Annotated in this window: 49 protein-coding genes, 1 tRNA gene and 5 pseudogenes; 44 read left to right on the top strand and 11 right to left on the bottom strand. The window is 34.0% G+C overall.

Translation table 11 applies throughout. The features are described from left to right. Positions 1 to 34: 34 nt before the first annotated feature. The 4 genes from A3835_09175 to A3835_09160 all read left to right on the top strand — a co-directional run bounded on the left by A3835_09175 (position 35) and on the right by A3835_09160 (position 3853). Complete coding sequence (locus A3835_09175; GenBank protein ID ORI09875.1) at positions 35 to 1684, top strand: histidine kinase; 1650 nt, start codon at positions 35 to 37, stop codon at positions 1682 to 1684. Between the two features lies 1 nt (position 1685). Beyond that, positions 1686 to 2366, top strand: a complete 681-nt coding sequence (locus A3835_09170) for a two-component system response regulator (protein ORI09874.1) — start codon at positions 1686 to 1688, stop codon at positions 2364 to 2366. 90 nt (positions 2367 to 2456) lie between these two features. Next, positions 2457 to 3026: a hypothetical protein gene (locus A3835_09165; protein ORI09873.1), complete on the top strand. Its 570-nt coding sequence runs from the start codon at positions 2457 to 2459 to the stop codon at positions 3024 to 3026. Between the two features lie 92 nt (positions 3027 to 3118). After that, positions 3119 to 3853, top strand: coding sequence for a hydroxymethylpyrimidine/phosphomethylpyrimidine kinase (locus A3835_09160; protein ORI09872.1), 735 nt, complete (start codon positions 3119 to 3121; stop codon positions 3851 to 3853). 4 nt (positions 3854 to 3857) lie between these two features. Here the strand turns inward: A3835_09160 and A3835_09155 are convergent, their stop codons facing one another. From A3835_09155 to A3835_09145, 3 genes are read right to left on the bottom strand one after another with little or no spacing between them, the layout of a single operon-like run. Next, the gene (locus tag A3835_09155) at positions 3858 to 4280 is read right to left on the bottom strand and encodes a hypothetical protein (GenBank protein ORI09871.1); all 423 of its coding nucleotides are present in this window, start codon (positions 4278 to 4280) and stop codon (positions 3858 to 3860) included. Between the two features lies 1 nt (position 4281). Further along, positions 4282 to 4539: a hypothetical protein gene (locus tag A3835_09150; protein ORI09870.1), complete on the bottom strand. Its 258-nt coding sequence runs from the start codon at positions 4537 to 4539 to the stop codon at positions 4282 to 4284. After that, complete coding sequence (locus tag A3835_09145) at positions 4539 to 5522, bottom strand: phosphoribosylformylglycinamidine cyclo-ligase (protein ID ORI09869.1); 984 nt, start codon at positions 5520 to 5522, stop codon at positions 4539 to 4541. Before A3835_09145 ends, A3835_09150 begins: the two co-directional genes overlap by 1 nt. Positions 5523 to 5602: 80 nt before the next feature. On the opposite strand from A3835_09145, the gene A3835_09140 reads away from it, so the two are divergent. After that, the gene (locus tag A3835_09140; protein ID ORI09868.1) at positions 5603 to 6199 is read left to right on the top strand and encodes a dephospho-CoA kinase; all 597 of its coding nucleotides are present in this window, start codon (positions 5603 to 5605) and stop codon (positions 6197 to 6199) included. Between the two features lie 47 nt (positions 6200 to 6246). Beyond that, positions 6247 to 6996: a diaminopimelate epimerase gene (locus A3835_09135; protein ORI09867.1), complete on the top strand. Its 750-nt coding sequence runs from the start codon at positions 6247 to 6249 to the stop codon at positions 6994 to 6996. 219 nt (positions 6997 to 7215) lie between these two features. On the opposite strand, the gene A3835_09130 is transcribed toward A3835_09135, so the two are convergent. Both A3835_09130 and A3835_09125 read right to left on the bottom strand, forming a co-directional pair. Continuing rightward, positions 7216 to 7572, bottom strand: coding sequence for a 50S ribosomal protein L20 (locus A3835_09130; GenBank protein ORI09866.1), 357 nt, complete (start codon positions 7570 to 7572; stop codon positions 7216 to 7218). A 99-nt stretch (positions 7573 to 7671) separates the two neighbouring features. Continuing rightward, entirely contained in the window at positions 7672 to 7863 is a 192-nt protein-coding gene (locus A3835_09125) for a 50S ribosomal protein L35 (protein ID ORI09865.1), read from the bottom strand. Between the two features lie 206 nt (positions 7864 to 8069). On the opposite strand from A3835_09125, the gene A3835_09120 reads away from it, so the two are divergent. The 35 genes and pseudogenes from A3835_09120 (at position 8070) to A3835_08950 (ending at position 45041) form a co-directional block, all read left to right on the top strand. Continuing rightward, entirely contained in the window at positions 8070 to 9566 is a 1497-nt protein-coding gene (locus A3835_09120; GenBank protein ID ORI09864.1) for a peptidase, read from the top strand. Positions 9567 to 10137: 571 nt separating this feature from the next. Next, complete coding sequence (locus tag A3835_09115) at positions 10138 to 12411, top strand: 5-methyltetrahydropteroyltriglutamate--homocysteine S-methyltransferase (protein ID ORI09863.1); 2274 nt, start codon at positions 10138 to 10140, stop codon at positions 12409 to 12411. Between the two features lie 66 nt (positions 12412 to 12477). Continuing rightward, a pseudogene (locus A3835_09110) lies at positions 12478 to 13364 on the top strand (DNA-binding protein). A 111-nt stretch (positions 13365 to 13475) separates the two neighbouring features. Next, a complete protein-coding gene (locus tag A3835_09105) occupies positions 13476 to 14825 on the top strand; it encodes a mannose-1-phosphate guanylyltransferase/mannose-6-phosphate isomerase (GenBank protein ORI09862.1) in 1350 nt (449 codons plus the stop codon). Between the two features lie 23 nt (positions 14826 to 14848). After that, the gene (locus A3835_09100) at positions 14849 to 15991 is read left to right on the top strand and encodes a GDP-mannose 4,6-dehydratase (GenBank protein ID ORI09861.1); all 1143 of its coding nucleotides are present in this window, start codon (positions 14849 to 14851) and stop codon (positions 15989 to 15991) included. Positions 15992 to 15994: 3 nt separating this feature from the next. Next, entirely contained in the window at positions 15995 to 17041 is a 1047-nt protein-coding gene (locus A3835_09095) for a GDP-fucose synthetase (GenBank protein ID ORI09860.1), read from the top strand. Further along, positions 17034 to 18706, top strand: a pseudogene (locus A3835_09090) (ABC transporter ATP-binding protein). Before A3835_09095 ends, A3835_09090 begins: the two are co-directional and overlap by 8 nt. 75 nt (positions 18707 to 18781) lie before the next feature. Beyond that, the gene (locus A3835_09085; GenBank protein ID ORI09859.1) at positions 18782 to 19555 is read left to right on the top strand and encodes a hypothetical protein; all 774 of its coding nucleotides are present in this window, start codon (positions 18782 to 18784) and stop codon (positions 19553 to 19555) included. Beyond that, the gene (locus A3835_09080; GenBank protein ORI09858.1) at positions 19552 to 20214 is read left to right on the top strand and encodes a hypothetical protein; all 663 of its coding nucleotides are present in this window, start codon (positions 19552 to 19554) and stop codon (positions 20212 to 20214) included. The genes A3835_09085 and A3835_09080 overlap by 4 nt, the downstream gene beginning before the upstream one ends. Next, positions 20204 to 20884 (top strand): acylneuraminate cytidylyltransferase, encoded by a 681-nt coding sequence (locus A3835_09075; protein ID ORI09857.1) that lies wholly within the window; start codon positions 20204 to 20206, stop codon positions 20882 to 20884. The genes A3835_09080 and A3835_09075 overlap by 11 nt, the downstream gene beginning before the upstream one ends. A 1-nt stretch (position 20885) precedes the next feature. Further along, a pseudogene (locus tag A3835_09070) lies at positions 20886 to 21508 on the top strand (haloacid dehalogenase). Position 21509: 1 nt separating this feature from the next. Next, positions 21510 to 22838, top strand: coding sequence for a hypothetical protein (locus A3835_09065; protein ID ORI09856.1), 1329 nt, complete (start codon positions 21510 to 21512; stop codon positions 22836 to 22838). A gap of 1 nt (position 22839) precedes the next feature. Beyond that, the gene (locus A3835_09060) at positions 22840 to 24030 is read left to right on the top strand and encodes a UDP-N-acetylglucosamine 4,6-dehydratase (protein ORI09855.1); all 1191 of its coding nucleotides are present in this window, start codon (positions 22840 to 22842) and stop codon (positions 24028 to 24030) included. Continuing rightward, positions 24017 to 25168, top strand: coding sequence for an aminotransferase DegT (locus A3835_09055; GenBank protein ORI09854.1), 1152 nt, complete (start codon positions 24017 to 24019; stop codon positions 25166 to 25168). Before A3835_09060 ends, A3835_09055 begins: the two co-directional genes overlap by 14 nt. Positions 25169 to 25172: 4 nt before the next feature. After that, complete coding sequence (locus tag A3835_09050; protein ID ORI09853.1) at positions 25173 to 25889, top strand: hypothetical protein; 717 nt, start codon at positions 25173 to 25175, stop codon at positions 25887 to 25889. Continuing rightward, positions 25877 to 26869, top strand: coding sequence for an ATP-dependent carboxylate-amine ligase (locus A3835_09045; protein ORI09852.1), 993 nt, complete (start codon positions 25877 to 25879; stop codon positions 26867 to 26869). Before A3835_09050 ends, A3835_09045 begins: the two co-directional genes overlap by 13 nt. Further along, positions 26866 to 27696 (top strand): hypothetical protein, encoded by an 831-nt coding sequence (locus A3835_09040; protein ID ORI09851.1) that lies wholly within the window; start codon positions 26866 to 26868, stop codon positions 27694 to 27696. The genes A3835_09045 and A3835_09040 overlap by 4 nt, the downstream gene beginning before the upstream one ends. Beyond that, positions 27693 to 28694 carry an N-acetylneuraminate synthase gene (locus A3835_09035; protein ID ORI09850.1) on the top strand — a complete coding sequence of 334 codons (1002 nt, stop codon included), beginning with the start codon at positions 27693 to 27695 and terminating at the stop codon, positions 28692 to 28694. The genes A3835_09040 and A3835_09035 overlap by 4 nt, the downstream gene beginning before the upstream one ends. Next, a complete protein-coding gene (locus A3835_09030) occupies positions 28691 to 29848 on the top strand; it encodes a UDP-N-acetyl glucosamine 2-epimerase (GenBank protein ORI09849.1) in 1158 nt (385 codons plus the stop codon). The genes A3835_09035 and A3835_09030 overlap by 4 nt, the downstream gene beginning before the upstream one ends. Positions 29849 to 29851: 3 nt before the next feature. Continuing rightward, positions 29852 to 30901: an alcohol dehydrogenase gene (locus A3835_09025; protein ID ORI09848.1), complete on the top strand. Its 1050-nt coding sequence runs from the start codon at positions 29852 to 29854 to the stop codon at positions 30899 to 30901. 17 nt (positions 30902 to 30918) lie between these two features. Then, a complete protein-coding gene (locus tag A3835_09020) occupies positions 30919 to 32019 on the top strand; it encodes an N-acetyl sugar amidotransferase (GenBank protein ID ORI09847.1) in 1101 nt (366 codons plus the stop codon). 4 nt (positions 32020 to 32023) lie between these two features. Continuing rightward, positions 32024 to 32932: an oxidoreductase gene (locus A3835_09015; protein ID ORI09846.1), complete on the top strand. Its 909-nt coding sequence runs from the start codon at positions 32024 to 32026 to the stop codon at positions 32930 to 32932. After that, positions 32925 to 33632: a flagellar modification protein B gene (locus A3835_09010; protein ID ORI09845.1), complete on the top strand. Its 708-nt coding sequence runs from the start codon at positions 32925 to 32927 to the stop codon at positions 33630 to 33632. Before A3835_09015 ends, A3835_09010 begins: the two co-directional genes overlap by 8 nt. Further along, complete coding sequence (locus A3835_09005) at positions 33619 to 34389, top strand: flagellin modification protein A (protein ID ORI09844.1); 771 nt, start codon at positions 33619 to 33621, stop codon at positions 34387 to 34389. The genes A3835_09010 and A3835_09005 overlap by 14 nt, the downstream gene beginning before the upstream one ends. Positions 34390 to 34445: 56 nt before the next feature. Next, on the top strand, positions 34446 to 35831 hold the full coding sequence (locus A3835_09000) for a hypothetical protein (protein ID ORI09843.1): 1386 nt from the start codon (positions 34446 to 34448) through the stop codon (positions 35829 to 35831). 293 nt (positions 35832 to 36124) lie between these two features. Further along, a complete protein-coding gene (locus A3835_08995) occupies positions 36125 to 37054 on the top strand; it encodes a glycosyl transferase (protein ID ORI09842.1) in 930 nt (309 codons plus the stop codon). Further along, positions 37051 to 37845: a hypothetical protein gene (locus A3835_08990; GenBank protein ID ORI09841.1), complete on the top strand. Its 795-nt coding sequence runs from the start codon at positions 37051 to 37053 to the stop codon at positions 37843 to 37845. Before A3835_08995 ends, A3835_08990 begins: the two co-directional genes overlap by 4 nt. Continuing rightward, complete coding sequence (locus tag A3835_08985; protein ORI09840.1) at positions 37846 to 38796, top strand: glycosyl transferase; 951 nt, start codon at positions 37846 to 37848, stop codon at positions 38794 to 38796. After that, complete coding sequence (locus tag A3835_08980) at positions 38797 to 39156, top strand: hypothetical protein (GenBank protein ID ORI09839.1); 360 nt, start codon at positions 38797 to 38799, stop codon at positions 39154 to 39156. Further along, positions 39157 to 40242: an aminotransferase gene (locus A3835_08975; protein ID ORI09838.1), complete on the top strand. Its 1086-nt coding sequence runs from the start codon at positions 39157 to 39159 to the stop codon at positions 40240 to 40242. Further along, positions 40239 to 41114 carry a glucose-1-phosphate thymidylyltransferase gene (locus A3835_08970; protein ORI09837.1) on the top strand — a complete coding sequence of 292 codons (876 nt, stop codon included), beginning with the start codon at positions 40239 to 40241 and terminating at the stop codon, positions 41112 to 41114. Before A3835_08975 ends, A3835_08970 begins: the two co-directional genes overlap by 4 nt. Then, on the top strand, positions 41111 to 42136 hold the full coding sequence (locus A3835_08965; protein ID ORI09836.1) for a dTDP-glucose 4,6-dehydratase: 1026 nt from the start codon (positions 41111 to 41113) through the stop codon (positions 42134 to 42136). Before A3835_08970 ends, A3835_08965 begins: the two co-directional genes overlap by 4 nt. A 9-nt stretch (positions 42137 to 42145) precedes the next feature. Then, positions 42146 to 42898: a hypothetical protein gene (locus tag A3835_08960; protein ORI09835.1), complete on the top strand. Its 753-nt coding sequence runs from the start codon at positions 42146 to 42148 to the stop codon at positions 42896 to 42898. 10 nt (positions 42899 to 42908) lie between these two features. Beyond that, complete coding sequence (locus tag A3835_08955; GenBank protein ID ORI09834.1) at positions 42909 to 43889, top strand: hypothetical protein; 981 nt, start codon at positions 42909 to 42911, stop codon at positions 43887 to 43889. A gap of 21 nt (positions 43890 to 43910) precedes the next feature. Next, positions 43911 to 45041: a glycosyl transferase family 1 gene (locus A3835_08950; GenBank protein ORI09833.1), complete on the top strand. Its 1131-nt coding sequence runs from the start codon at positions 43911 to 43913 to the stop codon at positions 45039 to 45041. Between the two features lie 124 nt (positions 45042 to 45165). Here A3835_08950 and A3835_08945 read toward each other — a convergent pair. Then, positions 45166 to 45446, bottom strand: a pseudogene (locus tag A3835_08945) (hypothetical protein). A gap of 178 nt (positions 45447 to 45624) precedes the next feature. Here A3835_08945 and A3835_08940 point away from each other — a divergent pair. After that, a tRNA-Val gene (locus tag A3835_08940) sits at positions 45625 to 45700 on the top strand. Positions 45701 to 45774: 74 nt separating this feature from the next. Here A3835_08940 and A3835_08935 read toward each other — a convergent pair. The 4 genes from A3835_08935 to A3835_08920 form a co-directional block, all read right to left on the bottom strand. Continuing rightward, the gene (locus tag A3835_08935; GenBank protein ORI09832.1) at positions 45775 to 47193 is read right to left on the bottom strand and encodes an alanine glycine permease; all 1419 of its coding nucleotides are present in this window, start codon (positions 47191 to 47193) and stop codon (positions 45775 to 45777) included. A gap of 382 nt (positions 47194 to 47575) precedes the next feature. Beyond that, on the bottom strand, positions 47576 to 47815 hold the full coding sequence (locus A3835_08930; protein ORI09831.1) for a hypothetical protein: 240 nt from the start codon (positions 47813 to 47815) through the stop codon (positions 47576 to 47578). Positions 47816 to 47856: 41 nt separating this feature from the next. Next, positions 47857 to 49041 (bottom strand): AAA family ATPase, encoded by a 1185-nt coding sequence (locus tag A3835_08925; protein ORI09830.1) that lies wholly within the window; start codon positions 49039 to 49041, stop codon positions 47857 to 47859. 10 nt (positions 49042 to 49051) lie between these two features. Beyond that, on the bottom strand, positions 49052 to 49579 hold the full coding sequence (locus tag A3835_08920; GenBank protein ORI09829.1) for a 5-nitroimidazole antibiotic resistance protein: 528 nt from the start codon (positions 49577 to 49579) through the stop codon (positions 49052 to 49054). Positions 49580 to 49660: 81 nt separating this feature from the next. Here A3835_08920 and A3835_08915 point away from each other — a divergent pair, with 81 nt between their 5' ends. Beyond that, positions 49661 to 49954, top strand: a complete 294-nt coding sequence (locus A3835_08915; GenBank protein ORI09828.1) for a hypothetical protein — start codon at positions 49661 to 49663, stop codon at positions 49952 to 49954. 1 nt (position 49955) lies between these two features. On the opposite strand, the pseudogene A3835_08910 reads toward A3835_08915, so the two are convergent. Then, positions 49956 to 50646, bottom strand: a pseudogene (locus A3835_08910) (uracil-DNA glycosylase). A gap of 64 nt (positions 50647 to 50710) precedes the next feature. Here A3835_08910 and A3835_08905 point away from each other — a divergent pair. After that, positions 50711 to 51277 carry a hypothetical protein gene (locus A3835_08905; protein ORI09827.1) on the top strand — a complete coding sequence of 189 codons (567 nt, stop codon included), beginning with the start codon at positions 50711 to 50713 and terminating at the stop codon, positions 51275 to 51277. Positions 51278 to 51467 lie beyond the last annotated feature (190 nt).

Below are 51467 nucleotides of genomic sequence, written 5' to 3'. Positions count from 1 at the left end.
CCAAATTTGGGCTAACTTAGGATATACTGCACGCATGGGTATTAATTTAAAATCACAAAATATTAAAATCTACGCCATCATCTTGCTTGCTAGCCTTTTTGTAATACTTCTTGGGCTAAATATTTATAGCAATGCAAAAGAGAAAATCATAGAGCTATCTGATAAAAATAACATAGCAGTTAGCAAAAATATCGTAAATAACTTTCAAATTTGGCTTGATGAACGTATAAATTCACTCATTCGTGCGTCAAAATTTATACAAAATGCAGGCATCGTAGATGACGATAAAAAGATAGCTGGCTTTATAAAGCTCTTTAAACAAAACGCAAAAGAATTTGATTTAATGCAGCTTTTAAGAGATGATGGAGAAATTTTTGTAGATGGAGAGAAAATTTTAGAAGAAGTTATGCCAAAAAGTGAAAGAGCAGGGCTTATCTGGTATGTCGAGACAAAAAATACAAATGCCCCAAGCGTAAATTTCATGCAAAAACATAAAATTTTAAAAGGCTCAACTCTAAATTTATGCGTTCCAGTCACAAAACAAGCGAAATTTAAAGCAGCGCTTTGTGGCGTCGTGCGTATAGAAAATATCTTTAACAGCATTAAAAATTTTAGCCTTGCGCCAAATTCTTACTCATTTTTAGTAACTCATAGCGGTGAAATTTTAACATCGATACCTGATCTTGCTTTAAAAAAAGAGATCGAGGAGAAATTTAAAGAGTTGTTTTTAAAAGATGAAGACATTACAAGCTTAAAAATAGGACAAAATTTAATCCAAGTAGCTGAGATACCAACGATAAATTGGTTCATAGGAGCTGGCACAAATAACGAAGAGGAAATTTCAGCTTTAACAAAAGAAGCTTTAAAAAATGCTCTAAGCTTGCTCTTTGCCTTCGTTGCGCTCACATTTTTGGCAAATATTCTTCATAATTTTATGTATAACAAGATAAAAAAGATACAAGATGAGTATGAAACATTGTTAACTCATAGAGCCAAAATGAGTGAGGCTGGCGAGCTAATAAGTGGTATAAATCATCAATTCATTCAGCCAGTAAATTCGCTAAAACTAATGCTAAGCTCGTGCATAATGTTAAAAAAAGAAGGTAAATTAAGCGATGAGGAGCTAATAAATTTACTTGAAAAAGGGCAAAGCTCGGTCAAACTTCTTTCAAGTACTATTGAAATTTTTAGAAATTTTTACAAAAGTGCTGAAAATGTGAGCGAATTTGAGATACAAACAAGCGTTAAAAATCTAATAACTCTTATGCACACAGAGCTAAGCCGTGCAAATGTTAGTGTAAAATTTAGTGGTTTTAATGAACAAAAAGTTCGTCAGATAGAAAATATAATCCAACAAATTTTGCTAATCCTAATACACAACGCAAAAGACTCACTTGTTGAAAGCTACAAAGATGAGCCACTAAAACGTATCATCGAGATAAAATTTAGAAGCTTTGAAGATAAATGCTACATCGGAGTTTATGACAATGGGAATGGCGTAAGCGAGCAAATGAGCGAGAAAATTTTTACTTGGCTAAATACCACCAAAAAGCAAGGAAATGGCATAGGACTTTATTTTGCTAAAAAGCTAGCGCAAGAAAAGCTAAATGGTGACGTAAGACTCGTAAATAACGCAAAGCCAACGGTGTTTGAGCTAAGTTTTGATATAAATTTAAAGGACTAAAATGCAAGAAGTCTTAGAAATTTTAAAAAAGACGTCCGTCTTGGTAGTTGAAGATGACGATATGGCAAGAGAGCTTATTATTAGCGGACTTAAACCTTATTGCGAACAGGTAATTGGTGCTTGCAATGGACAAGATGGCGTGGAGAAATTTAAAAAGCAAGGCTTTGATATTGTGATGAGTGATATTCACATGCCAGTGCTTAATGGCTTCGAGATGATGAATGAGATGAAACGTACAAAGCCGCACCAAAAATTTATCGTCTTTACCTCTTATGATAGCGATGAAAATTTGATAAAAAGCATGGAGGAAGGGGCGATGCTTTTTTTAAAAAAGCCTATTGATATGAAAGATCTTAGATCAATGCTTATTAGTTTAAGTTTTGAACGAGATGAAAAGCTAGTTTATTTAAGCGATGAGGTGAGTATAAATTTAAAAAGAGAGAAAATTTATAAAAACGGCATTGAAATTTATCTTAGCTTTTTGCAAAATAAGATATTTTGGCTCTTTGCTTATAATCTAAATAAGCTAGTTACTTATGAGATGATAGAAGAATTTGTCTATGAGAGCGATGTTAGCAAGGCGGCTATCCAAAATGTGATACTTCGTCTAAAGCGTGAGCTTGGTGTGAAATTTAAAAATATTAGCGAGAGTGGATATATTTTAATCACAAAATCTGAATGATTTAGAATTATCGCCACCTTGTACCATAGTACAATATACAAAAGTAATTAAATATACTAAAATACCGACAAATAAAAATAAGGAATAAAGATGGCAGCAGTAGCTGGTATAGTTAAAAGCGTTTCATCTGATGTTGTAGCGATAGACCAAAATGATCATGTAAGAGTTTTAGACGTAAATGATAAAGTATATATCGGAGAGGCTATAAAGGGCGAGAGTGAAAGCTCAAGCATTACAATCACTGCAAATGATGGACAAGATATATCAATAAACGGATACGATACTCTTTGGCTAGATAGTAGCGTAGTAAGCGATGATATTGGTGAGTCTAGTATAGATACTGACGCATTGTTTAAAGCACTTCTTGGCAATGATTATGTATCTATCTTAGATCATATAAATGAAAAAGTAGATGATATCCTTAGTGCAACCAGTTTAGAGCAAGAAGAGCCAAATGATGAGGCTAGCGTAAATATTAGTTTTAATGAAATAGATCCAAATTTAGCAAATGAGCATGGATTAAGAGAAGATGATCTTTTAGCTAAAATGAATGAACATAAAGAGAGCGATAAGCAGATAGATCCTAGCTTTGAGCATACAAATCTTAACGCAACTACGATATATATAGATATCGATAACGACTTAAATAAACTTTCATAAATTTGAGCTTTTTGCTCAAATTTCTTCTGTTTTAAAAAACTCAAATTTATCTAATATCCTCTATAATAAGCCAAAAATTTCAAAGGAAAACGATGAAAAAAATTCTAATCATCGCAGGCTCTTGTAATAGCGGCACAGCTGGGCTTCAAGCAGATATAAAAACATGTGCTAGGCTTAATTGTTATAGTGCAACAGCGGTAACTTCTTTGGTCGCTGAGACTACGGATGCTGTAAAGAGCGTGGTTTGCTTAGAACCTAGTTTTGTCAAGGATCAGCTAAATACGCTTGCGGAAGAATTTGGCTTTGATGCGATTAAGATAGGCATGTTATTTAGTGAAGAGATTATGGAGGTGGTGCGTGAGTTTTTGCTAACTCAAAATACCAAAGTAGTGCTTGATCCAGTTTGCGTCTCAAAAAGCGGACACAAGCTTATAAAAGATAGTGCGGTGGCAAAACTAAAAGAGCTAATGAGCTTAGCTACAGTAACTACTCCAAATTTAGATGAGGCAAATGTGCTTTTTGGTGATGATTATAAAGATTTGCCTTGTGACGTCATCGTAAAAAAACATATCAGCGAAGATAGCAGCATAGACACACTTTATAAAAAAGATGGTTCGCTAAGAAATTTTAAAACTCCACTTGTTAATCCGCTTGTGATGAGTGGAACTGGTTGTAGTTTCTCAACTGCACTTGCTTGCTTTTTAGCAAAGGGCAAGAGCTTAGAGGAGTCTATACAACTTTCAAAAGAGTATATTTGCTCTATCATAAAAGAGAGCATAGATACAAAACTTGGTAAAAATCGCCTACTTTGGCATGGAGCGAAGTAAAAATTTATCCCTCTGATCTTTGCACGGCAGCTGAGTGAGTGATGATGTCGTGCAGATTCAGTTTATCTTTTCTAAAGAAACAAAGGCAAAGCCCAAGTATGCTAAAGCCAGCAAAGGCAAAGCAAATTTGGCGCAAGATGGTATGAAAAAAGCTTGGTTTTCTACCGGTTTTTAGGTTTATTAGATAAATTTCTTGTGCTTTATAGCCCGGAGTTTGTGCTTTTATGCTAAAAAAAAGGCACATTATAAGTGAGATCAAGCTATTTGCACCAAAAATGGCAATTTGGTTATGCAAAAATGCCTCTTTGCCATCAAGCACAAGATATGTTGTCGCATAAAATATCGGCATACCGATGATAAAAAGATCGATGATAAAGGCCTTCGCTCTAGCCCAAATAGATGCGATTTTTGCCTTTTGCTTTGCCAACTCAATTTCCTGTATTTATGTAGATACGGCTAAATTTCTCCCAGTCATATAGATAGACTAGGTTGTCACTCTCACCGCTATCATGTGTGACGCAAAGCATAGTAGAGGCACGTGAGACCTTGCACCAGTGATTATAGAGATCAAGTTTTTTGATATCGCTTTCTAGCACGCCAAAACAGCCTATATATTCATAAATACTAAGACCAAAAAAACTCTTATTTTCGGTCCTTATCAAGTGTTTTTTGCTATTTTCTTGCATTAAACTAGCTCTACGCCTTTGCCATTTACTACTTCACCGATCACGTAGCCATCGCTACTAGCTAGGACAGCGTCAACGTTTTCTTTAGGCACAACTAATATCATGCCAACGCCCATGTTAAAAGTCCTCATCATCTCGCTTTCTTCTACTTTTTGAGCGAGGATTTTAAAAATTTCAGGCGTTTTTACAGCACTTTTTTGCACCTTCGCACCAAGTCCAGCAGGAAAGACGCGAGGTAAGTTTTCAACTATGCCACCACCGGTGATGTGAGCCATTGCCGTAATCTTATCTTTTAATCTTAAAAAGTCGCTAACGTAAATTCTTGTTGGCTCAAGAAGTACGTCGATGAGCTTTCGCTCACCTACTTTTTCATCAAATTTTAGTCCGAGCTCGCTAACTACTTTTCTTGCTAGTGAAAAGCCATTTGAGTGCAGGCCACTACTAGGAAGCGCGACTAAAACATCACCTGCTTTTACAAATTTGCTTCTATCGATCTCGTCAGCCTCGGCGATACCAACGGCAAATCCAGCAAGGTCAAAGTCGCCCTTTTCATACATCGATGGCATCTCCGCTGTCTCACCGCCGATAAGTGCGCACTGAGCCTTTTTGCAGCCATTTGCGATGCTTTTTACCACCTCTTTGGCGCTCTCTATCTCAAGCTTTGCTGTTGCGTAGTAGTCAAGGAAAAAGAGTGGTGTAGCGAAGTTGCAGATGAGATCATTTACGCACATTGCGACTAGATCCTCGCCCACGCCGTCAAATTTCTTAGCGTCGATAGCTAGGCGAAGCTTTGTGCCGACACCATCAGTCGCGCCTAGAATGGCTGGATTTTTATACCCGCTTGGTAGTCTGACCGCTCCTGAAAATGACCCAATGCCACCTATGACGTTTGGTGTTTGTGTAGATTTTACGAAAGGCTTTATCGCCTCAACAAAGCTATTTCCAGCATCTATATCCACTCCAGCATCTTTATAGCTTATCATCTTTGCCCTTTTTTGTAATTTTTTAAAACTTTAGCCAAAAGTTGCTAAAATTGTTATCAATTTTCAAAAATGGAGCGAGTTTGCAGAAATTTCCAAACGCTTATGTCATTACAGGCTCGATCGCTAGCGGTAAAAGCACTGTTTCAAATTTACTAAAAGAGCGAGGTTTTAGCGTGATTGATGCGGACATGATCGCGCACGAGCAGCTTGAAATTTGTAAATGTGAGATAGTGGAATTTTTTGGAGAGCAAATTTTAGACGAAGCTGACAAGATCGATCGGCAAAAACTTGGTGCCATTGTTTTTAATGATCCAAAAAAATTAAAAATTTTAGAGCAAATTTTGCATCCAAAGATAAAGGAAGAAATTCTATCTCGCGCTATAAAGCTTGAGTGTTTGGGGCAGGTTTATTTTGTCGATATTCCTTTGTTTTTTGAAAAAGAGGATCGCTACGCTGAGTTTAAAAATGTTGCCGCGATTTACGCACCAAAAGAGCTTTTACTAAGCCGCTTAATGAACCGAAATGGTCTAAGTTTAGAGGGTGCAAAAGCTAGAGTGGAGCTTCAGATGGATATCGAGCAAAAGCGAAAAAAGGCAAATTTCATTATAGATAACAGCAGTGATAAAGAAAATTTAGAGCAAGAACTAGAGAAATTTCTAAGGCAAATTTATGGCTGAGCTTATATAAATTTGGCAAAAAGTAGAGCAATTTTAAAGGAAAAATAATGCAAGTTTCAAAATACAACGCTAGTGGCAACGATTTTGTCATATTTCATACATTTTTGAACAAAGATAGAAGTGAGCTAGCAAGGCAAATTTGCAGCCGAACGAACGGCGTGGGAGCTGATGGGCTAATAGTACTTTTGCCTTACGAAAAGGGTGCGAAATGGGAGTTTTATAACAGTGACGGAAGCTACGCTGCGATGTGTGGCAATGGCTCGCGCGCGGCTGCTAGATATGCCTATCTAAATGGTCTTGTTAGTTCAAACGAATTTGTCTTGCTAACTGGTAGCGGCGAGGTGATGGCAAATGTGAAAGGTGAGTGCGTCGAGGTCGTGCTAACAAGTCCAAAGATTTTAAGCGAGCCATTAAATGAAAACGGCAAAACTTGGTATTTTTACGATACTGGCGTGCCACATCTTGTAAATTTCACACAAAATTTAGATGAATTTGACGTCAAAGAGTGCAGGTCGCTTCGTCAAAAATACAATGCAAATGTAAATTTAGCCAAATTTGATGGCGAAGTTTTAAAGGTGAGAACCTACGAAAGGGGCGTGGAGGATGAGACGCTAGCTTGTGGCACTGGCATGGCGGCTTGCTTTTACGGCGCTACTTTAAATTTAAACGCAGCACAATGCCTAAAAGTCTATCCAAAAAGTGGCGAGGAGCTTGGCTTTAGACTAGAAAGCGGCAAAATTTTATTTAGTGGAGCGGTGAAACACTGCTTTAATACGAGTATTGAAATTAGCTTTTAGGGTGAGTTTCTAGCACTTGCTTTGAGTTAGTCAGAGCAAACAAATTTTCAAATTTATATCACTAAATTTGTGCTCAAGAGCTGAGCTAAATTTATAGTGGTATTAATTTAAAATTTGAATACAAAATAACTAAGTTAAAATCTCAAAAAATAAATTTTAATAAAAATTTGAATAGGAATTTAAAAAAAAGAAGATCTCCGCCGAAGCGGAGAAAAGGTGTTATTTCAAAGCATCTTTTGCTTGTTTTGCAAGTGCCGCAAATGCCTTCGCGTCATTCATAGCTAGATCAGCTAAAATTTTTCTATCAAGTTCAATCTTAGCTTTGTTTAAACCGTTGATAAATCTTGAATAGCTAATGTCGTTTAGTCTGCAAGCTGCATTGATACGAACGATCCATAAACGTCTGAAATCACGTTTTTTCTGGCGTCTGTCGCGGTATGCATAAACTAAACTTCTCTCTAGTTGCTCTTTAGCTTTTCTAAAGTGTTTATGTCTAGCACTGAAAAAGCCACGTGCTAGCTTTAAAACTTTCTTATGGCGTCTTCTTCTAACTACGCCTGTTTTTACTCTTGCCATATTTATCCTTTTACAAATTGGCGCTCACAAAGTGAGTCTTGCCCCTAAATTTGGGGGAGTTTGAATGACTTTTTGTCAAAAACTTAAATCTACGCTGCTTTATACGCCGAGCATTTTGCGAACGGCTGAGACGTTTGTGCTATCTACGTAGTGTGGTCCACGAAGGTCTCTCATACGCTTACTAGGTTTTTTTGTTAAGATATGGCTTCTAAAAGCAGAGCCTCTTTTTATCTTATTTTTACCTACTTTAAAGCGCTTAGCAGCACCGCGAACGGTTTTCATCTTTGGCATGCTAATCCTTTTTGAAATTTTATACGCAAGCAAGTGCGTAAGTTTTGGATTATAGCGAAAAATCCTTTAGAAAATTTAAATTTCACTTAGACAAAATTTGCAATAAATTTACATTAAACTTAAAAAAGTTTTAAAATTTATAATTAAATTATTAAATTTTGCATATAATCACATAAAGAAATTTTATTTCACTAAAGGAGTAAAGAATGAAAGGCAAAATTCTTGCATCAATCGTCGCTATGAGTGCGATTTTAGGCACAAGTAGCTTGGCATGCACTACCATTTTAGTAGGAGATAAAGCCTCAAACGATGGCTCTATGTTAGTGGCTAGAAGCGCTGATAGCAAGGCTATAAAGGCACAAGTTTTTTTGATACACCCAGCTACGAAAAATCAAACTGGCATGCACAGCTCAAAGGCACATGACGGTGCAAATGACTTTACATATCCGCTTCCAAAAGATGGCATGAGATACACAACCATCGCAAATTCTCACACCAAGCTTCACGGAGCGGTTGGCTATAATGAGGCTGGCGTTGGACTAAGCGGCACTGAGACCATCTACGCAAAAGACGAGCTTTTAAAGATCGACCCATATAACGAAGAGAGTGGCATCACCGAAGATGACATCCCAGACGTGCTTTTGCCGCGTATGAAGAGCGCAAAAGAGGGCGTTAAACTTCTTGGCGAGATAGTAGAGACAAAAGGCGCTGGAGAGGGCTTTGGCGTGGTATTTATCGACGCAAACGAGCTTTGGTACTTTGAGACAGGCACAGGCCATAAATGGATCGCTTCAAAGATCCCGCAAGATGAGTATTTCGTCACTGCAAACCAAGGCAGACTACACGCTTACAAAGAGAATGATCCAAATTTCATGGGCGCAAAAGATGTGATCAAATTTGCGATCGACAACAAGACTTATGACCCTGAAAAAGATGGAGAATTTAACTTCACAAAGGCATATACAAGGGACGATGAGAGGGATATGACCTACAACTATCCACGCGTTTGCTGGGTGCAAAGCATGTTTAATCCAAGCTTAAAACAAGACTTCGCCGATGGTCAGAAATTCCCGGTATTTTTAAAACCAGAGAAAAAACTAGGCGTTGAAGATCTAAAAGCTGCTATGAGAGCCCACTACGATGGCACCCCGTTTGATAACTATACTAGCAAAGACGAAGATAAGAAAAATGTCTACCGCGCCATAAGCGTCTTTAGAACGTACGAGTCTCACGTCATGCAGGTGCGCCCGTGGCTACCAAAAGAGATCGGCCGCGTGACCTACGTAGCTCTTGGTATGGCTGATCTTAGTGTTTATTTGCCGTATTACGAGGGTCTTGATGGCTTTATAAAAGGCTACTCAGATGGCTCATACGACGCTGATGATACTTCGATATACTGGGTTTATAGAAAGCTTCAAACCCTTGTGATGACTGACTATGAGAAGTATTCGCCAGTGGTTAAAGAGGCTTACGCTAAATTTGAAAAAGAGTTGGCGGTAAAACAGGCTAAATTTGAAGATGAGTATGTAAAACTTTATAAAAAAGATAAGAAAAAGGCTGACAAACTCTTAAATGAATTTGGTAAAAAGACTATGCAAGAGGCTAAGGATTTAACTCAGGAGCTTACAAACAAGGTCTTTACTATGCTTACAGCCGACATGGACGCTAAGCTGAAATCCCTAAATAAAGGCAAAAAAGACTAAAAGTTTTGGGCGTGAAATTTAGTAGCGCCCAAATTTAAACAAAAATTTGGCAAAGAGCGTTTATAATGCGACAAAAATTCACTACAAAGGAAAAATGCTGATGCCTTGTCCCATGCATAAAGCTCGTTAATCTCGGCAAAAAACATATCAGCGATTTTCAAAAAACACGCAAATTTTTAAACAATTTTACATTTTTTCACATTGATATTAATCCATTTTTGCTAGCAGGTCCGCTGCATTGTAACTGCATTTTTAAAAATAAAACGAAGCAGTGTTTGAAATTTGGTAAGGATCTTTTTAGCAGGGTTTTTTATAAATTTTATTTTAGCTTAAGAAGAAGCGGGTGTCATCCACCATGTTTGGGTGACAAATTTATTGTTTGAGCTGTGATAGTGAAAATTTGGCTTTTGGTGGCAGAAGGGGTTTCTACTTACGGTCTGCTTGCAGTTGCGAGCTTGTGACGCAAAACGTCGCCCCTTCTGCCCCCAAACCCCCACCTACCCACTGCACGTTCAAGGTGGCTGTGCTTTGCACAGATTTAATTTAAAATAGAAATTTAAAAAGGATAAAAATGATAAAAAGTTATGTTTTAGGTTTTCCAAGAATCGGAGAAAAAAGAGAGTTGAAGCGCGCATTAGAGGGCTTTTGGGCTGGTAAAGAGGGCTTTAGTGAAGAGAATTTGCAAGAGACCGCAAAGACGCTTCGCCAAAGACACTGGAAATACCAACAAGACGCTGGCATTTGTGCTATTAGTGTTAATGATTTTTCATTTTACGACCTAATGCTTGATAACATCATCGCTTTTGGCGCTACACCTCCAAGATTTGCAAATTTAAGCGGCTCGGAGCAATATTTTGCTTGCTCAAGAGGTAACAAAAACGGCGTTGCTATGGAGATGACAAAGTGGTTTAACACAAACTACCACTACATAGTGCCAGAGCTTAGCAGCGAGAGTAAATTTAGCCTAAAAGCTGATAAAATTTTAGCCGAGTACAAAGAGGCAAAGGCTAATGGCGTAAAAGGCAAGGTAAATTTGATCGGCCCTATCACATTTTTGGCTCTTTCAAAGACGACTGACGGTAGTTGCCCATTTAAGCACCTTGACACGCTTGTAGGCGAGTATAAAAAGCTACTTGAGCAAATTTCTAAGCTTGATGATGAAATTTTAGTGCAGTTTGACGAGCCGATCTTTGTAACTGATAAAAACGAAAGCGACCTTTTGCCACTTATCACAAAGGTTTATAACGAGCTAACAGGCGTTGCAAACAACGTTAAGATCGTATTTGCGACATATTTTGAGCATGCGATCAAGGCAGTTAGCGAAGTGGCTAAAACTAAAATTTATGGTATCGCACTTGACTTCATCCACGGCAAGAGAAATTTCGAAGTCCTTGAGACTATTAAAAATAGTCATCTAACGCTATTTGCTGGCGTGATAGACGGCAGAAATATCTGGAAAAGTAACATTGATGAAAAAGTAAAACTTGTAGGTGAAATTTCAGAAAAAATAGGCGGAAAAGACTTTTATATCGGCACTTCATGCTCACTTCTACATGTGCCATACACTCTAAAATATGAAGAGAATTTAAACCCAGAGATCAAAAACTGGCTAAGCTTTGCAGTTGAGAAGCTTGACGAGATCAAGATCATCACAAAACTTGCAAACGGCGAGAAGCTTGATGAGAGCGAAACAAAAATTTATGAAGAGAACAAAAATGCTGTTAAAACTCGTGCTACTTCAAAGCTCATCCACTCTGAAAGCGTTCAAAATCGCACCAAAAATTTAAGCAAATTTGAGCGTGACGAGAAATTTGAAGATCGCATCAAAATTCAACGCGAAACACTAAAATACGGCATCTTGCCAACAACAACGATAGGTAGCTTCCCTCAAACTGTCGATCTTCGCGTACTTCGCCAAAATTTCAAAAAAGGCGAGATCGACGTGGCTGCTTATGAAGCTGGCATCAAAAAATATATCGATCACTGCGTGAAATTTCAAGAGGATATCGGCCTAGACGTGCTAGTACACGGCGAGCCAGAGAGAAACGACATGGTCGAGTACTTTGGCGAGCAGATCAGCGGATATGCATTTAGCCAAAATGGCTGGGTACAAAGCTACGGCAGCCGCTGCGTCAAGCCACCACTTCTCTTTGGTGACGTAAGCCGCCCAGAGCCAATGACTGTTAAGTGGATGAAATACGCTCAAAGCATCACAAAACACGTAATGAAGGGCATGCTAACAGGTCCTGTAACGATGCTAAACTGGAGCTTTGTGCGTGATGATCTTCCAAGAAGCGAAGTGGCAAAACAGCTTGCACTTTGTATCTACGACGAGATTGCAGACCTTCAAAATGCGGGCATCAGAGTGATCCAAGTCGATGAGGCAGCGTTTAAAGAGGGCTATCCGCTAAGAGCTGAAAATATCCCAGCTTATGAGAAATTTGCGGTTGATTGTTTCAAACTTTCAGTGAGCTCAGCTGAGGCGAAAACCCAGATCCACACGCATATGTGCTACTCTGAATTTAACGATATTATTAAGACCATTGAGGCAATGGATGCTGATGTTATCAGTATCGAGACTGCAAGAAGTGGCAACGAGCTACTTAAAATTTTCAAAGCCGTTGGCTACAAACAAGAGGTCGGACCTGGCGTTTACGACATCCACAGCCCACGCGTGCCAAGTGTCGAGGAGATCGTCGCTCAGATCAAAGCTCTGCTTGAAGTCTTGCCAAAAGAACAACTCTGGATCAACCCTGACTGCGGCCTAAAAACTAGAAAATGGGAAGAGGTCGAGCCAAGCCTTAAAAATATGGTAGAAGCCGTCAAGATCGTAAGAGGTCTATAATCCAAATTTTAGCGTCTAGTAGGCCTAGGCGCTAAACCCCGTTTAAATTTCAAAAAAAGTTAGAAAATGTTAAAAGATAAGATCATAAACAATGAAAGTGGCATAGTGCTTTATGGCCTAACGCCTCCAAAGGCTGAATTTGACGAGGCAAAGCTTAAAGAGATCGCTGCAAAATGGGACAAGAGGATTACAGATGTGCAGGCTGATGGCTTGGTACTTTACGAGATCCAAGATGAAAGTAGCCGCATAAAAAGCGAGCGAACTTTTGAATTTAGCGATACATTAAGCCCTGAAATTTACTACTCAAAATACCTAAATTTAAAGACACCAAGCATCTTTTATAGGGTCGCGAACAAATATAATGAGAGTGAATTTAGAGCAAATTTAGCCAAAAGTAGTAGCGATATAAATGTTTTTGTTGGCGTTGCTTCTGGCAAGGTAGAGCCTAAAATGAGCTTAGAGTGTGCTTATGAGATCGCTAGAGATGAGTTTAAAGAGCTTGTAGTGGGCGGTGTTTGCATAGCTGAGAGGCATGCTAAAAAAGGCGATGAAGAGCAAAGGATGAGCCAAAAGGCCAAAATGGGGGCGAAATTTTTCATCTCGCAGGCGGTTTTGATGTAAATTTGGCTAAAAATTTACTAACAAGCGTGGTAAAAAGTGGGTTAAATTTGCCTATAATTTTGACTTTTACGACTTGCGGCACGCCAAAAACGCTAGAGTTTATCAAATGGCTTGGCATAAGCGTTGATGAAAAGAGTGAAAAAAGGATGCTTGAGAGTGATGATTTTTTAGCCACGGCATCACAAATTTGCCTTGAAAATTTCGCAGAGCTTTATGAATTTGCCAAAAAGCTTGGTATAAACGTCGGCGTCAATGTTGAAAGTGTAATGGCAAAAAGAGCCGAGATCGAAGCGAGCCTGGAGCTAACACATAAGATGAGAGAGGTGTTTTGATAGTTTAAAAGCTATCAAAACTTATATTTTAGATAGTTTTAGTAAGTTCTTAGCCTTTTTTAGCTTTAATTATATAAGATTTTTAAGCTCATTTTAAAGTAGATAAAATTTATGACAAATATATTATTATGTGGTGGTTCTGGTACGAGGTTGTGGCCTATTAGCAGGACTTTAATGCCAAAACAATTTATTAAATTATTTGATAATAGATCACTTTTTCAGCTAACTGCACTACGAAATAGTGAAATTTGTGACAATACATTTGTGATTACAAATATCGATCACTACTACTTGGCGATGGATCAGATAGAGAATTTAAATATCACAAATTTTAAATATCTGCTTGAGCCGGTTGGTAGAAATACTGCACCAGCGATCACGTTAGCTTGCCTTGCACTTGATCCAAATGAGATTGTTTTAGTAACCCCTTCAGATCATTTGATAAAGGACATTAAAGCATATCACACAAGCGTAAAAGCTGCAAAAGAGCTGGCTGAACAAAATTTTTTAGTTACTTTTGGCATAAAACCAAGTTCGCCTGAGACTGGATTTGGCTATATTGAGAGTTTTAGCGGTGATGTAAAGGCTTTTTATGAAAAGCCAGACTATGAAAGGGCAGTTAAATTTCTAAAAGATCAGAATTTTTACTGGAATTCAGGCATGTTTGTCTTTAAGGCAGGTGTTTTTTTGGATCAGATGAAAATTTTTGCCCCTGAGATACTTGAAGCATGTAAGCTAGCTTTCAATAACGCAAAAAAAGATGAATTTGATATTAAAATAGACACTACCGATATGCAAAATATCCCACAAAACAGCATAGATTATGCTGTGATGGAAAAATCAGATATCGTAAAAATGGTAGCTCTAGATGCGTCTTGGAGCGATCTTGGAAGCTTTGATAGTTTGGATGAGCAGCTACAAAAAGATATCAATGGAAATACAATAAATAGCGATCTGGTGCAGATAAATTCTCACAATAATCTAGTCCTATCTAGCGGTAAAAAAATAGCCTTGATAGATGTTGATGATCTAACTATAGTTGATACAAAAGATGCTCTTTTGATATCTAAAAAATCTTCTAGCCAAAAAGTAAAAAATGTTGTGGAAATTTTAAAAGAGGAGAGCTCTGAGCTTTGCAATGCTCATCTTACTACAAATAGGCCTTGGGGAAACTACACTGTTCTTGAAAATCAAGATGGCTATAAGATAAAAATAATAGAGGTAAAGCCTGGTAAAAGGCTATCTTTGCAAAAGCATTTTCATAGAAATGAGCACTGGATAGTACTATCAGGTAGTGCCACTGTGACGATCGGCGAGACAACTAGACTTGTTTGTCCTAATGAGTCTATATATATAAAAATGGGTGAAGTTCATAGGCTATCTAATGAAGGTAAGATCCCTGTGGTTTTAATAGAAGCTCAAGTCGGCGAATATACAGGCGAAGATGATATAATTCGCTAGATGATGATTTTAAAAGGTGATTTATGGATAAAAAAGTAGCGTTAATAACTGGTATAACTGGTCAAGATGGATCGTATCTGGCAGAATTTTTACTAAAAAAGGGTTATATAGTCCATGGTGTAAAAAGGCGAACGAGCCTTTTTAATACAGATAGAATAGATCATCTCTATCAAGATCCGCACGTTGATAATAGAAATTTTTTCTTGCACTATGGCGATATGACGGACTCTATGAATTTAACAAGGATCATTCAAGAAGTACAGCCAGATGAAATTTACAACCTAGCTGCCATGAGCCACGTGCATGTTAGCTTTGAAACCCCAGAATATGTCGCAAATGCTGATGGTACAGGCACTCTTAGGCTTCTTGAAGCTATAAGGATATTAGGGCTTGAGAAAAAAAGTAAAATTTATCAGGCATCTACTTCTGAGCTTTATGGAAAAGTGCAAGAGACACCGCAAAGCGAAATGACTCCATTTTATCCAAGAAGTCCTTATGCGGTTGCAAAGATGTATGCGTACTGGATAACGGTTAATTATAGAGAGGCTTATGGCATTTTTGCTTGTAATGGTATATTGTTTAATCACGAATCACCAGTTAGAGGTGAGACATTTGTAACTAGAAAGATCACAAGAGCAGCTAGTAAGATAGCGCTTGGGCTTCAAGACAAGCTTTATCTTGGAAATTTAGATGCCAAAAGAGACTGGGGCCATGCAAAAGACTATGTGAAGATGATGTGGATGATACTGCAAGCTCCAGAGCCAGAAGACTGGGTGATAGCAACTGGCCAAACAACAGCGGTTAGAGATTTTGTAAAATTTGCATTTGCTTATGCTGGCATAAATTTGAGATTTGAAGGGGCTGGCGTAGATGAGGTAGGAGTCGTGGATTCACTAAATTTTGAAAAAGCAAAAGAGTTAAATTTAAATTTGTTCCATTTAAATATCGGACAAACTGTGGTTTGTGTGGATCCAAGATATTTTAGACCAACAGAGGTTGATTTGCTGCTTGGAGATCCGAGTAAAGCAGAGAAAAAACTAGGCTGGAAGAGAGAATTTAACCTTCAAGATCTAGTAAACGATATGATGAAGTCGGACTTAAAGCTCATGACAAAAGATGTCTATCTAAAAGATGGCGGATATGAGACAATGAGCTATTTCGAGTAAGAAATGGATAAAAATAGCAAAATTTATGTAGCAGGGCACAAGGGTCTGGTAGGCTCTGCTATAGTGAAAAATTTAAAATCAAAAGGCTATGAAAATATAATCACAAGAACTCATAGTGAGCTTGATCTAATGGATCAAAAAGCAGTTTATGAGTTTTTTGAAAAAGAAAAGCCTGAGTATGTGGTGCTAGCTGCTGCAAAGGTCGGCGGAATAGTGGCTAATAGCACGTATAGAGCTGATTTTATCTATGAAAATTTGCAAATTCAAAATAATGTGATCCATCAAAGCTATGTGCATAAGGTAAAAAAACTACTATTTCTGGGGAGTACTTGTATATATCCTAAAAATGCCCCACAACCAATGAGCGAAGATGTACTTTTGACATCTCCACTTGAATACACAAATGAGCCATATGCGATCGCTAAAATAGCCGGCATGAAGATGTGTGAGAGTTATAATCTGCAGTACGGTACAAATTTTATATCTGTGATGCCTACAAATTTATATGGTCCAAACGACAACTTTGATCTAGAAACTTCGCATGTATTGCCAGCACTTATAAGAAAGATACACCTAGCAAAGCTTTTAAGCGAAAAAAAATTTGACGCAGTGGTAAAAGATCTAAAAGTAAAAGATATAAATGAAGCTATGGCTTATCTTGGTAAATTTGGTATTTCAAAAGATAGAGTAGAAATTTGGGGCACAGGAAAACCTAGACGAGAGTTTCTACACTCAGAAGATATGGCTGATGCTTGTGTATTTTTACTGAAAAATAGAGACTTTAAAGATACTTATGACAAAAATAGCAAAGAGATAAGAAATACGCATATAAATATAGGAACTGGCAAAGATATATCTATAAAAGAGCTAGCAAATTTGGTTAAAAATATAGTTGGCTTTAAAGGCGAGCCATACTTTAATGATAGCAAGCCTGATGGCACGATGCTAAAACTAACGGATCCCTCAAAGCTCCACTCTCTTGGTTGGAAGCATAAAGTAGAGCTTGAAGATGGAATAAAGACGCTTTATGAGTGGTATTTAAATGACTAATTTAAAAAAGCTATTAGCAATAACAACAAGACAAGAAAAGAAAAATTTTATTATTTTGATTTTTATGAGTATTTTTTTGTCGGTTATTGAAACCGTTGGAATATCTGCTATTATGCCGTTTATTACCTTAGCATCAGATCCATCAAAAATAGTTGGTAACGAATATTCAAAAAAATTTATAACTTTTTTGACTTTTCTACTACTACTAATTTTATGATTTTTTTTGGTCTTTTTTTAATAGGTTTTTATATTTTTAGAGCTTTTTACTCGATATTTTATAATTATTTGCTTAATAAATTTGCATTTGGAAGATTTCATTCTTTTGCATTTAGACTTTTTAAAAACTATACAAATTTACCATATAAAAAGTTTGTAAAAAAGAATGTATCAGAACTTATAAAAAATATTTTAAGTGAATCTTCGAATGTTTCATCTTGCCTTCAAAATTTACTAATAATTTTTAGCGAATTTTTTACAATATTGTTTTTATATATTCTTCTTCTTATTGTTGATATTAAAATAACATTGGCTCTTACCTTATTTCTAGGTATTAAAGTTTTTTTTATAATATTTTCAATAAAGAATAAAATAAAAAGTGAAGGTATAAAAAGATCTGCAATGGAGTCAAAGTTCTATAGAATATTAAATGAAACATTTGGAAATTTTAAAATGATAAAATTGATCCAAAATGAAGAAAAACTGTATAATGAGTTCTCAAATGCAAGTTATGGATATGCTAGAGCGAATATAATAAATGCTACATTAAATCAACTTCCTAAACTCTCACTTGAAACAATTGGCTTTGGAGTCCTTGTAGGTATTGTGGTTTATGTGCTTTTTAAGTATAAAGATGCAAGCTTTGTTTTACCAATAGTTTCTATGTATGCTTTGGCTTTATATAGAATTCTTCCTGCTCTAAACAGAATACTTTCAGGCTATAATATAATTTTATTTTTCTCCAAATCTCTTGATATTATGTACAGAGAACTTAACTATATATTGCCAAAAGAAGGAATGGATCCAATAAATTTTAATGAAAAAATAGAGTTAAAAAATATATACTTTGAATATACGAAGAATAAAAAAGTTCTTGAAAATATAAGTTTGATTATAAATAAAGGCGATAAAATCGCTTTTATTGGAGAAAGTGGAAGTGGCAAATCTACATTGGTTGATTTGATTATAGGATTATATAAGCCACTAATAGGCGAAATATTTGTGGATGGCGAAAAATTAACAATTTCAAATATAAAATCTTATAGGTCAAAAGTAGGTTATATACCACAATCAATATATCTTTTTGACGGTACTGTCGGAGAAAATGTGGCTTTTGGCTATGAATATGACAAAGAAAAAATTATAGAAGTTTTAAAAAAAGCTAATATCTATGATTTTTTATCTTCAAAAGAAGGAGTTGATACTTTAGTCGGAGATGGCGGAATTCAGTTGAGTGGTGGTCAAAAGCAAAGAATAGGAATAGCTAGAGCTTTATATAGTGACCCTGAAATTTTAGTTTTAGATGAAGCAACGAGCGCTTTAGATAGTGAAACGGAGGCTAAAATAATGGATGAAATATATAAAGTAGGTAGTGATAAAACATTATTAATAATTGCACATCGATTAAGCACAATTGAGAAATGTAATAAGGTAATAAAATTAAATTGAGTAAAATAATTTAACTGGCAAAATACAAATAGATCCAATTTTTTATAGTATATTTGTTAGCGAAGGGAGTGTTAATTGTATAGTTTAGAAAAAAAACTTTATGAGCAGCTTTGTTTTTTGAGAGATGTATACGACTTACAAGGTATAAAAGCAGAGTTTGAAGCAGAAGGATCTTCTTTTAGAGATTTGATGAGGCTAAGAAGACTAACTTCTAAGGTGGGAGTTAAACTATATTTAAAAATAGGCGGTGTAGAAGCTATAAGGGATATAAAAGATGCCATTGAAATTGATGTGGATGGATTGATAGCCCCAATGGTGGAGAGTAAATTTGGTGCCAAAAAATTTTATGATAGTATTTTAAATATTTATGGTAGGCATGAAATTCATACTACATTAAATATAGAAACAAAAAGCGCAATAGAAAATTTTGATGAAATTTTAGAGTATGCAAATGGTAAATTCAATAACATAACTATTGGTAGGAGCGATTTAACTGCATCATATTTTGATGAAAATATCAAGCCAGATAGTGACTTTACTTTTGAACTTTTAAAAAAAGTTGCTCTTAAAATGGATGCTACAGATATGACTTTTACGGTTGGCGGTAGTGTTTCTGCTAGAACAATAGAAATTTTAGATCAAAAATATCAAAAATTAAAAAAATTGATATACAAACTTGAAACTAGGAAAGTTATACTACCAACAAAAATATTCTTAGAAAAAGAAAATGCAATAAAAGAAGCTTTGAAATTTGAAGAGTTATATATATTATCAAAAAAAGAATTTAGTGATATGCAGATTGGATCAGAACTATCAAGGCTAACAGAGCTAAAAAGGAGATTGCAATGAATAATTTTGCAGTAATAATACCAGCGCAAGAAAAGAATAGACATAATGAACTAGGCGATATAACATCTTTTGGCGATACCACACTTTTGGAATGGAAAATAGCACAATGCAAGGAGATCACTGGAGCTCCAAATATATTTGTTAGTTCTAGTAGTAAAAAAATACAAGATTATGTGAGGCATACTGGTGTAAATTTTTTGTATAGGGATTTAGATATTAGTTACTCTGATATGATAAATGATGCAGTTAATCATATTGATGCTGAGAACATTATTCTTATAAGTTGTATGACTCCTTTTATGGATTATAATGTGTATGATAGAATGCTTAACATTTTTATGAAAAAAAAACCTAATATTTTAGTTTCTGTAGAGAAAAAGACGGAATATATTTTTTTTAGACAAAAACGCTTAAATTTTGATGATAAATTTATTTCTAGAAAATATTTGGATCCAATTTATATTACCATAAATGGTTGTTTTATATTTAAAAAAGATAGAATTTTAAATAATGATGATTTTGGTGTAATGTTAAATAATGCTACTTTTTTTGAAGTCGATTCATTTGAAGCCACTGAAATTAAAGATACAAATAGCTATGAATTGACAAAAGAGCTTATAAATTTATATTTCAAAAGGAGTTTAAATTATGCACAGTAATTTTACGGCAATTATTCCAGTTCGGTCTGGCAGTAGAAGGCTTAAGGATAAAAACATATCACATTTTGCAAATTCTAATTTATTAGAGTATAAAATCGATGTATTAAAAGCCAATAGATATATTGATAACATAGTGGTTTCTTCCGATTCTGAAATAATGTTAGAAATGGCCCTAAAAAAGAAGGTCAAAATTCATAGAAGAGACTTGAGATATTGCGATGAAAAGACTGAGCCATTTGGTGCAGTTGTAAAGCATATTTGTGAATCGGTGGAGGGAGACAACATTATATGGTCTCCAGTTACTGCACCATTAATAACAAACGAAACATATAATAATAGTATAGAAAAATATAAGAAAGTTGTTCTTGGTGATAAAAATTATGATTCATTAGTTTCTGTAGAATCCTTTAAAAGATATTTATGGAATAAAAATGGTCCCATTAATTATAAGTTGGGATTAGAGCATGTACCTAGCCAAGAACTTGAAGAGTTGTATTTTATTAGCGATGGTATACTAATAGCACCTAGAATTAAAATGATAGAGTGGTCATATTTTCATGGTAAAAATCCATATATGTTTAAGCTAAATAGAATTGAAAGCATAGATATTGACGATGGAATGGATCTAGAATTAGCTAGATTTTATTATGATAGATATATGAAATATTAAAATGATAGAGACTATTTTCTTTGATTTTGATGGAGTCATATTAAACAGCTTGCCAGTAAGAGACTACGGATTTAGAAAAATATTTAAGGAATTTAATGATGTTCTTGTAAATAGATTGCTAGAATATCATTCTTTAATGGTGGATTAAGTCGTTATGTAAAAATAAGATATTTTTATAATGCTATTTTAGGTATCGATGTAAGTGATGAAAAGGTTCAAGAATTAGCAAGTAAATTCTCATATATAATGAAAACAGAGCTTACTAATAAAAAATATCTTATTGCCGAAACAGTAGAATTTATAAAACAAAACTATAAAAAATATAATTTCCATATAGTCTCTGGATCTGATGAAAAAGAGTTGAACTATCTTTGCAAAAAACTTGATTTAAGTAAATTTTTTAAAACAATAGAGGGCTCCCCAACTCCTAAAAATGAGCTAGTAAAAAACATATTGGAAAAATATAATTATAATTCCAACGAATGTATTTTGATAGGAGATAGTGTAAATGACTATGAAGCTGCTTATCTAAATAAAATAAAATTCTATGGATATAATAATGAAAAACTGAAAAATAAGGCCAATTATATAGAGGATTTCTATATATTCAAAATAAAGGAATAAAATGAAAAAAGATGTTTTTTTATTTATATGTTCACCTAGTTTGGGCACATTGGATAGTTGGGCATCTGTTTTGCATGAACTCAAAAATAAACAGCCTGATGCGCAATTTATATTCTATGTACATGATTATTACATAATAAAACAAATTGAATTAAACTCGCCATTGATTAAGCTGGCAAGCGAGATATTTACTACTATTGTTTATAAGGACATAAATGGTACTTTTGTTGAATCTAATAATTTTGAACTTATTCAAAAATATTCGTTTTTTTCAAATCGTCTAAATCCATTTTTGATATTAAAAAAAATTTTAAATAAGCTAAGGATCATTAAACTAGACTCTTTCTTAAATTCTATAATTATAAAAATAAATGCAATAATAGTAAAAATTTATAATTTGAAATTTATAAATTTATATCAATTAAAAAGTGAAAATTTAAAAATATTGTATGATGTTTACGAATCTAGCAAAGATGCCCATGAAGATATATTAACCAAACTAAGTGAAGTCAAAAAGTATTCAATTTGCCATGGAAATAATAGTCATGAATATCTGTTAGAGGAATTAAAAACAAGAACTATTGTAAATAACTATCCGAACAATAATACTATTGTATTTGCATCATCTGAGAAAGATGCAGAGTACTATGAAAATTACTATGGGATAAAAAAAGAGTTTTGTAGGGTGGTGGGTATTCCAAGACATGAAAAAAAATGGATTGATTATTTTATGGATCGTTATTGTGGTAATTATGAAATCCCTTTTAATGGAAATTATATCTTTCTAATCTCAAGAAATTATGGCTCATTCATGCCAAGAGAAGAAAAAGTTAGATATGTCAAAGAGATTTATAAACAGGCTAAAAAATGCAATTTAAAGCTGATAATAAAAAAACATCCTGATGAAGTGTGCGATAACTCTTGCGAAGAAGCATTGCCTAAAGAAGAATGTGGGATTGGTTGGATGGTTTCAAATTTGCATACATTTTTCTTAGGAAAACATTCCAAATTTGCTATTTGTTTTTATTCTGGAGTTGTTTCAGATATGATCTCAATCGGTATACCAACAATAGAAATGTTAGATTCAAAATACGCATATAATCTTAATAAGAATATAAAAGATAAAAATAGTGGAAAAAACGTTACTGAATATGGATACTATAATTTAGTTTTAGTTGCAAACGATAATAAAGAACTAGACTCACATATTAAAAGAATATTTAATGAGTTTGAGGTAGTTGTTAGCGAGCTAGAAAAATCTTATGACCAAGTTTTTTATAAAAAAGAAAATGTAAACGAATATATAGCAAATGAAATAATTTGGAATTAATATGAACAATATCTTAAGACTAATAGGACGCACGAAAAATCTCTTTGAGGATGACATAAATACACTTGATAAAGACCTAAAAGAGATAGTTTCAAGCTCAAGCTTTTTAGTTATCGGTGGGGCAGGATCTATAGGCTCTGCCGTAACAAAAGAGATCTTTATAAGAGAACCCAAAAAACTATACGTCGTTGATATCTCTGAAAACAACCTTGTCGAGCTAGTGCGTGACATAAGAAGTGAGTTTGGATATATAAGTGGCGACTTTAAAACTTTTGCCATAGATGTTGCAAGCGCTGAGTTTGATGCACTTTTAGCGCAAAGTGGTGGATTTGACTACGTTTTAAATTTATCAGCGCTAAAGCACGTTAGAAGCGAAAAAGATCCATTTACACTCATGAGAATGCTTGAAACAAACATCTTTAACACTGATAAAACGCTGGCTCAAGCTTCGGATATGAAGTCAAAAAAATATTTCTGCGTTAGCACCGACAAGGCCGCAAACCCTGTAAATTTAATGGGAGCTAGCAAGCGCATCATGGAGATGTTTGCATTTAGGCACTCTTTAGAGATCGATGTCTCGATGGCTAGGTTTGCAAACGTAGCATTTAGTGACGGCTCACTTCTTTTTGGCTTTCAAAAACGCATAGAAAAGGCTCAACCCATAGTCGCTCCAAACGACGTCAGACGCTACTTTTTAACACCAAAAGAGAGCGGCGAGCTCTGCCTTTTAAGCACTATTTTTGGCGAAAATAGAGATATATTTTTCCCAAAATTAGATGAAAATTTAGACCTCATAACATTTAGTGAGATAGCCAAGCGATACTTAGCAAATTTAGGCTATGAGCCATTTTTGTGTGAAAATGAGGAGGAGGCTAGAAAGCTAGCCAAAGTGCTTCCAAAAGATGGCTTTTACCCTTGTCTTTTTGCGCCTAGCGACACGACTGGAGAGAAGGACTACGAGGAGTTTTTCGTTGATGGCGAGAGGCTTGATATGCAAAGGCTTCAAAATATCGGTATAGTTAAAAATGATGCAAATTTTGACAGCAAAAAGTTAGAAATTTTCAAAAATAATATCTTAAATTTAAAATTAAGCTTGACATGGAGCAAAGAGGACGTTTTGCGCGAAGTTTTCGAGCTTATACCAAATTTTATGCATAAAGAAACAGGAAAGTATCTCGATGAAAAAATGTGATTTTGACGAGGTTTTGAAATTTATAAAAAGCACTTTTGGCAAGGACAAAGTCCCGCTTCACGAGCCTAAATTTATAGGCAATGAGAAAAAATATCTACTTGAGTGCATCGACTCTAGCTTTGTCTCAAGTGTCGGCAAATTTGTCGATGAGTTTGAGAGCAAGCTAGCTCAAATGGTCGGTGCTAAATTTGCAGTTGCCACGACAAATGGCACCTCTGCGCTTCACATCTGCCTAAAACTAGCTGGCGTAGAGCAAAATGACGAAGTGATCACTCAGTCAGTTACTTTTATAGCCACTTGCAACGCCATTAGCTACCTTTTTGCAAAGCCAGTTTTCGTAGACGTTGATCTTGACACGCTCGGTATGTCGCCAGCGTCGCTTAGTGCGTTTTTGGAGAAAAACTGCGAGCTAAAAGGCGGCAAATGTGTCAATAAAACTAGTGGCAGGATAGTGCGTGCTTGCGTGCCTATGCACACTTTTGGACTGCCTTGCAAGATAGAAGAGATAGTTGAAATTTGTAAGCGTTGGAACATCGCTTTAGTAGAAGACTGTGCCGAGAGCCTTGGTAGCTACTACAAAGGCACTCATACGGGAAATTTTGGCAAGCTTGCAGCGATGAGCTTTAATGGCAATAAGATCGTCACAAGCGGAGGTGGCGGAGCTATCATCACAAACGATGAGGAGATAGCAAAGCACGCCAAATTTATCACTACAACGGCTAAGGTGCCACACCCCTTTGAGTATCGTCATAGCGAGATCGGATACAACTACCGCTTGCCAAATTTAAATGCAGCTCTGCTTGTGGCGCAGCTTGAAAATTTGGAGCTATTTTTAAAGAGCAAACGCGAGCTTGCGATGATCTATAAAGAGTATTTTTCTAAATTTGATGATGTGAAATTTATAGATGAGCCAGCGGATGCTAGGTCAAATTTTTGGCTAAATGCGGTGCTTTTTGAAAGCCGTGAAAAGCGAGATGAGTTCTTGAAATTTAGCAATGAAAATGGCGTTTTCACGCGTCCTATCTGGCAGCTCATGAATGAGCTTGATATGTTTAAGGACTGCCAAAAAGATGAGCTAAAAAATGCTAAATTTCTAAGTGATAGGATAGTAAATATCCCAAGTAGCGCGAGAGTGTAATAATATGAGGACATTAAATTTTTTCCCCAAATTTAATGATTTGAAATTTAATGATTTGATGGTTGATTTTCATTTGCATTCAACTTGGACTGATGGCCAAAATTCAATTACAGAAATTATAAAGAGTGCAAAAAAAAATAATATACATTCAATCGCAATTACTGATCACATTCGAAAAACATCGACATATTTCAATGATTATAAAAATGAAATCAATCATTTAAATAGTCATGAAAATATTAATATATATATAGGCTTTGAGGCAAAAATCAATGATTTTGTAGGCAATATTGATGTGAAAGATATTGTGGTTAAAGAGGCTGATATTGCAATAGCCAGTGTTCATAGATTTCCTATTGGACAAAGACTATATAATGCTTCAGAATTTAAATCAAATATTGCACAAGAAATAGAACTAGAGCTGTCATTGGCTGCCTTAAATATGGGGGGATTTAATGTGCTAGGGCATCCAGGAGGTATGTCGCTAACCGCTCACAATGAATTTCATCAGAGTTTTTTTGAGGAAATTATTGTTATGTGTAGTAAAAATGATATAGCGTTTGATCTAAACGGTAGATATCATTGTAATCAGTTAAATATTTTATTGCCATTGCTTAAAAAATATAACCCTCATGTTTCAATAGGGACCGATTCTCATAGTGTCAAAAGTATCGGTTATTGGAATAACATATTAAAAGGATGCATTAAATGTATGTTATAGGAATTACTGGAACGGGCTCTTTAGTTGGACAAGCTATTATCAAATCAATAAAAAAATCATCATTTAAGAACGAGCTACTTATTGGCATGGATTATTTTTCAGATACAATAGGCTCTTTTTGGGTTGATAAAAATTATGTTTTACCAGACATACTGAATAAAAGTATCAAAGAAAAAGATTGGATAGAAAATATAATCAATATTATTAATGTAGAAAAAATAAATATTTTATTTATTGGTGTTGATTTTGAGTTAAGGTTATTTGCAAAATATAAATTATATATTGAGCATAATACTTCTTGTATAGTTGTTGTAAGTGATGAAAAAACTATACAAATAGCAGATGATAAATATGAAACATATAAATTTTTAAAAGAAAATGGATTGTATTATCCTAAAACTTATTTGAAGGAAGATATTAAAATAGCTATCAATAATAAAGATGTGACGTTCCCTTTGATTATAAAACCAAGAAACGGTTACAGGAGTATAAATGTTTTTATTGTTTCAAATCTAAAAGAACTAAATGACAAATTAGAAATAATTCCAAATCCAATTATTCAAGAATATATAGGTTCAAAAGATACAGAATATACATGTGGTGTTATTGTCTTGGATAATAAAGTAAAAGAAAGTATATCACTAAGAAGAGACTTAAGAGATGGAAATACAATAAATACATATTTTAATATTAACTATCCTAAAATCATTAAAAAATACATAGAGAACATTTCAAGTAAATTAAACCAGTTTGGAGTTTGTAATTTTCAGTTAAGATTAGACTCTGATGGTTTGCCAAAATTGTTTGAAATTAACGCTAGACATTCTGGTACAACATACATTAGAGCATTATATGGTTTTAATGAAGTAGAATATATTTTAGAATATTTATTAAAAAATAGGGAAATATCTTTTAAGTTGCAAGAAGGAGTTGTAAAGAGATACTTTGATGAAATGCTAGTTGAAGGTAGTAGTATATGAATATTTTAATAACCGGTTCTGGCGGATTTATAGGAAGTAATTTAATAAATAATTTAAAAAATGAATATTTTATACTTGAACTATATAATGGGCTAGAATACAGTTTTAATGAAAATAAAATTGTATGTAATATGCAAAGTGAAGAACATGTAGAAAAGTTATTAAATGAAGATATTAAAATTGATGTAATTATTCATGCTGCATCTGTCTTAGCAACTAAAGATAATGTTAGAGATTTGTCTTTATTTTATGATAATATTAAAATATATGAAAATCTTTTGCTTATTGTAAATAAATTTAAACCGAAAAAATTAATAAATTTTTCTTCTATAGCAGTTTATCCAAACAGAGATGGAATTTTTTCAGAAATATCAGAGATTAGGCCTTCAGAGAATGCCGAATGCTTATATGGACTATCTAAATTTTGTGGAGAAAATATTTTAGATTTTTACTTAAAAAATAAGGATATAAAAGTAATTCATTTAAGGCTTTCTCAAGTATATGGTCCAGGTATGAGAGAAGATAGAATCGTAAAATTAATGGAGAAAGAATTAAAAGAGACCAATAAAATAACAGTTTTTGGTATGGGAAAAAGAGCTAGTAATTTTATAAATATAGATACATTAATCGAAAAAATAAGAATTGTGCTAAATTATAATTCATCGGATATATTTAACATCGGAGAAGAAAATATATCTTATAAAACTTTAGCTGAAAGAATTATACAGCAATATGGCAATAAAGACTCTGTTGTTAAACTAACAAAGGTTGGAATTTCATCCAATGTAATAATAGATTGTAGCAAAGAAATGGAGGTTTTAGTATGAATAAAATATTCATTATAGCTGAAGCCGGAGTTAATCATAACGGGAATATGGAGCTAGCCAAAAAACTAATAGATGCAGCAGTGGAAGCAAAAGTAGATGCAATAAAATTTCAAACATTTAAAACAGAACTTTGTATATCCAAAAATGCAAAAAAAGCTGAATATCAGGTGGAAAATACTGGAAATTCTAAAGAAAGTCAATTTGAGATGGTAAAAAAATTGGAATTAACTAGTCAAAATCATTGCGAATTAATATCTTACTGCAAAGAAAAAAATATCACGTTTCTCTCAACCCCTTTTGATAGCGACAGTATAAAGCTTCTTCATAAGCTTGGGCTTAGTACATTTAAAATCCCAAGTGGCGAGATAACAAATTTACCTTATCTTAGGCAGATAGGTGGCTTAAATAAAAAGATCATTCTCTCAACTGGTATGGCAAATTTAGGCGAGGTGGAAGCCGCGATAGAAATACTTGTAAAAAACGGCACGAAACGTGAAAACATAAGCCTTCTTCATGCAAATACGCAATATCCAACACCGATGGAGGATGTAAATTTAAAAGCGATGATAACTCTAAAAAATGCCTTTGGTCTTGAGGTCGGATATAGCGATCATACGCTTGGCATTGAGGTCGATATCGCAGCGGTTGCCATGGGTGCAAAGATCATAGAAAAGCACTTTACTCTTGATAAAAGTATGCCCGGACCTGACCACAAGGCTAGCCTTGAGCCAGATGAGCTAGTGGCGATGGTTAGAGCTATTAGAAATATAGAACTAGCGCTTGGAGACGGACTAAAGCACTTTAGTAAAAGCGAGAGCGAAAATATCAAAATAGCTAGAAAGTCGATCGTAGCAAAGTGCAATATAAAAAAAGGCGAAATTTTTAGCGAACAAAATATCTGTGTAAAACGCCCAGGAGATGGCATAAATCCTATGAGATGGGACGAAGTAATTGGACAAATTTCACAAAAAGATTACAAGCAAGATGATCTGATATGAGAAAAATTTGTGTAGTAACAAGCACTAGAGCCGAATACGGTCAACTTTACTGGCTATTAAAGGAGATTGAGGCGGATAGTGAGCTTGAGCTTCAAATAATTGCCACAGGCATGCACCTAAGTCCTGAGTTTGGACTTACATACAAAGAGATTGAAAAAGAATTTAAGATAGATAAAAAGATAGAAATTTTAGGCTCTTCACACTCAAAACTTGATATATGTACCGAGATGGCAAAGGTTTATGAGAAATTTGCCCCAGCTTTTAGCGAACTTAAGCCAGATATATTGGTACTTCTTGGCGATAGATACGAGATATTTGGTGTAGCTGGCGTGGCTAGTATCATGCAGATACCAATAGCGCACATACATGGCGGAGAAACCACCCAAGGGGCATTTGACGAGGCTTTTAGGCACAGCATAACAAAGATGAGCCATATTCATTTTGCAGCTACAAGAGAGTATGAAAACCGCATAATCCAGCTAGGAGAAGAGCCTAGCAGAGTCTTTGATGTCGGTGGGCCTGGCATTGAAAACATAAAAAAACTAAATTTACTAAACAAAGATGAGTTTGAAAAGTCTATAAATTTTAAGCTTACTAAAAAAAATATACTAATCACTTTTCATCCGGTAACGCTTGAAAATAGTAGTGCAAAAGAGCAATTTGGCGAGCTTTTAAAAGCAATAGATGAGTTAGAGGATACAAATTTTATCTTTACGAAGGCAAATAGCGACATAGATGGTGATGTGATAAATAAAATGATAGATGAGTATATTAGTAAAAAATCACAAAAAGCTGTGGCGTTTACTTCACTTGGGCAGCTAAGATATCTAAGTGCGATAAAATTTGTTGATATAGTCCTAGGGAATAGCTCGAGTGGCCTTTCAGAAGTCCCAAGCTTTAAAAAGGTAACCATAAACATAGGTGACAGACAAAAAGGACGCACTAAGGCTAGTAGTGTAATAGATACAAGCCCTGTAAAAGAGGAAATTTTAGCCGCTATAAAAAAAGCATATTCAAAAGAATTTGAGCAAATTTTAAAAAATACGATCAATCCATATGATGGCGGTAATTCAAGCAAAAAAATGCTAAAAATTTTAAAAGAAGTCAATCTAGATGGTATTTTGAAAAAGAAATTTTATGATGTAAAGATATAAATAATGAAGAATATAGAAAACATAAAGCTAAAACAAAATGCCACTATAAAGGAAGCCTTGGGGATTATAGATAGCGGAGCTATGCAGATAGCTTTAGTTGTTGATGATAATGATAAACTTCTTGGAACACTGACTGACGGCGATATAAGAAGAGGTATATTAAGAGGGCTAGACCTTGACAGCTCTATAGAGACGATCATTTATAAAGAGCCGGCTGTTGCAAAAATTTCTAACACAAAAGAGGAAATTTTAAAGATAGCATTATCCAAAAAACTTCACCAGATACCAATAGTAGATGATAACGGAATAGTATTAGACTTAAAAGAGATAGAAGAGCTTGTTGAACCAAAGATCAAGACGAATAGAGCCATTCTAATGGTGGGAGGTCTTGGCACTAGGCTTAGACCACTTACTCAAGATACTCCAAAGCCAATGTTAAAGGTCGGAAACAAGCCGATACTTCAAACGATAGTTGAGAAATTTGCAGAGTATGGCTTTGTAAATATTACGATGTGCGTAAATTTTAATGCAGGCATCATCAAGGACTATTTTGGTGACGGCAAAGAATTTGGAGTAAACATCGACTACATTTTAGAGCAAAAAAGAATGGGTACAGCAGGTGCTTTAAGCCTACTTAAAGAGCGACCAAACGAACCATTTTTTGTAATGAATGGCGATCTTCTTACAAATGTAAATTTCGAGCATATTTTCAACTATCACACACTAAATAAAGCGACAGCTACAATGTGTGTAAGAGAGTATGACTACGAAGTGCCTTATGGCGTTGTAAAAATGAATGACAACAAGATAGTAGAGATCTCAGAAAAACCGGTGCAGAAATTTTTCGTAAGCGCTGGAATATATATGCTTTCACCTGAAATTTTAGATCTAATACCAAAAAATGAGTTTTATGATATGCCTACGCTGTTTGAAAAGCTAATAAAATTAAGTAAAAATATTATATCATTTCCGATAAGAGAATATTGGCTTGATATTGGACGTATTGAAGAATACCAAAGGGCAAATGAAGAATATGGTATATTCTTCAAATAATTAGAATGGAGTAAAATATGAAATATTGCACAAGATGCGTAATGCCTGATACAAGACCTGGTATTGCTTTTAATAAAGATGGTGTTTGTACAGCTTGTCAATCTTACGAAAATAGAAAAAAAATAGACTATAAAAAAAGATGGTATGAATTTGAAGAACTTTGTAATAAATATAGAGGTATGAATGGTTTAAATGGCTATGATTGTATGATAGCTGTTTCGGGTGGAAAAGATAGCCATTTTCAAACATATATTATGAAAGAGAAAATGAAGATGAATCCACTTCTAGTTTCAGTGGAAGATAATTTTCCTATGACAAAAGCTGGAATGCATAATATAAAAAATATATCTGAGGTTTTTGGATGTGATATACTATCTATAAAGCCTAATATACAAGCTCAAAAAAAAATAGGTAGGTACACATTTGAAAAATACGGCAAACCAACGTATTTTATAGATAGATACATTTATACATATCCTTTACATATGGCAGTTAAATTTAATACACCATTGCTAGTTTACGGCGAGAATGTATCTTATGAATACGGCGGAGTAAATTGTATCGAAACGTATTCTGCTAAGGAACAAGTAAATAATGGTGTGGGAAGTGGAATATCTCGTAATGAACTTTTAGAAATAGGCGTAGACGAAAAAAACTTAAATTTCTTTGATCCACCACAAAAAGAGGATTTAGACAAGCTGGATCCAATTTACTTAAGTTATTTTTTAGAGTGGAATAGTTTCAATAATTATGAAATTGCTAAAAAATATGGTTTTCATGATTTAACTCATGAGTGGAGAAGAACTCATCACATTGAGCAATTTGATCAAGTAGATTCAGCGGCTTACTTGGTTCATTCCTGGATGAAATATCCAAAATTCGGACATGCTAGTGCTACTGATTATGCTGCAAGAATGATAAGATATGGGATGCTTGCCAGAGATGATGCTATAAAACTCGTAAAAAAGCATGATCACGATCTGGATCCAAGATGTGTAAGAGAATTTTGCCAGTTTTTTGGGTACAGTGAAAAAGAATTTTGGAAAATTATGGATAGTCATTATAATAAAAATATTTTTGAAGAAGTAAATGAAGGTGTGTGGAAATTGAAAAATTAATAAGATGAAGTTAAAAATTTTAATTATAAGTTATGGCTCAATAGGTAAAAGGCATTGCGAAGTATTAGAAGCATTACCACAGATAGATGAGATCTGCCTCGTTACTAGCCAAAATGTAGCCAATAAAATTTGTTACAAAAGTTTAGAAGAAGTCTCAAATTTAGACAAGTTTGACTACTTTGTCATAGCAACTCCTACATTTTTACATCTGCAAAATTTAAAATTTCTAGACGAGAAAGTAAAAGATAAAATAATACTTTGCGAAAAGCCTTTGTTTGAGAAATTTTACGATTTTACACCAAAAAATAACAAAATTTTTGTAGGCTACGTGCTTAGATATCATCCACTTTTACAAAAACTAAAAGAGCTTTTGAAGAGTGAAAAAATTTTTTACATAAACGCTAGTTGTGGACAGTATCTACCAAGCTGGAGAAATGGAGACTATACAAAATGTTATAGTGCTAGCAAAGAAAAAGGCGGTGGGGTTTTGCTAGATCTTAGTCATGAGTTAGACTATACCATGTGGCTGTGTGGCAAATTTAAGAGTATAAAAAGCTTTCAAGATAAAATCTCAAATTTACAGATAACAAGCGATGATTTATGCTTGATCTTTGGTAAAACAAATAATAATGTAGTAGCCAATATAAGCATTGACTATCTGAGCCACATTACACATAGAAACGTGCGAGTGGAGTGCGAAGGCTCAACTTATGAGCTTGATTTCATAAAAGGTACTCTCATAAAACAAGATATCAATAGGCAAATTTTTAATATGCCAAATTTGGCAAAAAATGAGATGTTTTTAGCTATGCATAAAGATGTCTTGGGTGAACAAAGATACGTTTGTGGCTTTAGCGAAGGACAAGATACTATGGACATAATAGATCAAATTCAAAGGCAAAATAATGAGTAATGTTTTATGTACAATATGTGCAAGAGGTGGTAGCAAGGGTGTAAAAGGGAAAAATGTACGTGAGCTTTGTGGAAAACCACTTATCGCTTACACCATAGAGCAGGCTAGAGAGTCAAATTTATTTGAGCATATAGTAATTAGTACTGATAGCGATTTAATCGCAGAAACGGCAGTAAAATACGGTGCAGAAGTATTTTTTAAAAGAGATGCTGCTATGGCCAGCGACACAGCTGGAAAATTTGATGTGATAAAAGATGCTTTTTTAAAAAGCGAACAACATTACGCACAAAAATTTGATTACGAGATCGATCTTGATGCAACGGCTCCACTTCGTGATGTAAGCGATATCATAAACGCTTACAAGCAGTTTTTAAGCGATGAAAATGATAATCTAATAACCGCAATGCCAAGCAGAAGAAGCCCATACTTTAACTTGGTTGAAATTTATCCTGACGGACATGTGGGGCTTGCAAAAACTTTATCAAAAGCCATTGTAAGACGACAAGATGCCCCAAAGACTTATGATATGAACGCTTCTATCTATATCTGGAAACGTGAAGCCTTACTAAATAACGATACATTGTTTTTGCCAAGAACTGGGCTTTATGTGATGAGCGAAGACAGATCAATCGATATAGATTGTGAACTGGATTTTAAATTTGTAGAGTTTTTAATGAAGGAAAAAAATGCTAACAGATAAAGTCATAGTAGTAACGGGAGGGGCTGGTAGGATAGGAAGTGCTTTCATAAGAGCCATCGCTAGTCAAAACGGAGTTGGAGTAATAGCAGAAGTCGACACAAAAAGAGCAAATTTACTAAAAGATGAGATAAAAACCTCAAACAAAGATGCGAAAATCGAAGTTTTACAAATTGACATCGGTGACGTAAATTCTGTTAATGAAGCCATAAATTTCTTATACTCAAAATATGGCCACATAGATGCACTGGTAAATAACGCCTATCCAAAAAACAAAAATTACGGTAAGAAATTTTTTGAGATAGATATGAATGATTTCAATGCCTTTTTAAATTTACACCTTGGCGGATACTTTAATATCTCACAAAATTTTATAAAATTCTTTTTAGAGCAAGGTTACGGCAATATCATAAATATCTCATCTATACAAGGTATTGGAGCTCCTGCCTTTGAGACCTACGAGGGAACAAATATGCACTCTCCAGTCGAATACACAGTAGTAAAACATGGTCTTCTTGGCATGACAAAATACATGGCAAAGATGTTTAAAAAAGACAATATCCGCGTAAACGCTATAAGTCCTGGAGGAATTTTAGATGGGCAGCCTGAGCCATTTTTAAGCCAGTATAAAAAAAGATGTGGCATGAAAGGAATGCTCAATGCAAATGATATTTGCGGTGCTTTAATCTATTTACTAAGCGATGTATCAAAATATGTAAATGGACAAAATATTGTAGTTGACGATGGATTTAGTTTATAAAGAAATGAATTTAAATTATACTATGGTTGTTATGATTAGTAAAATGGGTTATTAAAATGAGAAAAATTATTTTAATTGATTTAGATTGCAATGTAGTGCATTCGGTGATTAGGTCAAATGTATTGCAAATTGATACATTAATAGTGGGCTCAAAGAGTGATGTTATAAATATACAGGAAAAGTATAATATACCTATTGTTTTATCATGGTACGAAGTAAATGAATATTATACTAAACAAAATATAAAACTAGATTATTCTATCATTGAGAATTTTAGAAATACACAATTAAAAGTAGAACATTTTTTTTCTAGAGTTACAAGTGATCTAAATGCACAACAATATTTATATTATTGTGCATTATCGTTTTGGATGGATAGATTTAAAAATGAAAAAATAGATGCAGTATTTTCTTCTACTTTAGAATTTGGTGGACTTTTTGATTCTGTTATTTTTGATGTTGCAAAGTATTATAATAAGCGTGTATTTTTACTAGAAACAAGTCTATATAATGGCAATATTGTTTCTAATTCTATATTAAATTATGTAGAAAAAGAGTATATTAAGATAGATTTTAAAAAGTATAATTTAAAAGAAATTAATATAAAAGACTTTTTATTCAATTCTAAACTAATCTCAGATAAAAAGCCTGCCAAAAAAGTACGTTTTAAAGAAATAATATTAAAAGTATTAGAAAAAATTGGCGGATTCTTACTTCCTACATTTATTTTGTACATAATGGGTAAATACAAAGTCACACATCATTCATTTTTTGTTGATTGGTGGGAGTATTTTAATGGGTTTCTATTTTCAAAAAAAATTTATAGTTATTATAGTAGCTTGTGTATCGATTTTGATCCATCTCAAAAATATGTTTACTACTCGCTTCATATGGAGCCAGAGGCTGCAACACTTGCTAGAACAACTTTTGCTAACCAACTAGTTGCCATAAAGACAATATCTCAAAATTTGCCAAATGGGTGGAAATTGTATGTAAAAGAACATCCTCATCAGCATCAAAATCTAAATAATGAAACAACGTATTATTTTTTAGCTACTTTACATAAGTTTAAAACAAAAAGATTTTATGATGAGATTAAAAATTTACCAAATACATATTTAATAAAAAGCAATATACCTAGTAGGCTTCTTCTGGAAAACTCAATAGCCACTTCGTCTATAGGCGGAACTATATTTCTTGAGTCTCTAATAATGAGAAAGCCTTTCATTGCTTTTTCTCAAAATACATCAGCTTTAACCAAAGTAAATGGGATTTTCGATATAAAAAATGATGATGATTGTAAAAAAGCATTAGAAATTCTAAAAAATGGATACCAACCTGATTATGATAATTTAGATTTGATTATTGAAAATTATTATTATGAGGTTGAAAATAATCAAAATAATAATTTTGATTTATTGTTTGAAGATTTACTTAAATAAGAATATAGGAAATTATAGTGAAATAAATTTCGAGAAAGATTTAACTAAAAACAACAAGGTAAAATATTATTGAATTTTTAAATAATTTTCTAGATTAATATTTAGAACTAAAAATAAAAAACAATAAACTAGGGATAAGATTTAAAAAATCAAAAGTAGTTATTTTAAATTGGTAGACAATCAGAATAACATTTAAAAATATATAAAATTAACTATTTATATATAATGGAGTAAAAGTGCTTATTGCAAAAACTATACTAAAGAGTTTATTAAAAATATAAAAGTTATACATTATGATTCAGAAACGGAAGGATAGCTTAAAGTTGGATAATTTAGCACCCATAGTATTATTTGTATATAATCGTCTTGATCATACCAAACAAACATTAGAAGCCTTATTAGCGAATGAGCTGGCTAATCAAAGTGAAATATTTATATACTCAGATGCAGCCAAAAGTCGAAATGATGAAATAAAAGTTGCAGAAGTAAGAGAATATATAAAAAAAGTAAATGGATTTAAAAAGGTTACCATAATACAAAGAGAAAGAAATTTTGGTCTGGCTAGCAATATAATAGACGGTGTTACAAAGATTGTAAACGAGTATGGTAGGATAATAGTTCTTGAAGATGATTTGATCACAAGTCCTTATTTTTTAAGTTTTATGAACAAAGGATTAGAGCTATACAAGGACGAGCCAAGAGTTGCTTCTATTCACGGATATATTTATCCTATAGATAGCCTTCCTGAAACTTTTTTTATCAAGGGAGCTGATTGTTGGGGATGGGCCACTTGGAGTGATAAATGGAGTATTTTTGAGCCAAATGGACAAAAGTTATTAGATGAAATAAGAAAACTAAAGCTTGAAAAAGAGATAGATTTTAATGGTAGCTATGGATTTGTCAAGATGCTAAAGTCTCAAATTGTAGGAAAAAATAATTCATGGGCTATTAGATGGTATGCTAGTACCTTCTTAAATGGCATGTTAACTCTTTACCCAGGAAAAAGCTATGTTCAAAATATTGGATTTGATAGTCAGGCAACCCATTGCAAGATTAAAACTAATTTATTTGATATAGATTTAAATAAAAACATTGTAATTGATAAAATAGACATTAAAGAAGATTTAACTGCTAGAAAAAAATTTGAGATATTTTTTAAGAAAATAAATCCAAATTTGATACAAAGAATATTATTAAAAGTAAAGAGACTAATTAAATTATGAGACAATTTATTAAGAGTTTAATTCCACCCATTTTGTGTAATCTTCTAAAGAGATTAAGGCCAAACAAGTACGGCTGGAAGGGTAGCTATAGTACTTGGGAAGAAGCCAAAAAGGTATCCATTGGCTATGATAGCAAAGAAATACTCCAAAAGGTCAGAGCCTCTCTTTTAAAGGTTAAAAACAAAGAAGCTGTCTTTGAGAGAGACAGCGTAATATTTGATAAGATCCAATATTCTTGGCCACTACTAGCTGGACTAATGTATGCTTGTGTAAAATCCAAAGGAGAGCTTAGGGTGCTTGACTTTGGTGGAAGTTTAGGAAGCACCTATTTTCAAAATAAAAAATTCTTAGATGAAATTGATGAAGTTTCTTGGAGTATTGTTGAGCAAAAGCATTTTGTTGACGTTGGTAAAAAAGATTTTAAAGATAGTAGGCTAAAATTCTATTATGATATAGAAACTTGTAAGAAAGAACAGAATCCAAATATTTTAGTTTTATCAAGTGTTTTACAGTATATTGAAAAGCCTTATGAATTGATGAAGAGTATATTAAAAAATAGTTTTGATTTTATTTTGATAGATAGAACTCCTTTTGCAAAAAAGAGGCAAATCAGACTACAAATGGTTCCACCTCAAATTTATGATGCCAGTTACCCATGCTGGTTTTTTGAAGAAAACGAGTTATTGCTTTTTTTAAAAGACCAGGGATATGTTGTTGTTGAAGAGTATGATGCCTTAGACGGGAAGTGTGAAGATTACTATTTCAAAGGATATATTTTAAAAGGACTTTAAATGACATATAACTACTGTACTCTTTTTGATAGCAATTATCTAACTCGTGGCTTAGCTATGTATGAGTCCCTTAAAAAGAATAGCGATAAATTTCATCTATATATTTTTTCTTTTGATGATAGAAGCTGCAAAGTTCTAAAAGAGTTAAAATTAGAAGCAGCAACAATAATTCAGCTTGAAGAATTTGAAGATGATGAACTTTTAAATATAAAAAAAAGTAGAACACCAGGCGAATATTGCTGGACTTGTACACCTTCGATTATTAAGTACTGCATAGAAAAATATAATCTTAGTAGTTGTACGTATCTTGATGCAGATTTATATTTTTTCTCAAATCCAGCCGTACTCATCGAGGAGCTGGGTGAAAAGTCTGTTTTAATCACAGAGCATAGATATACTAAAGAATATGATCAAAGTAAAACTAGCGGGATTTACTGCGTACAGTTTATGACTTTTAAAAATGATAAAAATGGAATGGAAGTACTAAACTGGTGGAGAAATGCTTGTAATGAGTGGTGCTATGCTAGGTTTGAAAATGGCAAATTCGGCGATCAAAAATATTTAGATGATTGGTTAAATAGATTTAACGGAGTCTACTCTTTAAAAAATTTAGGCGGTGGGGTTGCGCCCTGGAATATCCAACAATATGATCTTTCTAAAAAAGAATTTGAGCTAATTTTTTATCATTTTCATGGTTTTAAGTTTTTAGAAAATAATAAATTAGAATTTGGAAGCTATAAACTAAGAAAATTTGATTTAAAAAATTTATACAAGCCATATCTATCTCATTTAGAAGATATAAAAGGCAGGCTGGAAGAGCTAGGGTATAAATATGATTTTCATGGTACTATAAAACTTAAAAAAAGCTGGAAAACACCACTTGTAAAAGTTAAAAGATTGATAAAAAATACTTATAATGTTTATGATAAAAAATATATTTTAGGACTATGAATGGCTTATGTTATCGATTTGCCAACATTTAAAGATGAAAGAGGTGGGCTTACTGTCATGGAAAAGCTACTTCCATTTGAGATAAAGAGATTTTATTGCATATATGGCGTGACTCAAAAAAGGGGCGGCCATAGGCATAAAAAGACTATCCAAGCTTTAATATGTCTTGATGGAAGTTGCGAAGTATATGTCAACGACGGACTAAAAAAAGAAATATTTTTACTAGATAGCCCTTCAAAGTGCTTGTTGCTCAAGCCAGAAGATTGGCATACTATGGATAAATTTACGAAAGGCTCTACTCTGTTAGTTTTTGCCTCAGAGTTTTATAATAAAGATGATTATGTTAGCGAGGAGTATTGAATGATTGAGTACGAAAATTTAAAACTAGCGAATGAAAAGTTATTTAATAAGTATAAAGAGAGTTTTAATGATTTCCTAAATAGCGGTTGGTTTATTCTAGGAGATCAAGTAAAAAAATTTGAAGAAAGTTTTGCCTCTTTTTGTAATGTAAGACACTGCATAGGGGTTGCAAGCGGCCTTGATGCTCTAATCTTGGCGATAGACGCATGTAATTTTCCTAAAAATAGTGAGATAATAGTACCGTCTAATACGTATATAGCAACTATTTTGGCAATTGTTAGAAATGGATTTAAACCTATTTTGGTTGAGCCTGATATAAATACATATAATATAGATCCAAATAGAATTGAAGAAAAAATAACTAAAAACACAAGAGCGATTATAGTCGTACATCTATATGGCAAAGCTTGTGATATGGATAAAATTTGCTCTATTGCAAATAAGTATGATTTAAAGATAATCGAAGATGTGGCACAGGCGCACGGAGCTAAATTTAAGAACAAAATTGTTGGTAGTTTTGGTATAGGATGTTTTAGTTTTTATCCAACAAAAAATTTAGGGGCATTGGGTGATGCCGGAGCTATCACTACAAATGATGAGAATTTAGCAAAGATATTTCGATCTCTTAGAAACTACGGCTCTGCTATAAAATACTATAATGATGAACTAGGCTATAACTCAAGATTAGATGAAATTCAAGCTGGCTTTTTATCAGCCAAACTTGAAATTTTAGATGAAATTACAAATCATAAAAGAGAGCTAGCAAAAATCTATATAGAAAATTTGGATGATAGGTTTATAAAACCTGTTGTGGATAGGGATTATTTTGATGTTTATCATATATTCAATGTTAGACATAAAAATAGAGATGAACTAAAAAATTATCTTCTTGAAAATGAAGTAAAAACCGAAATACATTATCCATTACCACCACATAGACAAAAATCTATGCAGGGCATAATAGAAGGCCAGTACCCAATAAGCGAAGAGATACATAATACGACCTTAAGTTTACCTATATCTTATTTTCATAAGGAAGAAGATATATTAAAAATTTGCGATATTATGAATAGGTGGCATAAATGAAAGGAATAATTTTAGCCGGTGGAAGCGGAACCAGGCTTTATCCAATTACAAAGGGTATAGTTAAGCAGTTGTTGCCAATTTACAATAAGCCAATGATCTATTATCCATTGTCAGTACTTATGCTTGCTAATATCAAAGAAATTTTGATCATTTCCACTCCAAAAGATATAGATAGATTTAAGGATATATTCGGAGATGGAAGCGGTTTAGGATTAGATATCCAGTATGCCATACAAAATCATCCAAATGGACTTGCAGAAGCTTTTATAATAGGTGAAAAATTTATAGGAAATGATGACGTTTGTTTGGTACTTGGTGATAATCTCATATATGGCGAAGGTCTAATAAAACTACTTGAAAATAGCAAACAAAAAGTAGAAAATGATAAAAAGGGAGTTGTGTTTGGTTATTACGTCGATGATGCATCGGCTTATGGCGTTGTTGAATTTGATAAAAATAAAAAGGCTATAAGCATTGAGGAAAAACCAAAGAGCCCAAAGAGTAACTATGCTGTAATAGGTTTGTATTTTTATCCAAATGACGTCGTGCAAATAGCTAAAAATGTTAAGCCGTCAGGTAGAGGTGAGTTGGAAATAACTACTATAAATCAAGAGTATTTAAGGCAAGAAAAACTATATGTAGAGGTTTTAGGTAGGGGGTATGCATGGCTTGATACCGGAACGCATGAAAGTTTGCTGGAAGCTAGTAATTTTATAGAGGTAATAGAAAAAAGGCAAGGGCTGAAAATAGCTTGTATAGAAGAGATAGCTTATAAAAAGGGGTATATTTCAAAAGAACAGCTAATAGCGTTAGGAAACGAGTTATCTAAAAATAGCTATGGGAAATATCTTCTAAAGGTAGCTAATACATGAAAACCATTTTAGTAACTGGCGGTGCCGGCTTCATAGGGTCAAACTTCGTACCGTATTTTTTAGAGAAGCATCCATACTATCGATTGGTAATTTTGGATCTTCTGACATATGCGGGGAATTTAGAAAATTTAAAAGAGTGCGAAAAAAATCAAAATTATAAATTTATCAAAGGAGATATTTGTAATAGAGGATTGGTAGAATTTATATTTAAAGAATATGATGTGAAGAGTGTTATTCATTTTGCTGCTGAATCTCATGTGGACAACTCAATAAAAAGTCCAGACGTATTTATACAGACAAATATAAATGGAACTTTTACCTTGGTAGATGTGGCTTATAAACATTGGATGAAAGGCCCGTTTAGCTATAAGGAGGAGTATAAAAACTCGAGATTTCATCATATTAGCACAGATGAGGTTTATGGAACCCTTGGCCTTGATCCAGATGAACTATTTACCGAAAGAACACCGTATGCACCGAATTCTCCGTATTCAGCATCTAAGGCCTCATCTGATATGATAGTTAGATCATATCATGAGACATATGGACTAAATACGGTAATTACAAATTGTTCAAATAACTATGGCCCAAAGCAACACAACGAGAAATTTATACCGATAATTATAAAAAATGCTCTTGAAAAAAAGCCAATACCAGTCTATGGTGATGGCAAAAATGTAAGGGATTGGTTATATGTGCTTGATCACTGTAAAGGAATAGACGCTGTATTTCATGGCGGAAAAAGTGGTGAAACATATAATATTGGAGGAAGAAACGAAAAGACCAATATAGAAATAGTTAATGTCATTACAACTATTTTGGACAAAGAGGTACCGATTTCAAATTTCTCATATAAGGATTTAGTCACATTTGTGAAAGATAGAGCTGGACATGATAGGAGATATGCTATTGATGCGAGTAAGATAGAAAATGATCTAGGATGGAGAGCAGATGAGAATTTTGATAGCGGAATAGTGAAAACTATCAAGTGGTATTTAAGAAAGTATCAATGTGTGTATTAAGGCCTATTAGTGTTGCAAGAAATTTATTATAAAAATTATGAAGAAAGACCCACAAGACTTAGCGTAATTACAGCAACTTATAATGCTGATAAATTCTTGCCTAGATTGATAAAAAGTTTACAAGAGCAAGTCGATAAAGATTTTGAGTGGATCATTTCTGATGGAGTGTCTAGCGATAAGACTTTAGAAATTTTAAAAAATATGAATGGGATAAACATAAAAGTGATTTCTAGCGATGACTTTGGGATTTATGATGCTTTAAATAGAGGTATAAAAGCTTGTAATGGAGAATTCTATCTTGTTATCGGTGCTGATGATGAGCTTTATCCAAATGCCATTCAAGATTATAAGAAAGCTATAGGAGATGATGTGGACATAATAACAGCTTGTATTGATACTAATAATGGCAAAATTGAGCCAAATGGTGGACCAAGATGGCTAAAGGCACAAGCTCACTACATCTCTGGACATGCTGTAGGCTCAATATATCGCACAAGTCTTCATCAAAAACTTGGTTACTATTCAAGAAAATTTCCAATAGTAGCAGATCAGCTATTTGTACTAACTGCTGCAAATTATGGAGCAAAGATAAAAGTTATAAAAAGTATTGTCGGTAAATTTTCAAATGATGGAGTTAGTAGCATTGATATGTTAGGAACTCTTTGTGAATTTTATAGAGTTCAAATAGCTATGGGTGAAAATAAATTTGTGCAAACTACTCTATTTATTTTAAGACTTATTAAAAATTTTAGAAAATTATAAAGATATATAAATGAAAGACTATGATATATCCATAATAGTGCCTATTTATAATGTGGAGAAATATATAAAAAAGTGTGTAACTACGCTTTTAGAGCAAGACTATAACAATATAGAGTATATTTTTGTAAATGATTGTACTCCAGATAGTTCTATGAAAATTTTGAAGGATATTATTGAAAGATACCCAAATAGAAAAGATGATATAAAAATTATCAACAATATAAAAAATAGTGGATCAAGTCTTACTAGAAAATACGGTTTGGATGCTTCAAGTGGTAAATATGTTTTGTTTGTAGATAGTGACGACTGGGTCGATAAAGATATGGTAAGTTCTTTGATTAATGAAGCTAGAAAAAGTTATGCAGACATAGTTTGTTTTGACTATATTAAAGAATTTAATAAAAAAAGCGTTGTAAAAAGTTTTTTTTATACAAAAAATCATCCAAAGTCTAATTTGAACTTTGTAAAAGCTATTTTATCTCATGAAATTTCTGTTTCCATGTGTGATAAATTGGTTAAAAGAGAGCTTTATGAAAATGTTGAATTTCCACATTTTTCACATTGTGAAGATAGTTTTGTAAATTTACAGCTTTTTTATTGGGCAAAAAAAATTACTCATATTGCAAAACCATTTTATCACTATAGAACAAATCCTAATTCACTTTCTAGTAGTTTTTCAAATAATAAAAAAGCCCTTGATGATTTTGCTGATTTTAGCAGAGCTGTAAAGAATTTTTTGATACAAAAAGATCTTTTTGATGAATATTTTAAATTTCATATTCCTACTATTTTAAAATTCACTTTGGATTATTCTGAAAGTGATTTTAAAAAACAAATAAATGCTATATGCCCAGAAGCAAATAATATAAAATATGTTTTTCAAATCAATAGAAATATAATCTATAAAATTTTATATAGCACAGTTTTTATAGGGTTCCCGCAAATTTTTGTTTTTGCAAAAAAAGTATTTATTAGGCTTAGAAATTTTTAGATTCGTATGATTGGAGTTGCTATGAAAATTTTTATAATCGGTAATGTCTCGTCCATGATGATAAATTTCAGAGAAGAGTTTATAAAACTACTTGTATCAAAAGGGCATGATGTCTACTGTTTAGTTAGTGACTACAATGAAGAAAGTAGAAAAAAAATAATCTCATTGGGTGCAACACCGCTTGACCACACTTTAAATACAAAAGGACTAAATCCATTTAAAGATTTCGTTGCCACATATGATTTGGTTAAGCTATTTAGGCAGCATAGGCCAGATGCGGTTTTTTCTTTTTTTGTTAAGCCAGTCATTTTTGCAACTATAGCCGCAAAAATGGCAAGAGTACCACGAATAGTAGGCATGATAGAAGGGCTTGGCGGAGCTTTTACAGTTCATAAAAATGGGCAAACAAAAAAGGCGAAAATTATAAAAGCTATACAAGTTCTTTTATATAAAATTTCACTACCATCTCTTGATGAGCTTATATTTTTAAATAATGACGATAAAAAGGATTTGATTGATAAATACAATATAAAAGTAAAGTCCATAAATATCTTAGGTGGTATAGGTGTTGATCTTGATAAATTCTCATATACTAAAGCACCTACTGATCCTATAAGTTTTATTTTTATAGCAAGGCTTCTTGCAGAAAAAGGAATATTTGAGTATTTAGAGGCAGCTAAAATCGTAAAAGAAAAATATAAAGATGTAAAGTTTTATATATTTGGTGGTTTTGATGAGCACAATCCATTTGGATTAACGCAAGAAGAGCTAAAACCTTATCTTGATAGTGGCGTAGTTATATATCCTGGCTTCGTAAATGATATAAAAGAACGGATAGTGAATAGTTCCATTTTTGTCTTGCCTTCGTATTACAGAGAAGGTGTGCCAAGAAGTACGCAGGAAGCCATGGCAATAGGAAGGGTAGTAATAACCACAAATAGCGTAGGATGTAGAGAAACTGTTGAAGATGGAGTAAATGGATTCTTGGTGCCATCATTTGATAGTAAAATTTTGGCACAAAAGATGATTTATTTTATACAAAATCCAGAAATGATAGTCCAAATGGGTATAGAAAGTAGAAAAATAGCTGAAGTAAAATTTAATATAAATGAAAAGAATGAAAGACTTGCAAAGATTATTATTGGGAAATAGCACATTGCTATTTTTAAATTTTTTACTTTTTTAATTTATAGTATTAAAGATTTTAATTTAAAAATTTAGACTTATCTTTTAGCGGGCTTATCATGATTTAAATAATAAATCCAAGACAAGCTTGCTAGTTTTCTAAGCTAGACTTCTGCCTTGTTAGTCCACTAACTGGTTTTGTATTATTCTTATCAGCCTTTTGTTTTAAAAATTCCTCTTCCTCTTTTGTAGGGTTATAATCATCTTTCAAAATTTTTTTTCTTAGTATCAATCTTTTGCTCCAACATCTTATTTTCATAAATTTTTATATGTTGGCTTCCAGTATTCAGGGTAATTTTTAAAGCTAGCGCTATGTCCTGCATCATAGAGACAGCTTACACATTTTAGCTTTTTGTCGCTATCAAGGAGTTTTTATGACGATGTGTGAGTTGCCGATATTGACATGGTAGTTTTCATCTTTGCCGATAACTGCGAAGCAAGCGTTAGCCAATTCTAAATTTATCCATTACATTTACTGCTTATAAATAAATTTAATTACTAAAGAATTAAGCTAAATAAAATAGAAAATAAAATATAATCCCAAATCTTTGGTCCCGTAGCTCAGTTGGTAGAGCACTACCTTGACATGGTAGTGGTCGATGGTTCGAGTCCATTCGGGGCCACCACTTCTAATAAAATATCCTAAATAAAAGATTTAAAAATTAATTATTAGTAAATTTTCTAAAGATGCGGTGAAGATTTATTTCAAATAATCTTTCACATCATACTCTTTGCCAGCATCGTGATCTTTTAAAAGCTTTGCCACGATAGGGCTTAAAATGATGATGGCAATTAAATTTGGTACGACCATCAAGCCATTAAACATATCTGCTAGACTCCAGACAAAATCAACCTTTTGCAAGCTTCCCAAAAATACAAAAACGACTACTAAAATTTGAAAAGCTCTAACCGCTTTTGCCCCAAGAAGGTATCTTACGTTGATCTCAGCAAAATAGTACCATCCAAGAATCGTTGTAAATGCAAAGAAAAATAGGCAAACAGCTACGAAACTATATCCGCCAACCTTACCAAAGATATGCGACGAGAAGGCCTCTTGTACCAAGGTTATGCCTGTAAAGACTGCTTTGCCATTTTCAAAGCTAATAACATTTGCAGTAAGCACTACAAAAACGGTTATATTTAAAACGATAAAAGTATCTACAAATACGCTCATTATGCCAAGCACTGCTTGATCGACTGGGTGTTTGACATTAGCCGCAGCGTGTGCGTGCGGAGTTGAGCCCATTCCGGCTTCATTGCTAAAAAGACCCCTTGCGATGCCGTATCTCATAGCAGCTGCAATGCTAGCTCCAGTAGCCCCACCCCAAGCTGCTGAAGGATCAAATGCGGCTCTAAAAATGAGCGAGACAGCTTCTGGGATTTGCTGGAAATTTAAAAATATAATAGCTAGCCCCACTCCTACGTAAAGTAACGCCATGATAGGCACGATCTTTTCAGCTACTCTTGCGATCGCTTTGACGCCACCTATAAAGATGACTGCACAAACGATCGCCAAAAAGGCTCCAGTTAGCCACTGCGGTATACCAAAAGCACCACTAAAGCCATCTGAGATTGAGTTTGCTTGAACCATATTGCCGATAAAGCCAAGTGCGATAATGATAGCGATAGCGAAAAATCCAGCTAAAATTTTTGACCATTTTCCCTTTAATCCACGACTTATATAAAATGCCGGACCGCCTATCGTGTGCCCACTATCGTCTTTTGTGCGGTAAATTTGAGCTAGGCAAATTTCAGCAAAATTTGTAGCCATGCCTAAAAACGCGGCGCACCACATCCAAAAAATCGCTCCAGGACCACCCATGATAAGAGCTGTTGTTGCACCTACTAGATTGCCAGTGCCAACTTGTGCGGCGATTGCGGTTGCAACTGCTTGAAACTGGCTCATACCGGCCTTGCCAGCAGCTTCGCCGTGAAGCGAGAAATTCCCAAAAAGCTCTTTTAAGCCCATTTTAAACTTAAAAATTTGAACAAACCCAAGCCTAATAGTAAAAAATAGTCCAGTGCCGCAAAGTAGGGTAATAAGGAAGTATGGACCCCAAAGAAATGAATTTATACTTTCAACACAATTATTTAAAATTTCAGCAAAATTTGTAGGCATTTTCTTGACTTTCATTGGTGTAGTTTAGAGAGCGAGTATATTTAAAAAAATATAAAATTAGAATAAATAAGAAAAATTTTTTAGCTTGGCTTAAAATTTCGTGCTAGTTTTCGGCTTACTCGCGGTGAACTTGCTTTTACTAGCAAGATTTTACGACCAGTATTTTACACTCTAAGGCGTTTTTTGATTGATAATTTCTAAATTTATCTTACAATGAAGGTTTAGAATGGCTAAAATTATTTCTTGATTTTTGGATTTTAAAATTAGGTTTTTATGTGTTTTAGATAGCTTTTGTGAGAAATTCGCAATCTTTATTGCGTGGATATAACTTGGCAAAACGTATTTGGCTATTAGTTTTGCTAAAAAATTTTATCAAAAGCGTTTAAAAGGCTTTGGCGTTAAATTTTGCTTCATTGTTATTTGCTAGATTTGCCATATTTTGTCCGTTGTTTGACTTGTCTGTAGTCACGCTCTGCGTCAAATTTTTCTCGCTGATCGCCGCCCAAAGCTGTTTAAAAATTTTTGGAAATCCGCTTGCTATGCAATAAACCGTCGTTAATCTACTCCAAGACACGTCTTCTATCTTTAAATTTGCTATATATGTTAAATTTTGCTCGTTCATGCGCATATCTTTTTAAATTTCAAAAGAGTAAAGCCTAAAATTTAGCCCTTGGATTTTATTTTCTCTAGCCACTCATTTAGCGTTTTTTCAAAGCCTATGCCCTTGCTTTTATAAAAAACAAGCGGTTTTTCTAAGTATTTTTGATTGACCCAGCCGCCAAAATCATGCGGATAAAGGTAGTCCTTGCTCTCTTTTGTGTGATTTTTTAGATATGGCGGGATCTTTAAAATTTCTTCGCTTTGCACATATCTTAGGGCGGCATTTATCGCGTTGTAGCTGGAGTTTGACTTTGGCGAGCTGGCTAGATAGACGGCGCACTGAGCTAGTATTATCCTAGCCTCTGGAAAGCCTATCTCTTTTACCGCACTTAGTGTGCTGGCGGCTAAATTTAGTGCATTTGGATTTGCATTGCCGATATCTTCGCTGGCAAATATCACCATCCTTCTAGCGATGAAGTCCGCACTCTCGCCAGAGTCTATGAGCCTTGCAAGGTAGTATATGACGGCGTTTTCGTCGCTTCCACGAAGACTTTTTATAAAAGCGCTTGCTAGCTCATAGTGCGTGTCATCTTCTTTTGCTCCCTCTTTTAGGGCGTTTTGACGCAGTGTTTTTAAATTTTCCAGGCTCACATTTTCATCAAGTGTGACGGCAAATTCAAGTAAATTTAGCATAGCTCTTGCGTCACCACCACTACTTTTAAATAAATATTCTTTGGCTTCATCATTTATACTAAAAGAAATTTGCTCTCTGATCTTGCCAAGAAGCTCCTCAAAATTACCACTACTAAGCGGCCTAAACTCAAAGAGCATCGAGCGACTTCTGATGCCTGAGCTTAGTGTGAAGAAGGGATTTTCCGTGCTAGCACCGATGACTAGGGCCTTATAGTTTTCCATGGGGATGAGCAGTGCTTCTTGCTGGGTTTTGCTAAGCCTGTGGATCTCGTCTATGAAAAAGAGTGGCTTATTTAGGGCGTTCTCGTAGTTTTTTAAAATTTTGCGAAAGTCATCTATCTTTAAATTTCCGCCATCAAACTCGTAAAAGTCGTAGTTTGCGCCGCTTGCCACTGCTCTTGCAAAGCTTGTCTTGCCACAGCCTGCTGGACCATAAAATATAGAGTGCGGGATCTTGCTAGAGGCTATAAATTTTAAAAATGCCGCTTTAACCGCCTTTTGTCCGCAAATTTCATCCAAATTTTTTGGTCTAAACATCAGTGCAAGCGAGCTCAAATTTACTCCTTTACTTTGCTGGTTTTGGCAAAATTTTGGCCTTAGCACTAAGGCCCTCTATCTTTAGTTCGTAAATTTTTATGATTTTTAGCCCATACTCCGCAGCCACGTCAAATGTACTCATCGCGTACGTGGTATATTTTTGGCTAAGAATTTTTAAAATTTCATACTTTTTGGTCTCATCCTCGACCTCGTAGGCTCTAGTTTTTGCGATTGCACTTTTATATTCAGTTGTAAAAACCTTACCACCAAGTGCCTTGCCATCGTTTTTTATCTCTTCAAGCTCACTTTCGCTTAGATGCGGGACTTTGTTAAAGCTAACGCAGACAAACTCCACTTTTCGTCCATTTTGAAGCAGTTTTGCTTTACAGCCAGCAGTAGCTCCGTGTATAAAAATGCTTTCACCAACTCTAACAGGCGAGATCGGTACGCTAAAAATTTCTCCCTCATCATCCACGCATGAAATTACCGCATATTCGCATTCATCTATGATTTTTAAGCCATCTTCACGGCTTAGCTCTCTATCTTTTCGTCTCATTTTTTATCCTTTTTTTTGAAAGAGCATTTTAAAATTTAAGTGCTTAAAGGCTATTATAACGCAAAAATTTCAAGGAAAAACATGAAAAAAATAGCTATTTTTGCCATTCTACTTGGCGTAAATTTAGTCCATGCAAACGATGTTTGCAATGAATATATCAAGCAAAGTAGGCTCTATCTTGACGAGTTTTATGCCAAAGAGAGCAAACGACTCGCAAACGATGAAAAGGCGTTAAGACTTTTTGAGCTTAAATTTGATGATTTTAAACAAAGACAAAGCGGTCAAGAAGCCATAATCTTGCAAAACAAAGATGAGAAATTTTGCAAAAGAAAGCTTGAAGAGACAAGCAAACTTTTAAATGATCTAAAAAAGTAGATCAAATTTTTACATTTAGATCCCAGTCTATTGGCGTTTTGCGTGATTTGCTAGGTAGATATTTGCTTTTGAGAAGTGACGGCAGCCAAAAAATGCTCCACGAGCCAGTGGGCTTGGATGTGCTGCCTCTAAGATAAGGTGCTTGCTGGCGTCAATGAGCGGTGCTTTGGCTCTAGCTGGATTGCCCCAAAGCATAAAACTACGTTTTGTAAATTTTCGCTTATCTTTTTTATGACGGCGTCTGTAAAGCCCTGCCAGCCAAAGCTAGCGTGGGAATTTGCCACTCCAGCGTTAACGCTTAAAGTTGAGTTTAGTAGCAGTACGCCTTGCTTTGCCCATTTTGTTAGATCGCCGCTATTTGGCTCTTTTATGCCAAGATCAGCGTAAATCTCTTTATAGATATTTATAAGACTTGGCGGGACTTTTACGCCATTTGGTACTGAAAAGCTTAGCCCCATGGCTTGATTTGCGCCGTGATATGGATCTTGGCCTAGGATTACGACTTTGACAGAGTGAAAAGGCGTTAGGTTAAATGCATTAAATATAAGCGCACTTGGTGGATAGACGGTGCCAGCACTCTTTGCTTTTAAGAAATTTTCTTTGATACGTGCGAAATTTTCACTCAAAAACTCATCTTTTAGCACCTCTTTCCAGCTTGGCTCGATCTTTATATCATCTAAATTTATCTGCATTTTCCTGCCCTTTTTTGGTTTTAGCGGTATAATTTTAACTAAAATTTATCTAAAGGAAAGAGCTGTGTCTGAGCAAATTTTTAATAAGATATATGAGCTTCTTAGCAAAAATGAAGCCAAATTTAAAGTTCTAAATCATGAGAGTGCGACCACTTCAGAAGAGGTGGCAAAACTTAGGGGAACAAAGATGAGCCAAGGCGCAAAGGCTCTGGTTTGCTCTATAAAAGGGGTGGATGAGGAGAGATTTTGGCAAATTTTTAAAGATGAAAATGTGCTAAATGATTATTTGCTAAGCGATGAAAAGCCAGCGATGAAGGCTGGTAAAGCTTATGTCTTGGCTATTTTGCCAGCCGATATGCAGGCAAATCTTGATATTTTGACACAAAAATTTGACGGTAAAAGAGCAAGCCTAGCTAGTCCAGATGAGGTTTTTGCATTGACAGATTGTGTTTTTGGTTCAGTACCACCATTTAGCTTTCATAAAAATTTACACATCGTAGTTGATGAAAGGTTGCTACAAAGAAACGATGAGATCGCATTTAATGCGGGACTACTTGATAGATCGATCATTTTAAATACAAAAGATTATACGAAGATAGTACGACCAACGCTAATAAATTTTGCAGAATAAAAAAGTGCTAGACTAACCACTTCCTAGCACTAAATATTGTCGGGAGAAAAATGAATTTAAGTAATGCAAAGACGAGAAATTGCTAAATTCATTTCAGGAGCAAATATTATCACTGATAATATTAAAATATAATAAAATATATTGATAAAATGCATATATTTTAGGGATTATTATCTTTATATATAAAAAA

This window comes from Campylobacter concisus, from assembly GCA_002092835.1.
Taxonomy (GTDB): Bacteria; Campylobacterota; Campylobacteria; order Campylobacterales; family Campylobacteraceae; genus Campylobacter_A; species Campylobacter_A concisus_K.
Note: the sequence above shows the minus strand (reverse complement) of the source record. Positions and strands in the feature narration are given on the sequence as shown.

Coding starts and splice junctions, on each gene's coding strand:
- A3835_08985 (ORI09840.1), top strand. CDS start 37,846: ATGACATATAACTACTGTACTCTTTTTGATAGCAATTATCTAACTCGT.
- A3835_09000 (ORI09843.1), top strand. CDS start 34,446: ATGAGAAAAATTATTTTAATTGATTTAGATTGCAATGTAGTGCATTCG.
- A3835_08955 (ORI09834.1), top strand. CDS start 42,909: ATGAAAGACTATGATATATCCATAATAGTGCCTATTTATAATGTGGAG.
- A3835_09115 (ORI09863.1), top strand. CDS start 10,138: ATGATAAAAAGTTATGTTTTAGGTTTTCCAAGAATCGGAGAAAAAAGA.
- A3835_09050 (ORI09853.1), top strand. CDS start 25,173: ATGAGGACATTAAATTTTTTCCCCAAATTTAATGATTTGAAATTTAAT.
- A3835_09145 (ORI09869.1), bottom strand. CDS start 5,522: ATGATAAGCTATAAAGATGCTGGAGTGGATATAGATGCTGGAAATAGC.
- A3835_08915 (ORI09828.1), top strand. CDS start 49,661: ATGAAAAAAATAGCTATTTTTGCCATTCTACTTGGCGTAAATTTAGTC.
- A3835_09150 (ORI09870.1), bottom strand. CDS start 4,539: ATGCAAGAAAATAGCAAAAAACACTTGATAAGGACCGAAAATAAGAGT.
- A3835_09060 (ORI09855.1), top strand. CDS start 22,840: ATGAACAATATCTTAAGACTAATAGGACGCACGAAAAATCTCTTTGAG.
- A3835_08935 (ORI09832.1), bottom strand. CDS start 47,193: ATGCCTACAAATTTTGCTGAAATTTTAAATAATTGTGTTGAAAGTATA.
- A3835_09040 (ORI09851.1), top strand. CDS start 26,866: ATGAATATTTTAATAACCGGTTCTGGCGGATTTATAGGAAGTAATTTA.
- A3835_08975 (ORI09838.1), top strand. CDS start 39,157: ATGATTGAGTACGAAAATTTAAAACTAGCGAATGAAAAGTTATTTAAT.
- A3835_08965 (ORI09836.1), top strand. CDS start 41,111: ATGAAAACCATTTTAGTAACTGGCGGTGCCGGCTTCATAGGGTCAAAC.
- A3835_09015 (ORI09846.1), top strand. CDS start 32,024: ATGAAGTTAAAAATTTTAATTATAAGTTATGGCTCAATAGGTAAAAGG.
- A3835_09030 (ORI09849.1), top strand. CDS start 28,691: ATGAGAAAAATTTGTGTAGTAACAAGCACTAGAGCCGAATACGGTCAA.
- A3835_09130 (ORI09866.1), bottom strand. CDS start 7,572: ATGGCAAGAGTAAAAACAGGCGTAGTTAGAAGAAGACGCCATAAGAAA.
- A3835_09125 (ORI09865.1), bottom strand. CDS start 7,863: ATGCCAAAGATGAAAACCGTTCGCGGTGCTGCTAAGCGCTTTAAAGTA.
- A3835_09020 (ORI09847.1), top strand. CDS start 30,919: ATGAAATATTGCACAAGATGCGTAATGCCTGATACAAGACCTGGTATT.
- A3835_09170 (ORI09874.1), top strand. CDS start 1,686: ATGCAAGAAGTCTTAGAAATTTTAAAAAAGACGTCCGTCTTGGTAGTT.
- A3835_09095 (ORI09860.1), top strand. CDS start 15,995: ATGGATAAAAATAGCAAAATTTATGTAGCAGGGCACAAGGGTCTGGTA.
- A3835_08950 (ORI09833.1), top strand. CDS start 43,911: ATGAAAATTTTTATAATCGGTAATGTCTCGTCCATGATGATAAATTTC.
- A3835_08990 (ORI09841.1), top strand. CDS start 37,051: ATGAGACAATTTATTAAGAGTTTAATTCCACCCATTTTGTGTAATCTT.
- A3835_08995 (ORI09842.1), top strand. CDS start 36,125: ATGATTCAGAAACGGAAGGATAGCTTAAAGTTGGATAATTTAGCACCC.
- A3835_09055 (ORI09854.1), top strand. CDS start 24,017: ATGAAAAAATGTGATTTTGACGAGGTTTTGAAATTTATAAAAAGCACT.
- A3835_09025 (ORI09848.1), top strand. CDS start 29,852: ATGAAGAATATAGAAAACATAAAGCTAAAACAAAATGCCACTATAAAG.
- A3835_09005 (ORI09844.1), top strand. CDS start 33,619: ATGCTAACAGATAAAGTCATAGTAGTAACGGGAGGGGCTGGTAGGATA.
- A3835_08920 (ORI09829.1), bottom strand. CDS start 49,579: ATGAGACGAAAAGATAGAGAGCTAAGCCGTGAAGATGGCTTAAAAATC.
- A3835_09080 (ORI09858.1), top strand. CDS start 19,552: ATGAATAATTTTGCAGTAATAATACCAGCGCAAGAAAAGAATAGACAT.
- A3835_09045 (ORI09852.1), top strand. CDS start 25,877: ATGTATGTTATAGGAATTACTGGAACGGGCTCTTTAGTTGGACAAGCT.
- A3835_09135 (ORI09867.1), top strand. CDS start 6,247: ATGCAAGTTTCAAAATACAACGCTAGTGGCAACGATTTTGTCATATTT.
- A3835_08970 (ORI09837.1), top strand. CDS start 40,239: ATGAAAGGAATAATTTTAGCCGGTGGAAGCGGAACCAGGCTTTATCCA.
- A3835_08930 (ORI09831.1), bottom strand. CDS start 47,815: ATGAACGAGCAAAATTTAACATATATAGCAAATTTAAAGATAGAAGAC.
- A3835_08980 (ORI09839.1), top strand. CDS start 38,797: ATGGCTTATGTTATCGATTTGCCAACATTTAAAGATGAAAGAGGTGGG.
- A3835_09100 (ORI09861.1), top strand. CDS start 14,849: ATGGATAAAAAAGTAGCGTTAATAACTGGTATAACTGGTCAAGATGGA.
- A3835_09010 (ORI09845.1), top strand. CDS start 32,925: ATGAGTAATGTTTTATGTACAATATGTGCAAGAGGTGGTAGCAAGGGT.
- A3835_09165 (ORI09873.1), top strand. CDS start 2,457: ATGGCAGCAGTAGCTGGTATAGTTAAAAGCGTTTCATCTGATGTTGTA.
- A3835_09105 (ORI09862.1), top strand. CDS start 13,476: ATGACAAATATATTATTATGTGGTGGTTCTGGTACGAGGTTGTGGCCT.
- A3835_09075 (ORI09857.1), top strand. CDS start 20,204: ATGCACAGTAATTTTACGGCAATTATTCCAGTTCGGTCTGGCAGTAGA.
- A3835_09160 (ORI09872.1), top strand. CDS start 3,119: ATGAAAAAAATTCTAATCATCGCAGGCTCTTGTAATAGCGGCACAGCT.
- A3835_09065 (ORI09856.1), top strand. CDS start 21,510: ATGAAAAAAGATGTTTTTTTATTTATATGTTCACCTAGTTTGGGCACA.
- A3835_09175 (ORI09875.1), top strand. CDS start 35: ATGGGTATTAATTTAAAATCACAAAATATTAAAATCTACGCCATCATC.
- A3835_09035 (ORI09850.1), top strand. CDS start 27,693: ATGAATAAAATATTCATTATAGCTGAAGCCGGAGTTAATCATAACGGG.
- A3835_09120 (ORI09864.1), top strand. CDS start 8,070: ATGAAAGGCAAAATTCTTGCATCAATCGTCGCTATGAGTGCGATTTTA.